Source organism: Corynebacterium sp. CCUG 61414 (assembly GCF_024453945.1).
In the GTDB taxonomy this organism is placed as follows: domain Bacteria; phylum Actinomycetota; class Actinomycetes; order Mycobacteriales; family Mycobacteriaceae; genus Corynebacterium; species Corynebacterium pseudogenitalium.
The window spans coordinates 1-57,671 of record NZ_JAGPYU010000004.1; the positions used below are offsets into that span (position 1 = coordinate 1).

General features: G+C 61.3%; 39 protein-coding genes (1 of these 39 running past the window's edge). 11 read left to right on the top strand and 28 right to left on the bottom strand.

Annotated elements, in window-relative coordinates; translation table 11 throughout:
* The 7 genes from KBX14_RS04760 to KBX14_RS04790 all read right to left on the bottom strand — a co-directional run.
* On the bottom strand, positions 1 to 2,272 hold a 2,272-nt coding region (locus tag KBX14_RS04760), incomplete at its 3' end, for a Rib/alpha-like domain-containing protein (RefSeq protein WP_256041939.1).
* 476 nt (positions 2,273 to 2,748) lie between these two features.
* Positions 2,749 to 7,731, bottom strand: a complete 4,983-nt coding sequence (locus KBX14_RS04765; protein WP_256041940.1) for a Rib/alpha-like domain-containing protein — start codon at positions 7,729 to 7,731, stop codon at positions 2,749 to 2,751.
* Positions 7,732 to 8,285: 554 nt separating this feature from the next.
* Positions 8,286 to 9,095, bottom strand: a complete 810-nt coding sequence (locus KBX14_RS04770; RefSeq protein ID WP_256041941.1) for a hypothetical protein — start codon at positions 9,093 to 9,095, stop codon at positions 8,286 to 8,288.
* Between the two features lie 13 nt (positions 9,096 to 9,108).
* Complete coding sequence (locus KBX14_RS04775) at positions 9,109 to 10,416, bottom strand: AAA family ATPase (protein WP_256041942.1); 1,308 nt, start codon at positions 10,414 to 10,416, stop codon at positions 9,109 to 9,111.
* Between the two features lie 26 nt (positions 10,417 to 10,442).
* Positions 10,443 to 14,561 carry a YPDG domain-containing protein gene (locus KBX14_RS04780; RefSeq protein ID WP_256041943.1) on the bottom strand — a complete coding sequence of 1,373 codons (4,119 nt, stop codon included), beginning with the start codon at positions 14,559 to 14,561 and terminating at the stop codon, positions 10,443 to 10,445.
* 85 nt (positions 14,562 to 14,646) lie between these two features.
* Positions 14,647 to 15,810 carry an ATP-grasp domain-containing protein gene (locus KBX14_RS04785; RefSeq protein ID WP_256041944.1) on the bottom strand — a complete coding sequence of 388 codons (1,164 nt, stop codon included), beginning with the start codon at positions 15,808 to 15,810 and terminating at the stop codon, positions 14,647 to 14,649.
* A 257-nt stretch (positions 15,811 to 16,067) separates the two neighbouring features.
* The gene (locus tag KBX14_RS04790) at positions 16,068 to 17,357 is read right to left on the bottom strand and encodes an adenylosuccinate synthase (protein ID WP_070361829.1); all 1,290 of its coding nucleotides are present in this window, start codon (positions 17,355 to 17,357) and stop codon (positions 16,068 to 16,070) included.
* 50 nt (positions 17,358 to 17,407) lie between these two features.
* Between KBX14_RS04790 and KBX14_RS04795 the strand changes: the two genes are divergently transcribed.
* On the top strand, positions 17,408 to 18,292 hold the full coding sequence (locus tag KBX14_RS04795) for a hypothetical protein (RefSeq protein WP_256041945.1): 885 nt from the start codon (positions 17,408 to 17,410) through the stop codon (positions 18,290 to 18,292).
* Here KBX14_RS04795 and KBX14_RS04800 read toward each other — a convergent pair.
* The 14 genes from KBX14_RS04800 to KBX14_RS04865 form a co-directional block, all read right to left on the bottom strand.
* Positions 18,289 to 20,637, bottom strand: a complete 2,349-nt coding sequence (locus tag KBX14_RS04800; RefSeq protein ID WP_256041946.1) for a hypothetical protein — start codon at positions 20,635 to 20,637, stop codon at positions 18,289 to 18,291. The genes KBX14_RS04795 and KBX14_RS04800 overlap by 4 nt on opposite strands.
* Positions 20,638 to 20,669: 32 nt before the next feature.
* Complete coding sequence (locus KBX14_RS04805) at positions 20,670 to 25,538, bottom strand: YPDG domain-containing protein (RefSeq protein WP_256041947.1); 4,869 nt, start codon at positions 25,536 to 25,538, stop codon at positions 20,670 to 20,672.
* A 114-nt stretch (positions 25,539 to 25,652) separates the two neighbouring features.
* Positions 25,653 to 26,825 carry an aromatic acid exporter family protein gene (locus tag KBX14_RS04810; RefSeq protein ID WP_256041948.1) on the bottom strand — a complete coding sequence of 391 codons (1,173 nt, stop codon included), beginning with the start codon at positions 26,823 to 26,825 and terminating at the stop codon, positions 25,653 to 25,655.
* Positions 26,826 to 27,014: 189 nt separating this feature from the next.
* Entirely contained in the window at positions 27,015 to 27,278 is a 264-nt protein-coding gene (locus KBX14_RS04815; RefSeq protein WP_070975596.1) for a type II toxin-antitoxin system RelE/ParE family toxin, read from the bottom strand.
* Positions 27,262 to 27,498, bottom strand: a complete 237-nt coding sequence (locus KBX14_RS04820; protein WP_070361826.1) for a ribbon-helix-helix protein, CopG family — start codon at positions 27,496 to 27,498, stop codon at positions 27,262 to 27,264. Before KBX14_RS04820 ends, KBX14_RS04815 begins: the two co-directional genes overlap by 17 nt.
* Before the next feature lie 506 nt (positions 27,499 to 28,004).
* Positions 28,005 to 29,045 (bottom strand): class II fructose-bisphosphate aldolase, encoded by a 1,041-nt coding sequence (gene fbaA / locus KBX14_RS04825; RefSeq protein ID WP_256006653.1) that lies wholly within the window; start codon positions 29,043 to 29,045, stop codon positions 28,005 to 28,007.
* 45 nt (positions 29,046 to 29,090) lie between these two features.
* Positions 29,091 to 30,302 (bottom strand): glycoside hydrolase family 76 protein, encoded by a 1,212-nt coding sequence (locus KBX14_RS04830; RefSeq protein ID WP_070975597.1) that lies wholly within the window; start codon positions 30,300 to 30,302, stop codon positions 29,091 to 29,093.
* A gap of 12 nt (positions 30,303 to 30,314) precedes the next feature.
* The gene (locus tag KBX14_RS04835) at positions 30,315 to 30,971 is read right to left on the bottom strand and encodes an RNA methyltransferase (protein WP_256041949.1); all 657 of its coding nucleotides are present in this window, start codon (positions 30,969 to 30,971) and stop codon (positions 30,315 to 30,317) included.
* On the bottom strand, positions 30,958 to 31,491 hold the full coding sequence (gene pyrE, locus KBX14_RS04840; RefSeq protein ID WP_256041950.1) for an orotate phosphoribosyltransferase: 534 nt from the start codon (positions 31,489 to 31,491) through the stop codon (positions 30,958 to 30,960). Before pyrE ends, KBX14_RS04835 begins: the two co-directional genes overlap by 14 nt.
* Positions 31,481 to 32,626, bottom strand: a complete 1,146-nt coding sequence (locus KBX14_RS04845; RefSeq protein WP_256041951.1) for a hypothetical protein — start codon at positions 32,624 to 32,626, stop codon at positions 31,481 to 31,483. The genes pyrE and KBX14_RS04845 overlap by 11 nt, the downstream gene beginning before the upstream one ends.
* A gap of 12 nt (positions 32,627 to 32,638) precedes the next feature.
* The gene (locus tag KBX14_RS04850; RefSeq protein WP_256041952.1) at positions 32,639 to 33,481 is read right to left on the bottom strand and encodes a sulfurtransferase; all 843 of its coding nucleotides are present in this window, start codon (positions 33,479 to 33,481) and stop codon (positions 32,639 to 32,641) included.
* 23 nt (positions 33,482 to 33,504) lie between these two features.
* Positions 33,505 to 33,918, bottom strand: a complete 414-nt coding sequence (locus tag KBX14_RS04855) for a DUF4265 domain-containing protein (RefSeq protein WP_070479576.1) — start codon at positions 33,916 to 33,918, stop codon at positions 33,505 to 33,507.
* Between the two features lie 22 nt (positions 33,919 to 33,940).
* Complete coding sequence (clpB, locus tag KBX14_RS04860; RefSeq protein WP_256041953.1) at positions 33,941 to 36,499, bottom strand: ATP-dependent chaperone ClpB; 2,559 nt, start codon at positions 36,497 to 36,499, stop codon at positions 33,941 to 33,943.
* Positions 36,500 to 36,762: 263 nt separating this feature from the next.
* The gene (locus KBX14_RS04865) at positions 36,763 to 38,115 is read right to left on the bottom strand and encodes a sodium:glutamate symporter (RefSeq protein ID WP_256041954.1); all 1,353 of its coding nucleotides are present in this window, start codon (positions 38,113 to 38,115) and stop codon (positions 36,763 to 36,765) included.
* Between the two features lie 79 nt (positions 38,116 to 38,194).
* Here KBX14_RS04865 and KBX14_RS04870 point away from each other — a divergent pair, with 79 nt between their 5' ends.
* Entirely contained in the window at positions 38,195 to 39,295 is a 1,101-nt protein-coding gene (locus KBX14_RS04870) for a hypothetical protein (protein WP_256041955.1), read from the top strand.
* Here KBX14_RS04870 and KBX14_RS04875 read toward each other — a convergent pair.
* Positions 39,252 to 40,094 (bottom strand): carbon-nitrogen hydrolase family protein, encoded by an 843-nt coding sequence (locus KBX14_RS04875; protein WP_256041956.1) that lies wholly within the window; start codon positions 40,092 to 40,094, stop codon positions 39,252 to 39,254. The two genes, KBX14_RS04870 and KBX14_RS04875, sit on opposite strands and share 44 nt — an antisense overlap.
* An 89-nt stretch (positions 40,095 to 40,183) precedes the next feature.
* On the opposite strand from KBX14_RS04875, the gene KBX14_RS04880 reads away from it, so the two are divergent.
* From KBX14_RS04880 to KBX14_RS04890, 3 genes are read left to right on the top strand one after another with little or no spacing between them, the layout of a single operon-like run.
* Entirely contained in the window at positions 40,184 to 40,429 is a 246-nt protein-coding gene (locus tag KBX14_RS04880; RefSeq protein ID WP_256005608.1) for a hypothetical protein, read from the top strand.
* Positions 40,422 to 41,606 carry an alpha/beta hydrolase gene (locus KBX14_RS04885; protein WP_256041957.1) on the top strand — a complete coding sequence of 395 codons (1,185 nt, stop codon included), beginning with the start codon at positions 40,422 to 40,424 and terminating at the stop codon, positions 41,604 to 41,606. The genes KBX14_RS04880 and KBX14_RS04885 overlap by 8 nt, the downstream gene beginning before the upstream one ends.
* A gap of 47 nt (positions 41,607 to 41,653) precedes the next feature.
* The gene (locus tag KBX14_RS04890) at positions 41,654 to 43,417 is read left to right on the top strand and encodes a pyruvate dehydrogenase (protein WP_070479588.1); all 1,764 of its coding nucleotides are present in this window, start codon (positions 41,654 to 41,656) and stop codon (positions 43,415 to 43,417) included.
* Positions 43,418 to 44,114: 697 nt separating this feature from the next.
* Here the strand turns inward: KBX14_RS04890 and KBX14_RS04895 are convergent.
* From KBX14_RS04895 to dnaK, 6 genes are all read right to left on the bottom strand, one after another.
* The gene (locus KBX14_RS04895; protein ID WP_084028531.1) at positions 44,115 to 45,035 is read right to left on the bottom strand and encodes a nucleotidyl transferase AbiEii/AbiGii toxin family protein; all 921 of its coding nucleotides are present in this window, start codon (positions 45,033 to 45,035) and stop codon (positions 44,115 to 44,117) included.
* Positions 45,032 to 45,979: a type IV toxin-antitoxin system AbiEi family antitoxin domain-containing protein gene (locus tag KBX14_RS04900; RefSeq protein ID WP_256041958.1), complete on the bottom strand. Its 948-nt coding sequence runs from the start codon at positions 45,977 to 45,979 to the stop codon at positions 45,032 to 45,034. The genes KBX14_RS04895 and KBX14_RS04900 overlap by 4 nt, the downstream gene beginning before the upstream one ends.
* Positions 45,980 to 46,654: 675 nt before the next feature.
* Positions 46,655 to 47,053 (bottom strand): heat shock protein transcriptional repressor HspR, encoded by a 399-nt coding sequence (locus tag KBX14_RS04905; RefSeq protein ID WP_070361811.1) that lies wholly within the window; start codon positions 47,051 to 47,053, stop codon positions 46,655 to 46,657.
* Positions 47,054 to 47,055: 2 nt separating this feature from the next.
* On the bottom strand, positions 47,056 to 48,261 hold the full coding sequence (gene dnaJ / locus KBX14_RS04910) for a molecular chaperone DnaJ (protein WP_256041959.1): 1,206 nt from the start codon (positions 48,259 to 48,261) through the stop codon (positions 47,056 to 47,058).
* 103 nt (positions 48,262 to 48,364) lie between these two features.
* Positions 48,365 to 48,946, bottom strand: coding sequence for a nucleotide exchange factor GrpE (gene grpE, locus KBX14_RS04915; RefSeq protein ID WP_256041960.1), 582 nt, complete (start codon positions 48,944 to 48,946; stop codon positions 48,365 to 48,367).
* Positions 48,947 to 48,976: 30 nt separating this feature from the next.
* Positions 48,977 to 50,806, bottom strand: a complete 1,830-nt coding sequence (gene dnaK / locus KBX14_RS04920) for a molecular chaperone DnaK (protein WP_256041961.1) — start codon at positions 50,804 to 50,806, stop codon at positions 48,977 to 48,979.
* A 241-nt stretch (positions 50,807 to 51,047) separates the two neighbouring features.
* On the opposite strand from dnaK, the gene KBX14_RS04925 reads away from it, so the two are divergent.
* The 6 genes from KBX14_RS04925 to KBX14_RS04950 form a co-directional block, all read left to right on the top strand.
* Positions 51,048 to 52,310 (top strand): AI-2E family transporter, encoded by a 1,263-nt coding sequence (locus KBX14_RS04925; RefSeq protein ID WP_252931582.1) that lies wholly within the window; start codon positions 51,048 to 51,050, stop codon positions 52,308 to 52,310.
* 58 nt (positions 52,311 to 52,368) lie between these two features.
* Positions 52,369 to 53,724: an FAD-dependent oxidoreductase gene (locus tag KBX14_RS04930; protein ID WP_070361807.1), complete on the top strand. Its 1,356-nt coding sequence runs from the start codon at positions 52,369 to 52,371 to the stop codon at positions 53,722 to 53,724.
* A 10-nt stretch (positions 53,725 to 53,734) separates the two neighbouring features.
* Complete coding sequence (locus KBX14_RS04935) at positions 53,735 to 54,445, top strand: S1 family peptidase (protein WP_256041962.1); 711 nt, start codon at positions 53,735 to 53,737, stop codon at positions 54,443 to 54,445.
* A 130-nt stretch (positions 54,446 to 54,575) separates the two neighbouring features.
* A complete protein-coding gene (locus tag KBX14_RS04940) occupies positions 54,576 to 55,799 on the top strand; it encodes a Na/Pi symporter (RefSeq protein ID WP_256041963.1) in 1,224 nt (407 codons plus the stop codon).
* Between the two features lie 138 nt (positions 55,800 to 55,937).
* Positions 55,938 to 56,588, top strand: coding sequence for a DUF1707 domain-containing protein (locus KBX14_RS04945; RefSeq protein WP_256041964.1), 651 nt, complete (start codon positions 55,938 to 55,940; stop codon positions 56,586 to 56,588).
* A 22-nt stretch (positions 56,589 to 56,610) separates the two neighbouring features.
* Positions 56,611 to 57,671, top strand: partial view of a pyridoxal phosphate-dependent aminotransferase gene (locus KBX14_RS04950; protein ID WP_256041965.1) — the 5' portion only. Its footprint extends 226 nt past the window's final position; 1,061 of the gene's 1,287 nt are visible here — the first part of the coding sequence; its start codon is at positions 56,611 to 56,613; the stop codon falls past the right edge of the window.

The following is a 57,671-nucleotide window of genomic DNA, read 5'->3' on the forward strand; positions in this document are numbered from 1 at the left end:
ACTTCGTACCCTCCGGAAGATCACCAACATTCTCGATGTTCTTCTTCGGATCCGGCGTCTCCCCAACCTTGACAGGCTGATCCTGACCCTTCGGATCGTACTTCTCAGCATCCTTAGCCTCCGGCTTCGGAGTCTCGGACACCTTGAACAGGGCCTGAGCACGAGCAACAATACGCGTCTGAGTCTTCTGCTTACCATCTTCACCGTTTACCGGATCGCCGTTCTCGTCAAAGACCGGCACCTGCAGAGCCTCATCACGCATCACAACAGGGAACGCGAGACTCTTCCCCTCCTGCGCAGCAGTCGGCGTAAACGTAACCACACCAGTGGTCTCGTCAACCTTGACCTGATCAGCAGTCACACCTTCAGGCAACGCACCAAGCTCAAACTTCGCCTTCTCAGGCTTGGTTCCTTTAACATCCTTGGTAGCCGGATTATCAAACTCCGGTTGAGAGGAAGCCGACTCATCCTTCTTTGCGTCCTTCGGTTCATACGCAAGGTAAGCACGCGTTACCGCAAAGGAATCCATCGCCAACACAAGATCGCCATCAGCCGGCTCACCAGTAGTAGCCTTCAAACGAGCAGTAAACGTATCACCCGTCTGCGCATCAGCAGGAACCGGCAACGCACAGCTCGGAATCCTCGTAGCAGCATCAGCCGGGACAGGATCACACTTCTTGACCGACTTGCCATCCTTATCGAACCACTCAACGTAGTACTTCACGTTTTTAGCAAGCGGCAGACCAGACGTATCCGTCTGCACCGTATCACCAATCGTGGCCCAATTATCAGACGTGTTCTTATCCACCACATCAAACTTCAACGCCTGCGGAGCCAGCGCAATATTCCAACCGGTGTAGCTATCCGTGGTGTCACCAATCAGGCTACCTTGACCACCAAAAAGCTGCGCCCAAGCGCCAGCGCCCAAGTTGGCACCGAAGCCCGGACCAGCCCACTGGCCAAGCGACCACGGATACAGCGCACCGATATTGTCCGGCAGCGGCTTGCCATCCTTGCCCAAGATGCTGACGTAACTCCAGAACATATTCACATGCTTGGAGCCAAGGTTACCGTTCTCCCAGGAGCCTTCATCGTGTGAACCAGCCAGCTTGTGCAGTTTTTCTGCAGGCGGGTTAATACCGCCGCCGCGGCCGGTGTGGTTATTGCCGTAAAGACCCTTCCAGCGCAGCTGGAAACGCCCATCAGCACCAGTCGTGGTGGTCATGGTCTCAGCGATCCACTCTTGTGGGTTCTTAGCAATCTGCTCGTTAATCCACTTCTGCAGACCAGCCTCATCAACAGCGGTCCAACCACTACCGCGCAGCGTCTTGCCTGCAAAGTTATTCTTCGCGTACTCCTCAATCTTGGTCACCGCCTCATCCGTGAGGTAGGAACCAACCACCTTCAAACCAGCAGCAGGAATATCCTTAGGGTTAAAGGCACTCACGTCATTGTGGGTCTTACCGCCTTGCAGAACGTCAAGGTTCCAAAACGCCTGGCCAGCATAGGTACCACCGTTACCACCCGTACCAGTGCTTTCTACCCACTGGTTTTCCGGCAAGTGCTGCGGCAGCTTATCCTTCTGCGCGTACTGGATAGTCATACCCGTAATCTTGTTGCCACCCCAGTCGCCATCACCCTGAGTCGTCGGCGTCGTATTCGCGCCGATACCCGGGAAGATGCCAGCTGCCGGCTGATGCACCAGACGGTACTTATCCGTCATATCGTCTGGAAGCTCAGTCCACACGCGGATCTTCTCACGGTTCTCATCCCGGCTCCAGTCGCCATCACCAGGGGTACCAACGGATGCGTCCGCACGGAATTCACGAGTCACACCATTTGCATCGACATACGGCGCCATCTTAAGGGTGAAGTTACCGTTTTCATCCGACTCGGTGTAGTACACCGGCGACGAGTGCTGAGTGTTCTCACCCTCGTACCACTGGGCGTACACCTTAACACCCTTAAGGGCTTTACCAGTGGCCTGGTTTTTCGCAAAACCATTACCAACAAGCCCACCGGCCTCGACAATCTCCTTCACCGAGCCGGAGATCGTACCTTTCTGGCTCGCATTACCCGGAGAGTAAATCGCCTTCTCGTCACCGCCAACGGCAGGTGCGTCAACCTTTGGTGCATCCGCATTCTGATTCTGTACAGCGGCAGGCTTTTCCTGAGCGAACGCAACTGGCTGCACCAGTGGCGCTACCAACGCAAGCGACAATGCGGCTGCAGCAATCGAGGTGCCACGGCGCGCTTTATATGAGCTTCGCATGAAGATTCCTTCCATTGATCCAAGCGGTATGACTTTCAATTCACCAACCAAATCGCTGAATAAACTTCCAGACAAAAATGATTTTGCATGCCAATTAAAAGCCATTCACCAGGAATTGTATCAATCCATACAGGCCACAGATTACGTACAGTTGTTTTCTAATCTTGCAGGTCATAGACTTACAAACGTCGATTTTCGGCCTTCATATAGCCCATTTTTGAACCAATTAGTACGTTTTTGTACATCTAAATACATACCCCCCCCCCCGAAACGTCATCACACCTGGTTTCTAGCCCAAAATTACATATGTGGCGTACCTCTTCCCCAAATAGTCCAATTCATAAAATAAATAAGCTGTGGCCCGTTACACATTCCGTAACGGGCCACAGCTATAGCTTTTCTTAACAGACCTTCAGGTTTGCTTCACGCAACCTGGCCCCCTACTCGGGGGTGTAAGCGGGTCGCGCGACAACTTGCTACTTTGTCAGCTTGCCATCCTTCGTGGTGGACTCCGACGACAGCTTCGTCGTCTTACCGGACGACCCCTTCAGCTCCAGGTCCTTCACAGAGGAGCTTGGGCCGCCAGGCTTGCAGGCGTCGTAAATGAACGTGCCTGCCAGGACACCAGCAGCGATCAGCGCGATGCCTGCGACAACCATGCCGAGGTCCGCACCGACGGTGCGCAGCTGCGCGTTAATACGCTCAGCCTGGCGTGCCATCTCCGGGTTGAAGATGCCAGCCTGCTGCTGGATGCGAGTGTTCGCAGCCTGCAGCTGCGCCTCTACCTGACCAGCGAGGTCACTCAGGACCGGGATCTGGATCTGGGAAGCCAGACCCAGCGGCAGCAACGCGATCAGCGGCAGACCGAAGCCCACAGCAGTCGCTGCGCAGGCGCCAGCGTTGACCTTGCCAGCAACCGTGACGGTCTTCGCCTTATTGCCATGGCCGTCCCTCACGTTGACCTTGTCGCCCTGCTTGAGCTCAACACCCTTTGGCAGGTTCACGGACCAGTTGCCGTTCGCGTCGGTCGTGGCCTCAAGTTCCTTGCCATTCGGCAACGTGACAATGATCGTCTCGTTCGGGCGGTCGCCCTTGCCGGAGATCTTCGTGTCACCAGCCGTAATCGGGTTCACCGTCGGCGCGGTGGTGTCCGGCTTCTCGCCGTCGTTTGCCGGGTCGGAGCCAGCCTTGACCTCAGCTTCATTCGTGACGCCGTCACCGTCGAAGTCGCCATTCGGATCCAGCAGCGACTTGCCGTCCTTGCCGATCAGGTCGAAGTTGGCGGTCGCGCTGTTCGTCGAGTCGTCTTCGTAAGTGAAGTCAACCTCGACAGCCGGGCGGGCGAACGGTGTGAACGTCTCGAAGAACTTATCCCAACGCTTCTCGACGTCAGTGCTCTTGAGTTCCGGCAGCTTCGCCTTGAACTCGTCAGAGACATCCTTCATCGACGGCGCCTTCGCCTTGAGCACACCGTTTTCCTGCGGGGTGAACGCCCACTTCTCAGCGCCCTCAGGCTTCTTCGCCTCAGCACTCTTCACCGGAGCCTTGGTACCGAACGGGTCGTTGGTGTTCTTCTCACCATCAACCGGAACACCCGTGACCTTGTCGTACTCCGGCACGAAACGCTCAGCGTCGGTGCCGACAGTGACGGTCGTCTGCACCTCGTCGGTGGAGCCGTCCGGGTAGGTCACAACAACAGTGACGTCGTAGACGCCCGGCTTCGAGGTATCCGGGGTCTCCTTGTACTTGAACGACGTGCCCTTTGGCAGACTGTCGGCGTCCTTGATGTTGCCCTTCGCGTCCGGGGTGCCGCCCTTCTCGACCTTCTGGTCCTGGCCCTGCGGGTCGTTCTTGTCGGCGTCGGTCGCGTTCTTCTGCACCTTGACGTTGGCGTTGACCTTGTCGGTGGTGCCATCCGGGTAAGTGACGACGATGGTCACCGGCTTGTCGCCCTCAGTGGAGGTGTCCGGAACCTGCTCGTACTCGAACGTCGTGCCCTCCGGCAGCTCGTCGACGTTGGTGACGTGATCCTTTGCCTCAGGGACCTCATTCGGCGCGACGGTCTTGTCCTGGACCTGCGGCTCGTACGTGTCAGCGTCAGACTTCTTCGGCTGCTCCGGCTGTGGCTTCGGATCCTCCGTCTTCGGATCCTCCACCTTCACGGTGGCCTGTACCTCGTCGGTAGAACCGTCCGGGTAGGTCACGATGACGGTGACCGGCTTGTCACCAGCGGTAGAGGTATCCGGTTCCTTCTTGTATGCGAACGTCGTGCCCTTTGGCAGCTTGTCCGCATCCTTGACGTTGTCCTTCGGCTCCGGCTTCTTGCCGGTCTCAACCGTCTGGTCCTTACCTTGCGGATTATGCTGGTCAGCCTGCGTGACCTTATCCTGAACAACGACCTTGGCTTCAACCTCGTCGGTGGAACCATCCGGGTAGGTCACGATGACGGTGACCGGCTTATCACCAGCGGTAGAGGTATCCGGATCTTCCTTGTACTTGAACGTCGTGCCCTTCGGCAGCTTGTCCGCATCCTCGACGTTGTTCTTCGGTTCCGGCTTCTTGCCGGTCTCGACCGTCTGGTCCTTGCCCTGCGGGTCGAACTGCTCAGCCTGATCCTTAGCGACCTTCACCGTCACCGGCACCTCATCGGTGGTGCCATCCGGGTAGGTCACAACAACGACAGCTGGCTTGTCACCGGAAGTGTCGGTCTTCGGAGCATCCTTCCAGGTGTACTTGGTGCCCTCCGGAAGTTTGTCCTTGTTCGCGATCGAATCCTCAGCCTTCGGCTCAGAGTTCTTCGCAACCTCCTGGTCCTTGCCCTCCGGGTCGAACTGCTCAGCCTGATCCTTAGCAACCTTCACCGTCACCGGCACCTCATCGGTGGTGCCATCCGGGTAGGTCACAACAACGACAGCCTTCTTGTCACCAGAGGTATCAGTCTTCGGAGCATCCTTCCAAGCGTACTTGGTGCCCTCCGGAAGCTCGTCCTTGTTCGCGATCGAATCCTCAGCCTTCGGCTCGGAGTTCTTCGCAACCTCCTGGTCCTTACCCTCCGGGTCGTACTTGCCAGCCTGGTCGGTTACCTTCAGCGGCACAACGTCGGTGTGCTCGGTCTCGTTGCCGTCCTGGTCCACCAACGTGTAGGTGACGGTGACGTTCGGCTTTTCCTCAGAAGCGTCAACTGTCTTCTTCGGCGTACCGATGATCTTGCCGTTCTTGGGCTCCAGCCCCTCCGGAAGGCCCTCAACCTTGATGGAGTCCTTCTTCAGCTCGAAGCCCTGTGGCAGTTTGTCAAAGCCTTCCGGCTTCACTTCCTGCTCGTACGGCTCACCGACAACACCGTCGGACAGCTTGGTGTCCGTCACCGTGATCTTGGTGACTACCTGCTCCTTACGCTTCTGCGCGACGGGCTTCTTCTCGGTCTTCTCAACGCGCTTTTCCGGATCTTCTTCGTCCGGGTTCTTGTAGACCGGGTTGCCGTCGTCGTCAAGCACCGGCACTTCTTGCTCGACCATGACCTCGACCTCGCGGGTCACGATGACCTCGGTGGTGCCCGGGGTGGTCGGCTTGCCGGTGATCTTGCCGGTCTTCGGGTCGATCTCCAGGCCTGCAGGCAAGTCGTTAGCCGAGTAGGACGGTTCAGCGCCCTCCTTCATATTGTCCGGCAGATCCTTGAACAGCGGCGTGACGTCGTTATCCGGGAAATCGGTTCCCACCGAACCCAACGGCAGCGGCTCAGGAACAACAGCGGTGAAGGAGTCTGCGATCTCCCATCGATCAGACGGCTCACCGGAAGCCGGGTCAACAGAAACCAGCGCAGCGGTGTAGACGGTTGTCTCCTTCAGGTCTTCAGGAGCCTGGAAATCACAAGACTCGAGCGCACCCTTGTCATCGCTCTTGATCTTGCACATCGCGTCCTTGATCTCGGTCTGGGTGCCGTCCGGGGCGGTGGCGTACCAACGGATTGCGTACTCCGTGTTCGGCAGCAGGCCGGACGTCTTCGTGGTCACCTTGGAGCCGGGACGACCCTTGTTGTCGTAGGAGTTGTACTCCGGAATATCGAAGATCGGCTGTGCAGTCATCAACGGGAACTGCAGACCGTTCATGTTCGCGCCAGCAATAACGGTGCCCTGGTCGCCGTAGTTCATGAACATGTTGGCGACGAACGCAGAGTTCTTCACGTCGCGACCGTCGATGTTCGGGTAGATGTACATGTAGTCAGTGTTGATGTGGCGCACGTCGTACAACGAAGCACCGGTAAACACGTTGACCCACTGGTTCTGATAGTCGTCGGCGACCTTGCCCCAGTCTTCGTCGCTGACCACATTGTTCACACCGAAGTTGGCCTTGTCGCGCGAGTAGCCCAGCGTGCCCTTGAACGGCAAGTAAATCGTGCCGTCGTCCTTAGACGGGGCAACCACGGTCTCCGCAATGTGGGAGCCTTCGCCGTGCTCATCCTGGTACGCCTTGATGATGCGTTCCTGGTTCGCACGCTCCTGCTCAACGGTGTAGTTCGGGTTCTCGTTCTTCCAGGCGTCAATCTGACGCGCGACTTCGTCGTTGAGGTACGACGCGACAATCTCGATTCCGCCAGCGACGCGATCGCCGCGGCTCGGCTGGTACTTGTAGTAACCCGGCAAGGTACCGGCAGACTCACCAGTCTCCCACCACACCATGGACTCGTTCGGGTGGGCAATGCTCTTGATCGCGCCAAAGTCTCCGTAGTACGGGAACTGACCATCAACCGTCGGCTCACCAGTCTCGCCATCGAGGGCTCGGGTCCAATCCTTCTCCGGCTTAGCCAACCAACCAACGTGGTTCGGCTTCTCTTCCAGCACAAAACGGCCGTTGGTAATACGGGAACCAGCAGGGCCTGCAGTAAAGTTCCAAGATTCCTGCACACGGTCCGTAATCGAGGTGTAACGACCCGAGTTGAAGTCACCCGCGGCAACCACCGAGTACTTGCTTGGATCCGGGTTCTCGCCCCACACGCGGACGCGAACGCCACCGGCGGCCAGCCAGAACGGCGGCGCGTCGACCTCGTTGGTCACGTTTTCAGACAGGTCGAAGGAGAAGCGACCCTCGGAATCGGTCGTGGTATAGAACGTCGGCGAGACCTCACCGTTCTTGGTCACGTACTGCAGGTAGATGACATTGCCCTTGAGCGGCTCATTGTTCGAAGACAAGTCATCGTGGCGGCCATCCTTATTGATGTACGCCCAGCCGTGGTAGCCATAGAAATCACGCCAGCCACCCTTAGTAAAGATGGCGTTTGGCACCTGCTTGTTCTTACCCTCGCCTTGCTGGGCGCCCTTGTCAGCGCTTGAGGCAGGAGCAGCAGAAGCCGGCGGGTTGTCTTGTGCAAACGCAACAGGTTGAGCCAGCGGGGCCACCAGTGCAAAGGACAACGCCGCGGCGGCAATCGAAGTGCCGCGACGTGCCGTGATGCTCTTTCGCATATGTTTCTTCCTTCTTCCCGAAGATCTGAATGTCCAGAAAGTTGTGTCCGTGCCCGTCAATAAGGTGCACAGACCTTTCCCGAAACTAAACAATATCGACAGGAGTGCACCGTTCCGGGAATCCTTTTTCGCAAGAAACTTGCGCAATTCCACCCGTATTCAGCGCCTATTCGGCCGGAATCCACGGCAGCCTGCATCGACTCAAACTGAAGCCCCATCTCCGGCCAGTTACTTTTCTTTTGGTTAAAGCGTTTTAAGAATGGATTGATAACGGCCCTATTTCTTTTGACTTTCAACAGCAGTCAAGCGGATTACCGCCAAACATTCTTTAAGCCCCAACGGGAATAGAGCCCAAACACATCCGCCGAAACACAAACGTAGCGCTCACGACATTTGTGCCAGACCTTAAGTTCAGCGCCTTACCCGGTAATTGCCGAAATGAGTTCCTTCCTGAGTTTTTCCGGACAAAGATCTGTCAAAGGGGTGGCGAGAAATCTCCAAGAAGCGCGAAACGCCCCCTAATAGGGGCGTTCTAATAGTTGATATAAGTCGGTCTACTGCGCGTTTTCCACGCAGAAGCTGAGGTAGACCGACGGAAACTCCGGCGCTTTCGCCTCAAGCGTTTTGAGTCGCGCCCTCACAATCTTCTGGCGTAGCTGGCGTCGGCTCACGTTGTGGTGCTTGCGCGACTGCTCTTTGATCGCACTAACAAGGCGTTGTGTCAAGAGTGCGTACAGCTTTGCCCTAGCCCCCTTCAGCCAAACGGCGTTGAGGTTGAGTACATCGTTGAGAACGTCTTGCGCGGCCTTCATTTCCTCTTCGCCGGGAAAATATGCCGGGTTAGGGCGCACCGTTCCGTCCCTTTCCATGACAACCAGGCTGCCCAACTCAGGAGCCGATGGATCGCGCTGTTCGGCGGTGTTTGGGTTTTTCAACTGGGCGCAAATGTCAGTGTTTGCCTTACTGGTATCACAATGGCGGCTCACCGCACCTGCGAAGTCAGTCTGCCCTGCACGCACCGTCAGCAAGTTGGTGAGTTCCAGAGAAGATTCGTGTAATTCGTTACATCCCGCAGCAGCCCTGCACTCATCACTAGCAGCCTCACTGCTCTGAGGGTGAAAGTGCTCAATCTTATTCGTTGGAGCGCGGCGCGTGTGTGCTTGAGATTTCTTTGAAGTGCGTCGCTTGTCGTTGATCCTTCGTTCACAATAAGCACACCGATGGCCCTGGCGATTCAGCAGAAATGCGCGGAGCTTATCCTTGCCTGAGTAATCATGGAACTCCAAGCCCTGGCGAAGCGCACGTTGAAGCTCTGCGCGCAGCTGCTGTTCTTCTTGGTTGTCCTGACGGCGCTGAATAAACACTGTCGGTTCCCCCCTAACCGTCACCTTCAAGAAACAGATACGCATCTGCTTCCAATAGTTCTGGTACAAGGTCGAGGCCGCCGAGGGATTCCTCAATCCGTCGGCGCAATCCAAGGGCTTCCTCACTATTGCCTTGCCCGGCGTGAACCATCTCCATATAGGTGGTGAGCATCCTGCGGTTCGCTGTATCCGGTGTAGGATCCACCCCCTGGACTCGTTCGATTACCGTCTCAATATCAAGGCCCTGTGCATACTCGGGTGTGTGCGCCTCATTGTCAACGAGAGCCCGGACTGATGCCGTCTCCGCGTTGGCAATGACCAACGGGCTGTGCGTCGTCACGATGAACTGTACGGCGGGAAAGGTTTCCAACAGCGTCGGCAAAATCTTCCTTTGCCACGATGGGTGTAAGTGCATGTCCACTTCATCAATGAGCACGATGCCGGGAGTCTGGCGCCGCAGCTCCTCACCAGAAAGGTGTGGGTTGAGTCGGCCCATACGAGTAGCGATATCAAGCGCTAGACCAGCACAAATCTTCGTGCCAGTTGCCATCAAAGAAAGTGGCAGGGTCCCATGTTGCTTGTGCGTAAGCACCACGGACTTCGCCTTCCGGTCCCACCGGGCATTCCCCCACCCTGTTGGCTCAAGGATGCTATTGCACGAGTCAAAGATGGACTGCAGCTGCTGTGCATCGGCATTCGTCTTAAGAGACTCGTCAGCGCTGAGCGCGTCGAGGCGCTGCGCGTCCAGATATTCAATGTATGACGAAAGCTGGTTCAAATCCGAACGAGGATCCAGCACATTGTCGTAGGCCGATAGACGGGAAGTGGGCACAGACGCCTTGCGCGGAATCTCCTTCACTAAGCGCTCGACACCATACGCTGCAAGGAGCGGAGCGGTCTTCATACTCGCGTCCGCGATAAGCTCCTCTTTCAAGGACTCACAGTACTTCCGGAATTCAGAATTCGCCCCAACTGTTTTCCGCTTCGGCCCGTTGAGTGAGCGCGTCATCTCAAAACGTTCATTGCCACATACCAAGTCAGCATTGACGGACACCGGGTAGTACGGTTCCACCTGAGACACGCGGTTGTTGTTTCCCAACTGTGGCGCTAAGTGCGCGTCGTCCTGCTTGATTCCAACTGCTTGGTAGCCGAAAACCCCAACTGGCACCGAAAGGATGATTTTCAATGCATCCAGCACTGCAGTCTTTCCGGCACCGTTCACACCGGTATGAACAGTCAAGCGCTCGTGAAAGTGGAGCGAGAACCGTTCGTAGTTACGAAAGTTCTCAAGCTCTAGGGTTTCAAACCTCCACTCAGACATGCGCTTGACTATACCGGAACCGACCTCTACTTCTTACTGCTCAGCCCGTCCTTGTTCACCTCTGGCCCACACTGCGTGTAGATCAACGCGCTGAGCGCCACGCCGAACGCCAGCAGGCCCGCGCCAGCCAGCGCGATCTCCGGGTTCTTCACGCCGGACTGGCCGCCAGGGCCGAACGCGTCGGCCATCGCCTTGCGCATCGGAGCAAGCGCCTGCTGCACACCAGGGATCTCCTGCGCCGCAATACCCAACGGCAGCAACAACAGCAGCGGCACGCCGGCTGCGACGGAAACGGCGATGCACTTCTCCACTTCCCAGCGCTCCGAACCTGCATCCGGTGCCTGCGCCGTCGTAGGCACAGACGTAGTGGTCTCGGTTGGCTGCTCCGGCTCCGTGGTCGGGGTCGGGGCTGGCGCGGCAAACGGGTTCGTGCGTTGCTCCAGCTCATCGAGATTGGACACGCCATCACCATCGGCGTCTGCTGTGCGGTCGAGCAGTGGGTGCTTGTGGGCGTCGAGAAGCTCGAAGGCAGCTGTGGCCAGCTCAACACGGCCGTCCTCGTGCTCGACGATGACGTTGACCGCCGGGCGAAGCACGTGCTGGAAATCCACCGCGAACTGGGCCCACACAGGCGGGCGCAGCTGCACCACACCGTCGCGGGCGCTGCCGTAGGCCTCCTCGAAGAGCGCGGCCAGGAACTCCTGCGACGGCGCGACCGCGTGGATCTGGCCGGTGTTCTCGTCGAGGGTGAACTCCCAGCCGTGCGCGCCGGCCGGGGCGTGCATCTCGTAGCTGCGCACCAGCGCCAGCGAGTCGGCGAACGGGTCTCGCGTCATGGCGCGTCCGCCCATGTCAACCGGCACGCGGCCGAGCGCGCTGTTCGGATCCGCGTAGTTCGCGCGGGCGTCCCCCGGCGGAATCGGGGCCGACGAGGTGGTCGGCACTGGGGTGGTGCCCGGCGCGGTCGCTGGGGTGGTCGGAACCTGCGAGGTCGCCTCGCTTGTCGACGTCCCCTTCGTCGTCACCGGCGCTGGTTCAGGCGTCGCGGTGGACGTCGACACCGTCGCCGTAGGGGCAGCTGAGGTCGGTGTGGTGGAGGTCGGCGCTGTCGTCGTGACCGGGGCGGCCACGCGGACGCGCACCGGGATCACGTCGGAGGAGCCGTCCTTGTAGCGCACCGTGATATCGAAGACCACGGTGCCCGGGGTCGCGTCCTTCGGCGCGTGCAGCTTCACCGCGTCGCCTTCGACGGTAACGCCCCAGTCCAGCGGCCCACTGACGGAGACCACTGCATCCTTCGGCAGGGCATCGCCCAGGTTGTCCAGCGTGATATCCCCGTTGGCCTTCGTCGTCGCGCCCTGGTACTTCGGCGTGTAGAGGTCCGCGACGTTCTCGGTAACGCGCAGCGGAATGCGGCCGATCTCTTCGCCGGTAGAGAGCGCGGAGACGACAATCACGTAGTCGTCGCCAGGCTTGGTCTCCACCGGAACGGTCAGCAGCATCGCGCCAGAATCCAGGTCCAGGTCTACTGAGGCACCCTCAACAGACTTCCCTTCGGCACCGATGCGCTCCAATCGAGCCTGTGCGTTGCCGGCGTGCTCCACCGTCGGAACCAGACGCTCCTGGTGGGCACCCGCAGCTACTGACTGCTGCTCAACCGTGCTCAGTACCGGCAGCGGCATGCGGAGGCGAACCTTCGCCACGCCGCGGATCGGATCCTCGTACGGCACGTGCGCCACGACCGGGACCTCAACATCAGGAAGCTGGCGGTGCGAAACATCAACCGTGAGCTCGCCGGTGTCGGCGTCGATAGTGACGCCCTCCACGGGGCGCTCCAGCTCGAACTGGGTGCCCTCGAACGTGAGCTTCTCATGCTTCTTGGTCGCGCGGTCATCGAACGTCGGTGCCGGGAACTTCGCCGTCTGCCCCGGCTCCACCTGCTGCTCCTTGTACTCCAAGGCGTACTGGGCAACGTGCGGCACGAATGTCGCAATCGCGGCCGAGACCGGACGCGAGCCCGTGCCCTGCGAACCCTGCGCATCATAACGCTGGATCTTGTTACTCGGGTCCAGCATCTCCACCGGGATCTCAATGCGCTCGCCAACCTGGTCCATGCGAGGCGTGAAACGGACCACGCCATCATCGTCCACGCTCACCTGAGACGCATCAACCCCGAACGGCAACGAACCCAACTGGAACTCCGCGCGCTCCGGCTTCGCCTCCACCGGGTCCGAATCCGGGTTATCAAAGCTCGGCGTCGCCTCCGCCGGTCTACCGACGGCCGCTTCAACCGGATCCCCGTACTCCAGGAACATGTGCGTCACCGCAAAGGAATCTTGCGCCAGCATCGCCTGCACATTGCCAGCGTCCGACGCGTAGAACAGGCGGGCAATGTACGTATCGCCCTTCTTCGCATCATCCGGCACCTTGAAGTCACACGACTCAATGCGCGCCTGGTCATCCGGCGTCGTTGCCTTGCACTCGTGAACCCGTTCGCCTTCATCGTCATACCAGACGATTTTGTAACTCAATCCCTTCGAAAGCGGCACGCCCGAACCAAACGTGCGAACCGTCTCCCCCGGAGGCGCCCAGTTATTAAACGTGTTCCGCTTTTCCACGTGGAACTTCAAGGGGGCCGTCGATAAGGCGTAGCGCGGCGAGCTCACCAACGTCGATCCCGCGTACGCCGAGCCTGCCCAGGCCTTCAGCCACGGCACATCCGAGCCCGACCAGTAGTCGAAGTAGCCACCACTCGGACCTGGGCCACCCCAATAGCCCAACGCCCACGGGTGGATCGCACCAACATTGTTCGGTAGCTCCTTGCCGTCCGGCGTCAAAATCGAAATATAGGTCCATTCCCAGTTGATGTGCTTGGAATACATATTGCCCTTGGCCCACGAGCCTTCATCCCAAGAATCCGCAACCCTGTGATGCCAGCTGCCCACCAGACCGGGATAGCTGTAAGTGTCACCGTAGGTACCCCGCCAGTACAGGTTAAAGTCACCATTCTCGTCCGTCGTGGTCACGGCGGTTTCCGCGATCCAGCTCTGGTCCTTCGCAACCTGCTCATTAATCCACAGCTGCAGCTGTTTCTCATCCTCCGGAGTCCACGATCGGCTACGCACCTTCTTGCCGAACTGCTTCTTGCCATACTCGAGCGTCTTCGCCACTGCCTCATCCGACAAGTAGGAGCCGACCACCATCATCCCAGCAGCCGGCGCATCCCCCGCATTGTTCGTCATCGACTCCTGGTAGCGCCGGTTATACGGCGTATCCACCGTATTCCAGAACATCTGCCCCGTGTACACACCAAACGGAGTTCCCGAGCCGTCATTCTCAACCCACTTCGAACGGTCCTTCAGATGCTGCGCCGAGTTCCTCCGGTCCTGGTACGCCACGAAGAAGCCATTCACCTTGCCGCCACGCCACCAACCATTCGTTTCATACGAAGGCGTCACATTGCCCAACCAATTCGTCGGCGGCACAATACCCGCCGGTTGATGAATCAGGCGGTAGTCATCCCGGACGCTCTCCGGCAGCTCCACCCAGACGCGCAGCTTCTCACGCAACTGATCACGCCCGCGATCACCCGAACCAACCACGCCGACCGTCGCATCCGCCAAAAACTCACGCTCCACCCCACGCGCATCCACATACGGCTGCAGCTTCAGCGAAAAGTTCCCGTTCTCATCCACCTCCGTATAAAACGTCGGCGACGAATGCTCCGTATACACGCCCTCATACCACTGCGCGAACACACGAATCGGCTCCCGCCGCACCGGCGCCCACGTCCCCGGATGCAACGCCGGCGTCAAATTCCCCGAACCATCATCAACCATCACCGGCCGCCCCAGCGGCTCCCCCTTGCGGTTCGTCAGCACCTTCGCCGACGCACTCACCGTCCGCGCCGAACGCGCCACCTCCATCGGCAGCTTCACCGAACCACTCACCGTCGCCGGATCATCCGGATTCCCCGGCGAAAACAACGCCTCCGTCGAATGCAGCGCCTGCGCATAATCCGGCGCAACCACGTTCAGAAACGGCTTCGCGGCCTCCACATCAATCTGCGCCGACGCCTGCGGCACCACAATTGACGACGCCACCACCGCAGCAACCACCGCCATACCCAACCGGGAAGTGTTCATGCGCAGACAACTCCATCTCTACAAAAGATTGCAGTAATCTGTCAATTAAACCAGTAAACTAGTCCAAATCCAACACGGGCCCGGTTCAGAGGCGCGACGCAGCCAGCGTCGCCCGGTCCCGCGCCTCCTGCGCCGACTCACCCGTCGACGTCACCACCGCAGCACCATCCACAAAACGCACACCAGTCTCCGCCACCGACATCGCCTTCGCAAGGCCATCCACGCTCGGCGCCACGTCCTCCACCAGGACCATTGCGCCCGGGCTGACCAACGTGGCGTCAATAGGCAGACCAATCACCGCCCGCGCATGCAGCGAGCACTGGTTCAGGCGCTGCGTCGCACGCGTCAACAACCCATCCAAGGACGGCCGCGGCCGCGCATCAGAAAAGTACACCTCATCACCGGCCACGAACATCTCCACCGCGTACACACCCTGCCCGCCGAGCGCCCCCGTAATCCGCGCCGCAATCGATCTCGCGTTCCCCGCCGCAGCCTCCGACAACACCGCCGGCTGCCACGCCTCCACCAAACGGCCGCGCTCATGCCGCGTACCGATCGGCTCACAGAACCACGTCGCCAACTCACCCGTCGCCGGATCCACCGAACGAGCCGCCAAAATCGTCAACTCAAAATCAAACTCAATAAACCGCTCCACGACCACCGGACCCTCCGGGTCCACCTCCGCAGCCGCCTCCCACGCCTTGACCACCTCGACGTTCAGGTCCGGCTCGCTCCGCAGCACCGTCTGGCCCTGCCCCTCCGACGAGCGCCCCGGCTTCACGACGACCGGCAAACCCAACCGCAACGCCGCCTCCTCCAGCTCCTCCGGAGAACGAACGAACTCACAACGCAACGTCGGCAAACCCAAGGAATCCGTCGCCGTCGCCCGCACACCCTCACGCGAACTGCACAGCTCCTGCGCCTCCACCGACGGCGCCACAATCGACCCGGCGCGCTCCTCCAGCTCCTTCAGCACCTCAGAGTCCACGCCGGCGCCCGCCACCGTCAACGACGGATACCGCTGCTGCATGTCTTCCGCTGCAATTTCGGAGGTGTGCAGGTGCGTCACGTCAAAACCGAGCTGTTTGAAGGACCACGCGAGTTCCTCCTCAACCACGCTGTCACCCAGCACGAGCACCTGACGAGGATCGCACCTCAAATCCCGCGCGGGGTCGAGCTGAGTAATGGGCTCGTTGTCGAGCTGCTGTTGCTGCTCTGACTGCTGCTCTTCGGGCATTGCTGCGTTCATAGTGGTCAGCATATTCAGCCGCGTATGTGGCGAGCAAACTTGAAGGGGCCTGCATGAGCCCTGAAGGGGGAAGGTGTGCTCTCGAGCGGAGTCGGGAAATTGTGAACAAATTTGCTTGTGTGCGCGGTCACAAAAAGCGCAATTTTGTTCACGATTTTCCGAACAAAGTTGAGAGGCATATATCCACCCCTCGCCCCGAGCAAAAAAGAGGACCTGGGAGCGTCTCCCAGGTCCCGAACTTCGGAGGAAGCAGAAAGCTAGCGGTCCATCACGTCGAAGCGGACGATGGTCTGATCGCGGCCAGGGCCGACGCCGATGTAGCTGATCGGCGCGCCCGAGAGCTCCTCGAGACGGAGGACGTAGTCCTGGGCCTTCTGCGGGAGCTCCTCGAAGGTGGTGCAGCCGGTGATGTCCTCGTCCCAGGCCGGCATCGTTTCGTAGATGGGGGTGGCGTGGTGGAAGTCGGACTGGGTCAGCGGCATTTCGTCGTGGCGGACGCCGTCGACGTCGTAGGCGACGCAGATCGGGATTTCGCCGATGCCGGTGAGGACGTCGAGCTTGGTCAGGAAGTAGTCGGTGAAGCCGTTGACGCGAGCGGCGTAGCGGGCGACGACGGAGTCGTACCAGCCGCAGCGGCGCTTGCGGCCGGTGTTCACGCCGACTTCGCCGCCGGTTTCCTGCAGGTACTCGCCCCACTTATCAAACAGCTCGGTTGGGAACGGGCCCGCGCCGACGCGCGTGGTGTACGCCTTGACGATGCCCAGGGTCGCCGTGATCTTGGTCGGCCCGATGCCGGAGCCGACGCAGGCGCCGCCGGCGGTCGGGTTGGAGGAGGTCACGAACGGGTAGGTGCCGTGGTCGACGTCGAGCATGGTGGCCTGGCCGCCCTCCATGAGGACGTGCTTGCCTTCGGCGAGTCCGGTGTTGAGGACGTTTTCGGCGTCGATAATCATGGGCTTGAGGCGTTCGGCGTAGGACATGAAGTAGTCCATCATTGCGTCGGCTTCGATGGCGCGGCGGTTGTACATCTTGACCAGCATTTGGTTCTTGACGTCCAGCGCCGATTCGATCTTCTGGCGGAGGATTGATTCGTCGAGGATGTCTTGGACGCGCAGGCCGACGCGGGCGACTTTGTCGGCGTAGGTGGGGCCGATGCCGCGGCCGGTGGTGCCGATGGCGCGCTTGCCCAGGAAGCGTTCCTGGACGCGGTCGAGTGTTTGGTGGTAGGGCGCGACGAGGTGCGCGTTGCCGGAGATGCGGAGGCGCGAGGCGTTGGCGCCGCGGGCTTCGAGGCCGTCGATTTCGTCGAAGAGCGCTTCGAGGTTGATAACGACGCCGTTGCCCAGGATCGGGGTGGCGTTCTCGCTGAGCACGCCTGCCGGCAGCAGTTTCAGTTCGTACTTTTCGCCGCCCACAACAACCGTGTGGCCTGCGTTGTTACCGCCGTTGGGTTTGACTACGTAGTCGACTTTCCCGCCGAGGATATCGGTGGCTTTGCCTTTCCCCTCGTCGCCCCATTGGGCGCCGACAATGATGATGGCGGACATTCTCTCTCCTTTAATAGGCACTAATCCGGGCTTATTGTAGCGTGAATGGCATGCGTCTTCTTCATTGTGCGTGTGCTAGCTCCCTCACAGTTCCGGGTGCGGAGGAGGTCACACTGTCGGAGGTGCCGTCGAGAAGTGAGCTTTCTTTTCTTCTCGACGCCGCCAGCTCCGCCCTCCCGCACGACCCGACGCCGAGCTTGGCGGAGATCCAGAAGTCGCCGTCGGTGGCGCACCTGGGTGCCCCGCAGCTGGCGCCGCAGCGGCCGGAGGAGCGGCTGCGCGTGATCGTGTCTGGCAGTGATGCCGCGCTGAGTGCGGTGCTGACGCGGCTGATGCGCGCGGACGTGATGTGGGTGGAGGTGGCCTACCTGCCCACCGATCCGACATCGCCGGCGGCGGTGGCGTGGGGCGCGGGGTCTGTGGACCTGGCCGTGGAGGGCCCGGTGGTGCCGTCGCCGTGTATTAGGACGGACACGGGCGTGGTGGTGGCCGGTTCAGCGACGCTCTCCCACGGGGATGGGCGCAGCGAGTACGTGGGCGAGATCGTGGTGGATTCGCAGCAGCTGGTGATGCGCACCGGCGAGGAGCCGTTGGCGCGGTTCTTCGGGCAGTTCGGGGCACGCCTGGTGCCCACACCGGATGCGCCGGGGCTGGCGGCGTCACGGCTGGTCACGCCGCTCGTGGTGCCGGAGGGGCGTCGCGTGGACCCGCAGCGCCTGGAGGGGTTGGCGGGCATGCCACTGGGTGGGATGTTTGTGAAAGGCAAAACGGTCGCCCCGGCTCTCACGGACCCGGCGACCGTTCTGACTGGCCGGGCTCTACAGTCCGGAGGGGAGGACATCACGCTGGTGGTGGACGGCGTCGCCCACCCGCGGCCGCTGCAGCGGGTGACGTTCTACCGCCACCTTCGCGACATCCAGTCGGTGCGCGGTTAGCGCAGGAACGGCGGGACGCCGCCGTTTGCGTTGAGCCAGCCGACTACCGCTGCCGCCGCTCCGCCGAGCGCGAGCAGCACGCCGACGATGATCGGCCACGGGCTGCGCTGCTCCGGCTGCTGGTCAGGAGCAGGAGCCGGGGACGGCTTCGTGGTCGGGGCTGGCTTGGCCTCCGGCTGCTTCGGCAGATCCTGCGCGATGCGCTGCTGCTCCACCTTCAGGTTCGGGGCCTTCTCCAGCTCCTTGCGGACCTTGGCTGCCTCGTTGGCGGTGTAGTCCAGCACCGGCAGGGTGAAGGTCTCCTCGAAAACGACCTCGCCCTCGTCGTTCTTCACGCGCAGGTCCAGCGGCATCGTCTTGCCGGACACGCCGCGAAGAGACTTCAGCGGGATGGTCACGTTGCGGGTGTAGTTCGCCTTATCGGTCACCGAGCCCAGCGAGATCGGCTCCGAGGTGTACGTGTTGCCCGCACCCCAGGCGGCCTCGACGATGAAGTCGGAGGCGTCGATGCCCTGGTTGTCCAGGATGGCGTGGACCTCGTTGTTCCGCTTCTGCAGGGAGATGCCGTTGCCGCCCTTGGTGGCGTCGTCAAGCTTGAGGCCGGCCTTCTTGTTATTGTCCGCTGCGGCGTAAACGGCGAGGGTGTAGGAGTCCTTGTCCTCGTGGTCGTCGACGTGCGGCACGAACTTCTCACGCACCACGCCATCAGCCTTACCGATGTCCTTGCCGTGGAATTTCAGATTGTCCCAGTCTGCCGGGATCGAGTAGGTGCCCGGGTAGCACTGGCGTGCCTGCTCGCACTGCTCGTACTGCTTGCGAGCCTGCTCCTCGGTACCGTAATTCCTTTCGTTGGCCACCGGCGAGTGGGAATAATCCGGGTGAGCGAACTGGTACAGGTAGTTCATCACGGACTTGTACTCCGGCAGGAAGTTGCGGTCCCCGCCCGGGTGCTGCTTCGACCACTCGCGGGACTCCGGCGTCGCAGCGCCGTCGTGACCCAAGCCGAGGACGTGGCCGAACTCGTGCAGAATCGTGCCCTCGAGCTGCTTATCCGTGGTCAGGTTCGCGCCCTTCGCCACGAAGAACGCGCTACCCTCGCGGCCAAGGCCGGAACTCATGGTCTTCGCCGACTGACGGTCCCCAATCACACCAACGTGGAACACCGCCGAACGGTCGCCGAGCAGCTCCTTCTGCCAACGACCCAGCTGGTCATCATCGTCGAGGCCCTTGTTCTGCACGAAGGAGAACTCCTTGTAGCCCAGCTTCTCGTGCTGGCCACCGGCCGTATCCTTCAGCACAATATCTGGCGAGTACAGCGGGCCCGCATCAATGTGCAGGCGCACGCCCGCATCCGCGAACGTCTTCTCCAAGTTCTTCAGCACCTGGCGCGACGGGCGGTACACGTTCTTATTGAACTGCGCGCACTCCGCGTACGTTAAGTAGCCCTCAGTAGTGGGGTCGAAACGGTCGCCGGTAGCACAGCCGTGGTGCTCCCACTCGGACGGCATCCAGTTCAGCTGCAGGAAGATGTCCTTCTTGTGCGGGTCCGCGCCCCACGCCGGAAGGTTCAAGAAGCGGCCGTCACTGAGCATGACGCCTTCCTCTTCCCAGATGTCCGGCAGGCCGTCACCGTCGGAGTCGGCCGCGTCCGCCTGTGTGATCATCTCCATCGTCATGCTTGCGGAGATGTTTCCACCGTACGCGTTAAACCAACGGCCGCGCTGGTTGGATGCGCCTTCCGGGTCAACGCCGTTATGGGCGCGGTCGTTGAGGGCGCCCGCCAATCCGTCCCATGTGGCAGCCACGCCCGTCGCGTACGCGCCGTCCCCGTACTTCACCGTCGCCTCATAGCCAGGCGCGGCCGGCGTGAGGTGGTAGGCGCCGTCGCGGAACTCGGCAGTGTACTCGCGGTCCCGGAACACCGATGTCAGATCAACCTGCGTCTGGACGCCGGCCGGGGCATCGACTTCCACGTTGACGGTGACGGAGTTGCCGTCGAAAAGGAAGGTGCGGGTGATAGTTGCACCCTTCTCCTTGGTCACGAGCGTGACGGTGTTGCCCTGCTTCGACACCTTCGTGTTCGAAGCGTCCATGTTCACCCAGCTGCCGTCAAGCGCGACGCTGTTCTGCACAGAGACGGCCATGCGGCCGCCCGCCGAGAACGGGTGCGCGTACCGCATGAACGTCGTCTTGGACTCATCAATATTGAAACCAGTGAACGCGCCCGCCGACGCATCCTGCTCCACGGAGACCTCCTCCGCCCGAGCCACAGGCATTGCCGGAACAGTGACGACACCGCCGAGCAACGCAGCCGACGCAGCGATAGCAATTGCTTGTTGTTTCATGTCTACGTTTTCCTTCTTCGCTCGATCAGTGCCTAGATGTGGATACCCATGTCACGCAGGACCTTGCGGATCTGCGGCTCGTTCATCTTCAACGCCCAACCGACGCCACCAATCAGCGCCAGCAAGCCGACCACGATCCCGATCACCGAACCCGCCGAGGAGCCATTCACACTGCTCTGCGAGCTACCCGCCGGCGCTGGCTTCGGTGTCGGCGTTGGCTTCTCGACGCCCGGCTTCACAGCCTTGACCTGCACGTCTACGACCTTGCGGGAACCATCCGGCAGCGTGACCTGCACCGGGACGGTGCGCGTCGCGTTCGGCTTCACGGTCTCGTCCGTCTTCACCGTGAGGGTGCCGGTCGTCTCGTCGATGGCGACGGTCCAGCCGTCGCCGGTGACCTGCTCTGCCAGCGCGAACTTCGTGCCCTTCGGGGCCTTGGAGAACACGTTGCTTGCCTCTGTTTCACCAACGCCGACCTCCATAGTGGTCTTTGTCGGCTGCAGCTTCGCCGCCATGCTATTCGTTGAGCCGGGGTCAACAGTGGCCTTGATTGTCTGCTCGGATCCGTCGAAGTAGGACACCTTCACAGAGAGTGTTGCCCGCTTCGCGGCGTTGTCCTGCGGTGCGGTCGCCTCGATGACGCCGGTCTCCGGATTCACGCGCACGACCCAACCGTTCAGCTCACTCTGCTTACGGTCCAGCTCAAACTCAGTGCCTTCCGGCAGGGACTCCTCACCGGTCTGATGCACCAGCACGGTCTCGCCCGGGGAAGCGTTGACGCCCAGCTCGTACGCCGGGGCGTAGTTCTCAGCGGCATCGTTCTCACGCACGACGAACTTCGCGTTCGTCGTCGCCGTAGTGCCATCGGCGAAGGTCACGGTCACAGGGACCACGACCTCGTCGACACCCTTCGGCGCCATAATCGTCAGCGCGCCATGCTCATCGAAGCTCGCGCCCCTGTAGTCAGTGCTGAACTTCGCGCCCTTCGGCATCGGCTGGCGGGTGAAGTCGAACCCATCATCCTTCACCGTCACATTCGGACGTATCGACGTCCCCTTCTCCCCCGCCCGCACATACGACACCGGGTAGACCAGCACGTACTTCGACGTAGCTTGCTCGGACTGGTCCGCGGCTGGGTTCGCGGGGCGTGGCTTCGGCTGGACCGCAGCCGTCGACTTGTTTCCTGCCTCGTCAGTCACCGTGATCTTGTCACCCGGCTTCAGCTCCGTACCAGACGGAACATCCACCTTCCACTTGCCGTCCTGATCAGTTGTGGTTGCAATGACCTTGCCGTTCGGTAGCGTGACTGTGATCATCGAATTCGGACGATCATCCTTACCAGAGATCGTCTTATCGTCCGGCTTGATCGGGTTCACAGTCGGCGCAGTGGTGTCCCGCACCATCGGCACACTGTAAGGATCAGCAGGGTTAGAGCCCTTCTTGATCTCGTCACGGTTAGCAATGCCGTCACCATCGAAGTCACCATTCGGATCCAGCAAGGACTTACCGTCCTTACCTACGAGTTCGAAGTCGGCGGTTGCGTGGTTCTGCGAACCGTCGTTATAGGTGAAGCTCACACTCACCGTTGGGCGAACATAAGGAGTAACGATCCTCTTGAACTTCTCCCAGCTGCTGTCAATCTGCGGCAACTCGGAATTGATCTTGGCAGCGACTTTATCGTAGCCAGGAGCGGTTGCATTGACGACACCGCTCTTGCCAGTCTCAAACGTCCAGTCCTCCGCACCAGCCGACGGAGTACCGTTTGCTTCCTTCACACGAACATCGGTCTTACCAAACGGATTCGTCGACTGCTCAGTCTTACCAGCCTCAACGTTCTTCCGATCACCGTAATTCGGAACGAACTTCGAAGCATCGGAGTTCGGGTCAACGATCTTCACATCGATCTCACCAACAGTCTTGCCGCCCTTATCGGTGACAACGACCTTTCCATCCTGCGGATCAGTACCCTTCGGCACCGTCACCTTAACGTTGCCGTCCTCGTCGATCTCTACCTTGGAGCCTGGGATCTCATTGCCGTCCTTGTCGACAAGCTTGCCGGACTCATCACCCTTCGGGTTCTCAACCGTGCCAACCTCATGCGGCGTGTTATCAGCCGGAACCGTCGTGTTATCACCAGGGACGACCGAAGGATCCTTCGGCTGAACCTCAACCGTGACGTCAAGTTTGTCGGTGGAGCCATCCGGGTAGGTCACAACAACCGGAACAGTGATCTTATCCCCAGGCTTGGCATCCTCCGGAGCCTTCACGCTGATGGAACCATCCTCGTTCACGGTCACGTTCTCCGGAGCACCCTCGCCCTTCTCGAACTTCGTGCCCTGCGGCGGAGTGGTCTCGTTGCCGTTCTTATCCTTAAACGACGGAGCAGGAACCGCCACGTCCGTACCAGGCTTACCCTTACCATCCGGGTACTCAGGCTCAAAGGACTCATTATCCTTCGACGCAATATTCAATGGCACAAGATCCATGTGCTCCGATTCGCGACCATCCTGATCAACCAGAATGTACTTCACCGTCACGTTCGGCTGCTCCTCAGAAGCCTCAACCGGAGTGGTTGGGATGCCGGTGATCTTGCCGTTTTCAAACTTCAAGCCCTCCGGAAGACCCTCAACCGTAATCGACCCCTCCTTCACCTCAAAGCCCTGCGGCAGAGGACCGAAGCCCTCCGGATTCACTGCCTGATCGTAGGACTCACCGACCGCACCATCCTTCAGTGCGGTATCTGTCACCGTGACCTCTACAGCTAAGCGCTCGAGTCTCTTCTCAGGCACAGTGGACTTCTCAGTCTTCTGAATGCGTCGCGCTGGGTCTTCCTCATAAGGGTTCTCATACACCGGCTCACCGTTTTCGTCGGTGACACCAACATACTTATCAACCATGACCTCAACCTCACGGGTCACAGTCACCTCAGTGGTACCAACCTTGGTTGGAGTACCAGTGATCTTGCCGGTCGCCTCATCAATCGCCAGGCCGTCCGGCAAACCCTCAGCAGAAAACTTCGGAGCTGTGCCCTCAACTTGGTTGTCCGGGACATTGTTAAATAGCTGAGCTACGTCTTCAGCCACGTACTCGTCATACCGCGAACCCAGAGCTAGCTTCACAGGAACAACGACGGTGAACGAATCCGCAACCTCCCAACGACCAAAAGGCTCACCCGATGCAGGATCCACACTGACCACAGCAGCCGTGTAAACAGTGGTTTCCTTCAGATCTTCAGGAGCCTGGAAATCACAAGATTCCAACGCGCCCTTGTCGTCGCTCTTGAACTTGCACATCTTATCCTTGAGCTCAACCTGATTGCCCGAAGGATCAGTTGCGTACCAACGGATCGCGTAATCCGCATTCGGCATCAACCCTGCAGTCTTCGTGGTGACCTTCGAACCCGCGCGACCCTTATTGTCATAGGAGTTGTACTCCGGGATATCAAAGATCGGCTGCGCAGACATCAACGGGAATTGCAGGGCGTTCATGCCCGCGCCAAAGAGAACGCTGCCAGAATCAGCGTAGTTCTGGAACATGTTCATCGGGAACGCCGAATTCTCCACATCACGACCCTCAATACGAGGATAGATGTACATATAATCCGTATTAATGTGACGGCGCTTCGCCGAGTTAATCGTATTACCAGTAAACGCACCAAAACGAGTACCGCCATCATTTTCAGGCATAAACGACTCAGCAACCTTGCCGAAATCCCCCTCAGCAAGCTTGTTGAAAATCTGCGCAGTCTGATTCTCCTGGGTACGCGACACACCGTAGGTGCCCTTAAACGGCAGGTAAATCGTGCCGTCATCCTTCGACGGCACAACGACCGTCTCAGCAATGTGGGAGCCTACACCATGCTCAGCCTGGTACGCCTTGATAATGCGCTCCTGGTTTGCACGCTCCTGCTCAACCGTGTAACCTTTGTTCGCTTCCTTCCACGCATCAATCTGACGCGCAACCTCATCATTGAGGTAAGAAGCAACAATCTCTACACCACCAGCGGCACGATCGCCCAGGCCTGGCTCGTACTTGTAGTACCCCGGCAAAGAACCGGCGGTTTCACCGTTTTCCCACCACACCATCGACTGGTTCGGCGCAGGAAGGCTCTTGATGGTGCCAAACGCACCGTAATCCGGGAACTGACCATCCACCGTCGGCTGGCCAGTCTGGCCATCAAGTGCGCGGGTCCACTGATCTTCCGGCTTCGCCAGCCAATCAACCTGCGCTGGCTTCTCCTCAAGCACGAAACGGCCGTTGGTAATACGCGACCCAGCAGGACCAGCCGTGAAGTTCCACGACTCCATAAGACGGAAAGTGCGGGAGACGTAGCGGCCGGACTGCCTGTCACCAGCCATCACCACCGAGTACTTCTCTGCGTCGGGGTTTTCACCCCACACGCGGACCTTGAAGTTGGAATCGCCTGCCAGGCTGAACGGCGGAGCACCAACCTTATCCGTCACTCCACGAGTCAAATCAAAGGAGAAGTGCCCCTCAGAGTCTGTGGTGGTATAAAACGTCGGAGAAACCTCACCGTTGCCCGTCACGTACTGCAGGTAGATGACGTTGCCTTTCAACGGCTCGTTACTATCTTCCAGATCGTCCGCAGCGCCTGACTTATTGATGTAGGCGTAGCCGTGATAGCCGTTGTAGTCGCGCCAGCCGCCCTTTGTGTAAATTGCGTCAGGGACAAGCTTGTTCTTGCCCTGTGCCTCAGCAGGTACATCGGAGTTCGACGCAGCAGGCTTAACCGTAATATGCTCCGTGGAAGTATTATCCTGAGCGAACGCCACCGGCTGCGCCAGTGGAGCAACCAACGCAAACGATAACGCCGCAGCGGCTAGTGAGGTGCCACGGCGGCGTCGATAAGTAGAAGAATTCGGACGAGACGGCGAAGGCAAAGCAGAGTCCTTTCAAGGAAACCCATCGTTCCCACGCACTGTGCGGAAGCTGGGCAATCAGTAACAGTTACCACCAAGAATACGGACTACACCGACAAATGCCAACCAATACCCCTAGTCCAAGTCGAAGGTTTCCGGCGGGTACGCCGGCGTGTCAGAGGTCGGGGCCAGCGCCGCCAACGCCGACTCCCGCGACATACCGCACACCTGCAGCAAGTCCACCGTCAGCGAACGCGTCTGCGCCAGAATCGCGTACTCCGACAACACCGCGTCCTTCTCCAGGAGGTCCACCGACGAGCCCTGCGCCACCGCCCGCAACTCGTTCACAATCTGCGGGATCACGGTGGCCTGCGCACGCCGCGACTTCACCTCGTACACCTCAGAAATGTCCAAGCACGCCTTCGCCAACACGTCAATCAACTCAATCTGCTGCGGCGAGACGTGGTCACCGTCCTCGCACAGCACCAATGCGCGACGCGCCAGCACCCGGCACGAGCGCACCGCGTTATCCACCGGCGGGATCACCAAGCTCAGGGAATTGATGTAACGGCGCGCGCCCCACAGAAACGGCGAAATCTTCGTCGTCTCCTTTCCCGCGTTCACCGCCGACGCCATATCGTCAATATCCGTCTGCGACCCGCGGATCGCCTCCAACGCATCATCGATTACTTGAGGATCGCGGTCGGTGAGGCCGGAGGCGACGTCGTCAAGCACTGAACTCATCAACCCCATCAAGTTCGAAATCTCCGCGCGCACCGGCTCCATCGGCCCCTGCGGAATCAGAGCAATCGTGGCCAACGCCACCATGCAACCCACCGCCGCGTCAATCGTACGGTCAAAACCCGTCACCTCCGCACCGGGCGGCATAATCGTCGCGATCAGAATCGAACCAATCGCCACCTGGTTATTCACCAACTGCGACTTCGAAAAGAACGACGCAATCAGCAAACTGCCCGACACAATCGCCGCAATCTGCCAACCCCCATCCCCCAACCTGTAAAACAGCGAATCCCCCACCAGCACGCCCAACGCACAACCAATCGACAAATCGATCGCCTTCGTAATGCGCTCCCCACCCGACATGCCAATAATGATCACCACCGAAATCGGGGCAAAAAATGGCTTCGCGTTGCCAATAATGTCCCCCGCGATCCAATACGCAATACCCGCCGCGATACCCATCTGCAGAATCGGCAACAGGCGCTTGCGCACACGCATCAACCGCGCCTGAATCGACTGATCCACCGACGCCAACCTGGCACGCGTACCCATTCTCTCTTTCGCCATGCCATAACCATAGCGCCCCGGGTGGTCGTGCCGTTTTCGTTCGCTTTTCGTTCCGGTCGACCTCTTAGCGTTGACCAATGCAGGTCAGCGCGAAATCGGGATTTTGGCGTCGAAAAGCCTCAAAACGCCGTGACCTGCGCTGGTCGACCGGAGGAGGTCGACGGGAGCGGCGCGGGTGAGGGCGGTCCACTACCTATAAATTTCTCCACGGTGCCCAACATCAACCACCAACACCGTCACGATGTCATCTTGAATCTCAGCAATTACCCGATAGTCCCCGATACGCCACCGCCACAACCCTGACATTCCACCTACAAGGGCTTTACCGCGGACGCGTGGATCATTCAACCGCGACAAATCACCCAAGACTTGAAAAAGCCGACGCTGTACCTGCTTGTCTAACCGCCGCACCGCCTTTCGTGCCCTAGGCGAAAACTCAATCTGCCAGGCCACACTCGGCCTTTAGCTCATCGAGGGTAACAGTTTCCAGCTCGCCCCTACGAACAGCTTCCGCCTCAGCCTGAAGCTCGTAGATGTATTCAGCGTCATCAAGATAGGCCTCAATTGCCTCACGGATGTAGAACGCCTTTGGCCTACCTGTCTTTGTAGCAAGCTCGTCAAGCCGACGCTTCTGGACTTCGTCCATTCGCAAACTAATCACTGATCCACTCATGTATACATGTATACACAAGCCTGCCAAGCCTGTCACCCCAGGCCAGCAGTCCCTCGACAGCAAATACAAAATAGTCACATTTCAAGACACCTAACCGCATGAAGTGTGAACTGCTGGAACCTTCCAGACGCTTTCAGTGCCAATAGACGCACCGCATTTTTCGCGACCTGGGCTTTTGGCAGATTCGGCGGAAGGGATTGCGTCCTTTGGCACTTGCGCGAAAGGAAGCGACACCAGATTCCAGGTTTTTGGAGAAGCGGCTTCGTAAAACCCCAGGTCGCGGGGACCAAGAGAGGGAATTTGGTGCGCGGGCAAAAGGCCAAGACACCAAATTCCCGGATTCCAGAAAACCGCCACGACAAAACCCCAGGTCGCCCGGCCACGAATAGGAATCTGGTGCACAGCAGGCCCCCAAAGGGCCCCAAAGGGGCCAAACCACCCCACACACGAAGAAACCCCCAGGACCGCGAGGGCCCGAGGGGTTTCAGAAAAAGCAAGCAGTACGACTACTTGGACACGGAGGTGCCAACGGAGCGCAGGTCCTGGCAGGCCTCGATGACGCGGTCGGCCATGCCCTGCTCAGCCTTCTTCATGTAGGAGCGTGGGTCGTAGACCTTCTTGTTGCCCACTTCGCCGTCGATCTTCAGGACGCCGTTGTAGTTCTCGAACATGTGGGAGACCACTGGGCGGGTGAAGGCGTACTGGGTGTCGGTGTCAACGTTCATCTTGATGACGCCGTAACGCAGGGCCTCCTCGATCTTCTCCTTCTCGGAGCCGGAGCCACCGTGGAAGACGAAGTCGAATGGGTTGGTGCCGGCTGCGAGGCCGAGTTTCTTCTCGGCGACCTTCTGGCCCATGTCGAGGACCTCTGGGCGCAGCTTCACGTTGCCTGGCTTGTATACGCCGTGGACGTTGCCGAAGGTTGCGGCCAGCAGGTAGCGGCCGTTCTCGCCGGTGCCGAGGGCATCGATGGTCTTCTCAAAGTCCTCTTCGCTGGTGTACAGGTTCGCGCCGGCCTTAGCCTGGACGCCGTCTTCTTCGCCACCGACGACGCCGATCTCGACCTCGAGGATGATGTTGGCCTTGTGTGCCTTCTCCAGGAGCTCCTGGGCGACCTCAAGGTTGTGGTCGATTGGGATGGCGGAGCCGTCCCACATGTGGGACTGGAACAGTGGGTTCTCGCCGCGGTCGACGCGCTCCTGGGAGATCGCGATGAGTGGGCGGACGTACTCGTCGAGAACCTCGAGCTGGCAGTGGTCGGTGTGCAGCGCAATGTTGACGTCGTAGTGCTTAGCGATCTCATGTGCGAACGCAGCAAGCGCCTGGGCACCCGCAACCTTGTTCTTCACGGACAGGCCAGAGCCGAACTCTGCGCCGCCGGTCGAGAACTGGATGATGCCGTCAGACTCGGCTTCTGCGAAACCACGAATTGCGGCGTTGATGGTCTCAGACGACGTGCAGTTGATGGCCGGGTATGCGAACCCGCCCTTCTTTGCAGTGTCGAGCATCTGGTTGTAGACCTCAGGGGTTGCAATTGGCATGAAGATAACCTCCACTAGAGCTTCTTAGGTACGCCAACCAGTATGCCTGCTTTACTGACTATTTGCAGCCGCCACCCGCGCAGCAGCCTCCAGCAGCATCCACCCAGAAAGCTGTACCGAAAGGTCCCTCTCATCAATTCGGACCAACCCGACGGCTTCGCTCAGGGAGGATGGGCCGAGCCCGTAATTGTGGGGAAGGCGGGCGTCTTCGGTCCATCGCGCGGAGAAGATCGGCAGTCCGTCGACCTCCAAACGATGGGACCAAAGGGACTCCGCCGAGGCCATAATCAGCCTTGATGCTATCTTTTTGGTCGCGATGTTCTGGCGGGAGTCTTCCGGCAGGCGCACCGCAACATCTGCGAGGTAGCGCGCGAGAATTCCCTTGAACAGGCCGCCGTCACCGTCGCCGGATTCGTAGGGCTTGTTCAGAATTACCCCCTGGGGGGTAGCCATATGCAGGACAATCGCTTCTACGATTGCCCGGATATGTGTGATGTAAAACACGGAATCGTCGGCGCGTTTTGAGTACGCGAAAGAGTCGATTGGCTCGTCGTCGCGAAGTCCGACGTCGGCGCGCAACGCCAGCGCGATCTCTAGGCTCGCGCCGAGCACCGTGCCCTGGTTGTACGTATACAGCTTGTCGACGACCTCCGGGCCATGCATCCGCATCCGGATCCCGTCCTGCACCAGGCCTGATTCGGTGACCAGGTTGTCGAACGTCCAGTCAAGCAGCTCGCGGGCCTTGTCCAGGCGGCCGGTGCGCGCGAACAAGAGGGCGGCCGGGCCGTTCGAGGGCACGTTGTAGAAGGTTTCCTCCGTGCGCCACGGCAGCACACCCATCACCGGGTCGATGCCTGCGAGCAGGTCGAACTCCAGGGCGTCAAGGGCCTTCGTGCGGCGTGCCAAGCCCTCGTCGACGGCGCGGTTCCACGCCAGGGCCAGCCAGGCCTTGTCGTCGTAGTACTTGTTCTTCGTCAGCTTGCCCAGGTTGCGGCGCTGGATGCCACGCAGGGTGTCTTTGAGGCGGCGCTTGTGGGTTTTGGTGGGGCGTCGAAGAGCGGCGTCGATCTGGCAGTCCAAATAGTGGGCCTGCCACCAGTAGTGCCAGTGCCAGTAGAGGCGATCCTTCGAGCCCGGTGGCCACGTGACCACCGCGAGGTTCGTCTTCGGCAGCCCCCACAGGCGCGAGGCGTGCCGCTCCTGCACAGCCGATTGAGCCAGGTCAGCGCGGTGCGACCATGTTTCCGCGGCGGATTCTTCCACAACCTTCACCTTTCACCAAGCAGTACTCAAGTCGGCGTGCTGGCGTATCCACGCGTGCATCGCGATGCCCGCGGCAACGCCCGCGTTAATCGAGCGCGTCGAGCCGAACTGCGCAATCGAGCACGTCATCGACGCCTCGCGCTGCGTCTCGTCCGTAATGCCGGGGCCTTCCTGCCCGAACACTAACACGCAGCGCTGCGGAAGTTCCGCCGTTTCGAGCGGCACGCAGCCGGGCGTGTTATCGATCGCCACAATCGGCAGGTCGTGCTCCTTGGCCCACTGGGCGAAGTCCTCGATCATCGCGTGGTGGCGGATGTGCTGGTAGCGGTCCGTCACCATCGCGCCGCGCCGGTTCCAGCGCCGTCGCCCAATAATGTGGACCTCCTCGGCGAGAAACGCGTTCGCGGTGCGCACCACGGTGCCGATGTTGGCGTCGTTCTCAAAGTTCTCGATCGCAACGTGGAACGGGTGGCGCCTTTTGTCCAGCTCCTCGCGGATCGCCTCCAGCGACCAGTAGCGGTAAGCGTCCACTACGTTGCGACGATCCCCCTCCTCCAAAAACTGCGGATCCAGGCGGGGGTCATCCGGCCACGGGCCCTCCCACGGGCCTACGCCGTGGCGGCCCTCATTCCACTCCGTTGGCCCTTTTGCCTGCTCAGTTGAGTCCAAGGTCCTCGAGCCCCAGCAGGAATCGGTACTCTAGGCCGGCCTCGTGCAGGGCGTCGGCGGCGCCAGTCGCTCGGTCCACTACGGTGGCCACCGCGACGACCTCCGCGCCCTCGGCGCGCACGGCCTCCACCGCGGTCAGCGGGGAGTTGCCCGTCGTGGTGGTGTCCTCCACCACCAGCACCTTCTTCCCAACAATCGACGGCCCCTCAATCCGGCGCTGCATCCCGTGCTTCTTCGCCTCTTTGCGCACCACGAACGCATCGATCGGGCGGCCGGCGGCGTGCATCACGGCCGTGGCCACCGGGTCCGCGCCCAGCGTCAGGCCACCAACCGCGTCGAACTCCAGGTCCGCCGTCATCTCACGCAACAGCTTGCCGATCAGCGGCGCCGCCTCATGGTGCAACGTCGCACGACGCAGATCCACGTAGTAGTCCGCCTCCTTCCCGGAGGAAAGCGTGACCTTGCCGTGCACCACGGCCAGTTCCTTGACCAGCTCTGCGAGGCGTGCTTTATCGTTCATGATCGGTTGGCTCCTTCTCGGTGTCCGGGGTGTCTGACGAGTCGTTGAAAATTGTGGAGGGCTGCTGCTCGCGGCGCACTCTGGTCAAATCATAGAGCTGCGCGCCGTCATCGGCAGGTGAACCGTCCGCGATCGGCGCCACAGAATCCGCACCGACCTCGTGGTCCTCCAACTCGCCGAATCCGCCGCCGGTCACGCGGGTCGGCAGCTCAAGTGGTTCCTCCGGGCGCTGCACCTGCGGGGTCTCCGGCTCAGGTGCCTCCTCGGCACCGAGCGCCGGCGCAAGCGCCGCCGCCTCGCGCGGTGGCAGCGTGCGTGCCGCGTCCGCCAGCAACGCCAGTGGCGCGAACGTGTCCTCCCAGTCCTGTGGCGTCGAACCGCGCTCCAGCTGGGCCAACACCCAGTCTTGCTCGCACCACACCGCGCACACACTTTCGGGCATCTCGCGCAGGGCGGTGCGCACGCGCACATCGATGAAGCGCAGGACGGGACCGGGCTCGTTCGTGAATAGCTCGAAGCCCTCGACGGTTTCCACCGGCACCAAATCCGCCGAGGAATCCGCCTGGAACTGCGGGCGGCGCATATCCACCACGATGTCGCTGACCTCACCCGTTGCGACGGCCACCACCGTCACACCGCCAAGGTCCACCACGCGGACATCATGGCCGTAGACCTGGCCCGCTACGACGTCGCGCGGCTCCGCACCGGACGCCGCCGCACCCCGGTGCCACTCATCGACCAGGTACTCATCCACCTTGGAGAAGCGGAAGCCGTGTTGTTCCGCCCACAGGCGGCGCTCCCGGCGCGACGCGCCCGGCAGCTGCAAGCCCGACATGCGGTGTGGACGCTTCGGGGCAGGCTCGGGCTCCGGCTCTGGCTCCGGTTCCGGGGCCTGTTCCAGCTCTAGCTGTGGCTCTGGCTCCGGCGCAGGTTCCGGTTCGGGTTCCGGTTCCTCTTCCACCTCGAGCGCAGGCTCCTGCTCGGCCTCAGGCTCCACGTCCTGCTCGGCCTCAGGCGAGGGCTCGGCTGGTGGCGGAGGGGGCGTCGATAAGGAAGAAGACGCAGGTGCAAACCACAACCAGACAGCCGCGACCACGAGCAGCGCGGCCAGCCCAAACAACACGTAAGCAATCATCGAGGACTGATATTACAGTGCCGTGGCGACCTTATTCCCCAACCGTGCACTCCACTGCGACCAGCCACCCACATAATGCGTGGCCACCGGCAGGCCAGCGTGCTCCATCGCCGCGATGAGCAGCGCGGAGTGGTTGCCCGAACCCGAGTACGTAATCATCTTCGCCGGGTCCGTATTCTGCGTCACGCCCAGGCTTGCGAAGCGGTCGCGGATGTAGTCCGTCTCCTTGATCTTCCTGGTCTCTTTGCAGAACAGGTCCGCCGCCGGCAGGTTCAGCGCCGACGGAATGTGGCCCGCCTTCAAGTCCAGTACTTCTCGACGCCCCGCAAAGCGCTTCTCATCACGCGCATCAATCAGGATGCCCTCGAAGCGCTGTACGTCCTCCAGCGTCGCCACCGGAAGCTTGCTGCCTTCCAGCTCCAGGTCACGCGGGACGACCACGTTGCCCGGGCCGGCGATGGTCTTGAGGCCCTCGGCCTCCCACTCGCGGAAGCCGCCGTCGATAATGTGGACGTGCTCCAGGCCAGCCCAGCGCATGATCCACCACGCGCGGGCGGCGAAGACGCCGGAGCCCTGGTCGTAGATGAAGATCGGGCGGTTCGCCTCGACGCCCCACTCCTCGAGCGCCTCATCGATCACGGCGAGCGACGGCAGCGGGTTGCGGCCCTCGCGGCGGCCCGGCATGCCCACGAGGTGGCCCTCCAGGTCACCGTAGACGGCAGTCGGGATGTGCTCGGACTGGAACTTCTGCCAGGCCGTGCCTGCCTCCGGCTCCCAAGAAACATCGAGCACCGTCTGCTTCTTGCCGGACTTAATACGTTCGTACAGCTCCTGCGGAGAAATAAAAACAGTCATACATAACACCATACGCGTATGCCTCACGCTGTATAGCCAGGTGCGAGCTGGATCACTCCAGACGCGGCCAAACCCTCCAGCCATTCATCAATCCCGGCCTTCGGACAATCCGCACCTATCGACGCCGCCAACATCCCACCCGGGCCCATCTCCACCCGGCAGCCAAACGCCAACAACGTCTCCGCCAGCGAAAACGGCGACTCCCCCTGCGGCAAAATCCGCACCGTGGACGCGCCCCCGCGCACCACGACCTTATTCACGTGGAACATGCCGCCAACACGCACGCACTCCACGATGTCCCCCACCGCCAACGACACATCCACAAACGGCACCGATGCCACGACGAAGTGGCCGCCGCCAAGCTGGTGAGCCTCAAGTTGCTCGTTCTCCACGCCTGGCACGGCCACCCGTGTGTAAATCGTCGTCGTTGGTTGCATGGACAGCAGTGTAGCCCGAACGCTACTTCGCTGCCGACACCGCCAACTCCTCGCCGCCTTCCGCGACATCAACCTGCACCACGTCACCGTCGCGGATCGCGCCGGCCAGCAGCTCCTTCGCCAACCGGTCACCGATCGCCTGCTGGATCACGCGACGCAACGGGCGCGCACCATATGCAGGGTCGTAGCCGCGGTCCGCGAGCCAGGCCTTCGCGGCGTCGGAGACGCGGAGCTGGAGGCGTCGAGAAGCAAGGCGATCGGCGAGCGTGCCCAGCTGAATATCGACGATGCCCACCAGCTGCTCCTTCGTCAGCGGCTCGAACACCACCACATCATCCAGGCGGTTGATGAACTCCGGCTTGAAGTGCGCCTTCACCGCGTTCATGATCTGCTCGCGGTCGCCGCCCGCACCCAAGTTCGACGTCAGGATGATCACCGTGTTGCGGAAGTCCACCGTGCGGCCCTGGCCGTCGGTCAGGCGACCCTCGTCGAGGACCTGCAGCAACACGTCGAACACATCCTGGTGCGCCTTCTCTACCTCGTCGAACAGCACCAGCGAGTACGGGCGACGTCGCACAGCCTCGGTGAGCTGGCCGCCAGCGTCGTAGCCGACGTACCCCGGAGGGGCACCGACCAAACGCGCGACCGAGTGCTTCTCGCCGTACTCCGACATATCGATGCGCACCATCGCAGCCTCATCATCGAAGAGGAATTCCGACAGGGCCTTCGCAAGCTCCGTCTTACCCACGCCAGTCGGGCCCAGGAACAGGAAGGAACCAATGGGGCGGTTCGGATCCGCAACGCCCGCACGCGAACGCCGCACCGCATCCGACACAGCCACGACAGCTTCCTTCTGGCCCACAACGCGACCAGCCAGGATTGCCTCCATGTCCAGCAGCTTCTCGGTCTCACCCTGCATCATCTTGCCCGCAGGAATGCCCGTCCACGCCGACACAACCTCAGCAATCACCTCAGGAGAAACCTCCTCCGTGAGCATCGTCCTTGACGACGCCCCCGTCGCCTCCTCAGCGTCCTTGACCTGCTGCTCCAGCTCCGGAATGCGGCCGTAGCGCAGCTCCGAGACCTTCGCGTAATCGCCCTCGCGCTCCGCGATCTCGGACTCGTTGCGCAGGTGCTCCAGCTCCTCCTTCGCAGCCTGCACCTTATCGATCTCCGCCTTCTCATTCGACCAACGTGCCTTCAGCTCACCGAGCTTCTCGCGCTGATCCGCCAACTCCTGGCGCAAATCCGTCAGACGTTCCTTCGAAGCCTCGTCGGACTCCTTCTGCAGCGCGATCTCCTCGATCTCAAGCCTGCGAACGATACGCTCCAGCTCATCAATCTCCTGCGGCGAAGAATCAATCTCCATCCGCAGCCGCGAACCCGCCTCATCGACCAGGTCAATCGCCTTATCCGGCAAGAACCGGTTCGTGATGTAGCGGTTGGACAGCTCCGCAGCCGCCACCAACGCCGAATCCTGGATCCGCACGCCGTGGTGCACCTCGTAGCGCTCCTTCAGGCCACGCAGAATACCGATCGTGTCCTCCACGGTCGGCTCACCCACGTACACCTGCTGGAAACGCCGCTCCAGCGCCGCATCCTTCTCGATGAACTGGCGGTACTCATCCAACGTCGTCGCACCAACCAGCCGAAGCTCGCCGCGCGCCAACATCGGCTTAATCATGTTGCCTGCATCCATCGCGCCCTCGCCCGTGGCGCCAGCGCCGACGATGGTGTGCAGCTCGTCAATAAACGTGATGATCTGCCCGTCGGACTCCTTAATCTCGTCCAACACCGCCTTCAGGCGCTCCTCGAACTCGCCGCGGTACTTCGCGCCCGCAACCATCGACCCGAGGTCCAGGGAGATCAGCGTCTTGCCCTTCAGGGACTCCGGGACGTCGCCCGCCACGATGCGCCTTGCAAGGCCCTCGACGATCGCCGTCTTACCGACGCCCGGCTCACCAATCAACACCGGATTATTCTTCGTACGACGGGAAAGCACCTGCACTACACGTCGAATCTCCGAATCGCGGCCGATGACCGGGTCAATCTTGCCCTCACGCGCACGCGCCGTCAGGTCCGTCGAATACTTCTCCAGCGCCTGGAACTGATCCTCCGGCGACTCAGTCGTGACCTTCTTATTGCCGCGCACCGACTGGAACGCCGCCTTAATCGCCTCAAACGTAGCGCCGCGCTTCTTCAGCAGCTCCGCCGCGTCATCATTCCCGCGCGCGATACCCGCCAGCAGCACCTCAGTAGAGACGAACTCGTCGCCGAGTTCGCCCGCCAACTCCTGCGCCGCGTTCAACGCATTCAGGCCGTCACGGTTAAAGTTCGGATTCGCCATATTCTGGCCCTCCGCCTTCGGGTAGGAGTTGACCAGCTCAGCCGCCTCCTTCGCGACCGTCTGCGGGTCCACACCCGTCGCCTGCAGCACCGGCGCCGCGATGCCGTCCTCCTGCTTCAGGATCGCCTCAAGTAAATGCGCCGGGCGAATATCCGGGTTGCCCTTCGCCGACGCCTGCTGCAGCGCCTGCTGCAACGCCTCCTGCGTTTTCGTAGTTGGGTTAAACGAAGACATGTCCGTTTTCCTTTCTCTTTGCGTTTTGTTTTGTTGTTCACTCTCCCTAACGCACGAGAAGTTGAGTCTGTTCCACTCAAGGTTGGGTGTGGGGCGTTTTCGGGGGTGGCGCTGACTTTGAAGCTCCGCAAATCGCTTGGAAACGCACTGGAAGCGCACGTCAAAACGCAAATGGTAGTAACAGGATTGTAGTAATCCCCGAAATCGGCCCAAAAAAGCGGATTACTACATTCCTGTTACTACCATCTAGGAAAATGCCGGCCCTATTCCTGGGCAGCCACGGCTCCCGAGCCGTATTTCTTGGCGGGCACCCACTTCAGCGCGAACGCCACGACCACCACCGCAACGGCGATCAGGAACGACACCCAGCCGAACGCGGTGGTGAACCCGGCGATGATGGCGATTGGGGCGAGGATAGTCATACCGATCTCGAATGGGGCGAAGCCGACGTAGGCCACACCGTATTCGTTGAGAGTGCCGGACTTCAGTTTGGGGTCGACCATCTTGAGCAAGGCGATACCGGTGGCGACGGCGGCGGTTGCCCAGCCCCAGCCGAAGATGCCGCGCTCGAGCCAGTTTTCACCGAAGAAGAGCGGGCCGGCCCAGGCCATCCATACGACGCAGAAGACGGTGCCGAGCACGAACATGATGAGCAGGGCCTGCCAGTATCCGGCGAGTGCTGCGGGGACGATGGAGGCGATGCCGAAGGCGATCATGAAGTCGGTGGCGGCGCCGGAGACGGTGGAGATAGTTTCTCGGTCGAGGTAGTTGGGCCGTTTGAAGGCGACGAGCAGGCCGCGGCCGATGAGGCCGATGACGAAGGCCATGGCGAACAGTGGGATGGAGACGTTGCTCCACATGCTCTTGATCCAGGTGTTGACGGTGTAGGCGATCAGCACGGTGATGAGGATGAATCCGGCGTGGAGTGCCAGCGGTTCGATGGAGGATGGGTTGGTGGTTGCGCGTCCGATGGAGGGGCGCTCGGACTCAGCGGCGATGTAGCCGGTGCGCAGGTCTTCGGGGAGGGTGCCACGGAGTTCGGTTGCCTTGCCTTTGCGGATGCCCCAGTTTGCGACGATGACGCCACCAACGATGGCCACCAGGGTTCCCACGGTGGCGGAGGTGAATCCGATGGAAGACGCTTCGGCGATGCCGATGTCCTCAAGTGCAGAGCCGACGGCGGCGGCGGTGCCGAAGCCGCCGACGAAGCCGACCGGGAGCATCATGCCGAACCATGGTTCGGTGCCGAAGAATGGCGCGAAGAAGTACAGCCCCAGGAGGATGAAGATGCCCCACTGGCCCATGAACATGGCCGTCGAGTAGCCCCACATGCTGCGGGCGCCTGAGGCGACGGAGCCGCCGAGGTTCATGGAGTAGGCCATGGAGGCGAACACGACGGCGATGAGCAGCGTTGTATAGGTACCGACTTGGTCGGACCAGTGAATGACGCCGAGGACCTCTTGCCCGAGGATGAGCCCGAGCAGCCCGGCGGTGATCGGTGCCGGCAGGAGCAGCGCCTGTAACACTTTCAGTCGGTTTCGGAGCACGTTTCCGATGATGAGCAGGATGGAGATCCATCCGATATCCGTCAGAAGTGTGTACGGCGTGTAGTCCACTGCGGCACCTTTCTCTCTAATTGTTTCCCTGCTCACACTAGTCCACCTCACCGAGGCTGAGAAACAGTACCCTGGCCCTATGAGAAAGTTTGCCCCCGTCACGGATGGCCCGAATGCGGCCGCATTGCAAGTGCTCGCGGAGCAGGATTCCGAGGTGCGCGCCACGCTGTTTGCGCGGATTGTGGAGCAGTATCCGCAGGCAGCGATGGTCTTTCCGGAAGGTGCTACGGAGGTGCCCCAAGTACTTGTCGACGCCACTTCGTTCACCCTCGCGTCCACCCAGGAGTCCGAGTCGGCGGGGGCAGCAATCCCTGAAGCAACCCTTATCCCGCTGCGCGAGTGGGCGTTGGATCTGCGGCGCACTGGGTTTCCGGCGTCGGAGTTTCCGGCGGTGGCGGAGATCGTTGGTGGGGTTGTGGGCGTCGATACGCAGGTGTTGGTGCGGGCGGCCCGCGAGATGGAGCGGGTGTCGCGGGAGGCTGACGAGGCCGGGATGGCCGCGGCGTCGGTGGCGCAGGTGACGCAGGTTGCGCAGGACGGGTCGGCGTGGGTCGTGCGGGCGGAGGCTTCCGCGGCGGTGGGCTATGCGGCGGGGCAGGCGCTGCCGGTGATGCGAGCGGGCAACCAGGGCGTGTGGTGGGCGTTGGCCCCGGCGGTGCCGCCGAACCGGTTCGGGCAACTGGAGTTCCACCTCGACGGGCCGGATGTGGAGGTCGGCGACTACCTGACGTTGGGGGCCGCGCGAGGACCGGCGGTGCGGGCGAACCGGCCAAAGATGCTGCTCGTGGCCGTGGGCACGGGCTGGGCGGCTGCGAAGTCGGTGGTGTTCGGGCTCATCGAGGAGCGCATCCGCTCCGAGGTGCACCTGGTGCTGTGCGGGGACGACGTGGACGATCTTTACGACACCCGCACCATCAACTCGCTCGCAGATTCGCAGCCGTGGCTGCAGGTCACGCGCGTCGCGCCGACCCCGGGCGAGTTTGGCGAGAGTTCCGCGAAGGCCATTTGGGTGCCGGGGTCGGCGTTCGTGTCGGCGCCGGGCACGTGGTGGGACCACCAGATCGTGCTGTGTGGCAAGGGCGCCGAGGTTGCGGAGTACCGCGAGGCCCTCGAGGCCGCGGGGGCTCGTGGGATCCTTACATGCGCGACTGACGCAGCGGTCCAGTTTCCGACAGCCTAATAAGAGGTACGTCCTCCTGCACGACCGCGACCTGCGCAATGTCGATGTCGGCGTCGAGGAGCTCGGGGCCGTAGCCGGCCTCCACGATCCGGTGCCCGTCCGGCGCCACAACAGTGGAGAACCCGATGCCGGTCGGGCCGGACTTCTCGCCGGCCTCGGTCTCGTGGTTCGGACGGGACTGCCCGGCCGCCGCGATGAACGCGCCGGAGTCGAGGGCGCGGGCGCGCGTCAATAAGCGCCACTCCTCGAGCTTGCCTGGGCCGTCCGCCCAGCTCGTGGGCACCACGATGACGTGCGCACCCATCGCCGCCAGCTCCTTGAACTGCTCCGGGAAGCGGATGTCGAAACAGGTGGCCACGCCGATGGTGGCGTCACCGTGCCGGAACGTGAGCAGGGTGTCGCCGGCCTTGACGGTGCGGGACTCGTGGTAGCTGTGGGCGTCGTAAAGGTGCACCTTGTCATAGGTGAGGATGCGTGGGGTGTCGCTGTGGCCGTCGAGGATCAGTGTGGTGTTGTAGACGCGGTTGATGCTGCCGACGGTGTCCGCCGGGCGGAACGAGCCCGCCACGATGGTCACGCCCAGCTCCTTGGCCAGCGAAAACAGCCCCTGCGTGAACGGCCCATCGGTGTCCTCGGCCTGGTAGTCGAGGCGACCGGCCCCGAACGCGTGCGAGGCCGCCTCCGGCAACACGATGAGCGTCGCGCCCCGGCGCGCGGCCTCCCTGACCTGGGGTTCTATGCGCGAAAGGTTGCGCATTTTATCAGGTCCACTGGTGAATTGTGCCAATGCGATACGCATGTGGATAACTTTAGCGAATCTGAAATTTTATCCACAGGGTTTCAGGGTTTTTCCTTGCCCTGCTTCGGCGGGTTTTCGAGGATGGGTGCATGCATCTCTCAACGACTATCCCGTCCCTCGCCCGATCCCACCGCGTCTCCCGCACGTCGCTCCCCCGCGCTGAGCTGCGCGACAGCGCCAGCGCCGCCGCGTTACGCTCGCTGGAAAATCGCGCCCAATCGCTTTTCGACGCCTCCACCACCGCCCTCAACACGCACTTAGAATCCATCGCCTCATTTGCGGACGACTGCATCCACTGCGACACCCGCCTCGCGGAGGCGTTGCGCCATGTCTGATGCGTACCGCCCTGCCCTAGACGCCGGGCAGCTGATGGTCGCCGCGGGCGTGTTGGAGGGCGCCGTCGCCGAGTTCCGCGCGCGATCGCAGGCGTGCCACGTAGCTCGGTCCGACCTGGTAGGGGCGGGTTTTCGCGGGTCCGCACCTACCGCGGCCCTGCAGCGCCTCCAACGTGTCGACGCCACCTTCGCCCACCCTGTCGACGACCTCACCCAGGCCGCCAAGGTGCTGCGCCGCTACGCCACCTGGCAGGCGCGTCTCGACGCGATGGCCCGATCCCTGCGCGGCAGCCCCGTCTACGCGCTGGCCGTACAGGTGCTCAACGGGGTTTCGCGGACCTTCGACACGCTGTGCGCCGCCGAGCTCGAGGCCCTGTGCAAGGCGCACGAGCGGGACCTGGAGGCGGCGCGCGGACACGTGCCACTCATCGCACGTCACGGCATAGACCTTGGCCAGGTACACCGGACAAACCTGGCCACGCTCGACCCGGCGCGCCGCGAGCTCGTTGAGTCCGCGGGCGCGACCGTGCTCGAGGCCGGACCCGTGTCGGCGACGCTGGCGGTCGGTGACGTCGTGGACCCGGCGCGTGTGATCACCATGGTCGCCGGCGTGTCCACCGGCCGCCCCGAAGGCTTGAGCGGTGAGCTTGCCCGTGCGCAGTTCCTCGCCGAGCGCACCGGCGCCACAGTGATCCTCTGGCAGGGCTACGACCCGCCACCCAACGTGGTCAATGGCCTGGACCCCGGCCCGGCGCGCCGCGGCGCCGACGACCTCTCCGCCTTCCAACTCGCGCTCACCGACCGCTTCCCCAACGCCCACCGGGTGGTCCTCGCCCACAGTTATGGCACACGCGTAGCCACCGAGGCCGCCGTCCACCACGGCCTGCTTACCGACCAGCTCTGGCTCGTCGGCAGCGCCGGCGTCGCCGGTAGCCACGTGAGCGACCTACGACTGGCAGGGCCGGACTCGCGGGTGGTCGCCGTGGATTCTCCGGACGATCCGATCCTGTGGACCAGGTCCGGTCCGCAGGCGGTGCTGGGGGCGTCGCCAACTGATCCCGCCTACGGCGCACGCATCCTACCTGGGGTGACGGGCAGTCATAGCGCCTACTTCACAGACGAGGCCTTTGTGTCAGATCTCACACAATCTTTCGAGTTCCAGGAGGAACAAAGGTAACATGATAAGCGGTTAATTTATTCTTCAAATAAAAGGAGATTTTAGGAATGGCTCAGAACTTCGCCTCGGCATTCGTTGCCAAGCTGAAGGAGCTCGGCGTCAAGCGCATCTACGGCCTCGTCGGTGACTCCCTCAACCCGCTTTCCGACGCCGTCCGCACCCAAGGCATCGAATGGGTCCACGTCCGCAACGAAGAAGCCGCCGCATTCGCCGCCGGCTCCGACGCACTCGCAACCGACGAACTCGCAGTGTGCGGCGCATCCTGCGGCCCAGGCAACACCCACTTCGTCCAAGGACTCTTCGAAGCGCACCGCAACGGCGCAAAGGTCCTCGCGATTGCCTCACACATCCCGTCCTTCCACATCGGGTCATCCTTCTTCCAGGAAACCCACCCAGAAATGCTCTTCCAGGAGTGCTCCTCCTACTGCGAGATGGCAAACTCCGCCGACCAGGGCATGCGCGTCGTCCACAACGCCATCCAGAACACCATGTCCGGCAACGGCGTATCGGTCGTCGTCGTCCCAGGTGACGTCTTCGCACAAGAAGTCACCGCCGACGCCCCAACCCTGTCCGGCAACTACGCCACCGGCGGCAACAAGCGCGTCTACCCAGACCCAGCCGAAGCCGCCCGCCTGGTCGAAGCCATCAACGAGGCAGACACCGTCACACTCTTCTGCGGCTACGGCGCCAAGGACGCCCGTGACGAAGTCTTCGCACTTGCCGAAAAGATCAAGGCACCAGTCGGCCACTCCTTCCGCGGCAAGATGTACATCGAGTACGACAACCCATACGACGTCGGCATGTCCGGCCTCCTCGGCTATGGCGCCTGCCACGAAGCCTCCGACAAGGCAGACCTCTTCATCATGGTCGGCACCGACTTCCCATACACCGACTGGCTGCCCAGCAAGAACGTCGCCCAGATCGACATCGACGGCGCCCACATCGGCCGCCGCACCAAGGTGCACTACCCCGTCATCGGCGACGTCAAGAGCGTCATCGAAAACATTCTCCCGCACATCGAGGAGAAGAAGGACCGCTCCTTCCTGGACGCAATGCTGAAGCGTCACGCTGAGCTGCTGGAGTCGGTCGTCGGCAAGTACACGACGGAAGCCCGCGAAGCCCGCACCCCAATCCACCCAGAGCTCGCCGCCTCCGTCCTCGACGAACTCGCCGACGAAGACGCCTACTTCACCGTCGACACCGGCATGTGCAACGTGTGGTCCTCCCGCTACCTCACCCCCAACGGCAAGCGCGACGAATCCGCATCCTTCCTGCACGGCACCATGGCCAACGCCCTCCCGCAGGCCATCGGCGTCCAAGCCGCATTCCCCGACCGCCAGGTCATCTCCTGGTCCGGCGACGGCGGCCTCGGCATGCTGCTCGGCGAACTGCTCACCGTCAAGCTGCACAACCTGCCAGTGAAGACCATCGTGTTCAATAACTCCTCACTCGGCATGGTCAAACTCGAAATGCTCGTCCAAGGCTTCCCCGAGCACGAAACCGACCACGACGGCGTCAACTACGCCAACATCGCCGAGGGCGTCGGCATCAAGTCCTTCCGCATCGAAGACCCCGCCGACCTGCGCCCGAAGCTCAAGGAGGCCCTCGCGTACGACGGCCCCGTCCTCGTCGACATCGTCACCGACCCGGACGCCCTGTCCATGCCGCCAAACATCACCTGGGACATGATGAAAGGCTTCACCGCCGCTGCAACCAAGACCGTCCTCGACGGTGGCGTCGGCCGCATGGTCGACCTCGCACGCTCCAACCTCCGCCACATCGGCGGCGCAGCGTCGATCACGTTCAAGTAATGATGCGCTAGGTTTTGCGGCTTTGTGGCCTCGGGTTTTTGCCCGAGGTCACTTTGCGTTTTGGGGGTTTGTGGCCTCGCCCGCGTCGACCAGCACTTGCGTTTCCCCAGGTCGCGCCGTCTGTCTACGGAGAACGTTCCCCCAAGCCTTGTATCTCCGCACCAGATTCCGGGTTTTCAGCGAGCGGATTTACAAAAACCCAGGTCGGACAAACCCGATGTAGGAATTTGGTGCGCACCCTCCCCTGCCTGGCGCCCTCAAACCATTCAAAGCGTGGGCTTCAAAGCGTGCGATGCAGGTCGCGCTCTCTCACCCAACCGGGCCGATTTTCGGCGACCAGCATCGCACTCCTTAAACACCTCGACACGAGCACTGCAAGCAAAATCCCGCAGCCCGACCGAACTCCAACGCCACTCGGCCACGAGGTGCACAAGCACTTACACCGCATAGTCGTAGATCTCGCCGAATGCAGAAGCCCGATGAGATTTATCAAAGCGGGACCAACCCAATCGTGGGATTCGGCTCCAAATACAAAACCATGCTCGGCCTTCTCGGTAACGTGGTAAAACTCGAGCGGGCAATCATCTGCGAACACCAGGCCAATGGGATCGCGAAAGCCAGCTCCCCGACGGCGAACAGGTGACTCAGGCGCGCGAGTGGGGTAAGTGAGAGGTCTGCACCAGCGACCTATATGTTGTCAGGATTCCCATGTCTGCTTCTGCGGATTCCATACCCCGGCCACGATTGACGCACTAAGAAGCGGGTTTAAGCACCCTCCGACGACGCCAAGTGCGGTTGCAAGATCGTGATACTCCGCAGGGAAATCAGCTGCTTGCCGCGCCTGCTTCGGATAGGCCTGGGACCACTGCGGACCAGGACTAATCATCTCCTTTGGAAGATCAAGACCGCGGTGGGTGGCTTCCTTTGTCATGAGTGTTTGCAAGAGCTTCGCATCGATGGATTGGCTGGTCACAATCCGGACCAAGTCGATGAGATCGTGGTACCGCGTTGATGGTTCTGCCCCGTGCAATTCGTAGCAGGCGCATAGTTTGTCGGCAGCAACGTTTTCAACCGGAACCATTCGGATAACTGCACCGGATGGAAGCCCCTCGTACTCAATGACCGGATTGATCGTCACAGAGTCAATCGGGGCGTCGAGATGCTGCTGCGTAGATATATCCACGCTGAAGGATACGACCTGCTGCGCCCCGATCCTGAGAATGACTTTGAATGATCCTCTGGTCCGGTCCATCGGGTCCTGATTATCCCTTGCCGGCTCTTGTAACTCGAAAGTGAAATCGGGATCTGTCGGGCCAGGCTCATCAACTAGCACCTGCAGCTCTCGGAGCGCTTCTGCAGGAGGGACTTGCTCCCGGCGCGCTAAGTCGATGTCGCGACTGCGTCGACCAGACCCGATCCGTAAGAGAAGGCTCGTCCCTCCTTTGAGGACCCACACACAGTCATCATGAGCAAATAATCGGGTCAGGAACATATCGAAAGCGAACTGGTGTTGGATATTCTCCACTGTCACTGACTGTCGGCGGGCTTCGTTACGAAGCTTCGCCAAGAGTTGCGTCCGCTTGCGAACAATACGGCTGACTGGTGATACCGCACTCATGATTCACCACCATCAGCAGAGTCTGACGCAGGGTGATGTTTCTTAAACAAAGCATTCACTGGAGCCTGGATCGCTTCCAACGTGGCGTGATCTAGTTTCCAGTCTTTCGAACGGAGGGTTTGCTGCGACGCGCCCTGCATCAACGTCGCTTCCTGCCCAGGGGTCGTATGCTTTCTCGATAACAACTCATCCGACAGTTGGCGCATCAGTGCTGACGCTACTGCTTCTCCAACGTCCTCCATCATGTTGGCCCAACCATCAGGGGTCGATTTCCTACTGTAGGCCCTAGCTTCTGTTGCGCTGTCGTGCTCAGGGAAGCGTCGCAAAGCTTCCGCCACCATCTCATCGCCCGAACTGCTGCCGTAGGAACCAGCATAGGGATCAACTACCCGCGCAACCTCCGAGGGACTAAGGCGCCGTTCGTGAATTCCGTCCGCAATTACGTGGTAAAGCTGGTCCCCATCAAGGCGATCTTTCGCCAGGTCGCGGATCGTACGCGCCACGGTCGTCACTGGAAGGCCACGAACTATCATCCAGTCCTCATCCTGAAGATCAGCAGTGCGATGAGACATGTCAGTCGCGGATGATTGCTTCCGTTTCGAGGACGTAAAAGTATGCGTTGCCGGGGTGATATCACCCAATTCAAGCACGCTGGCAGCCGAGACATGGGAGACAACGATCGGGTTTTCTGCATGGAGACGTTCCTCAGCGAGAATCCCCGGCCTGGTCGACAACCATGCCGCCCGGATCTCCGTCAGTGAATCTTCCGCCACACTAGAAAGGATGTACACACCTCGACGGATACGACGTATGTAATCCCCCTGCGCCAATCGTGTCATCGTCGTGGTATCAATCCCCTCCCTTGCCGCTTGGGCAGAGGTAACCAATCCATGTTGCAGATAGGAATACGCTGCCAAGATAGTCTGAGCTTCAGAAAGCTTCATGTAGCAAACATATCAAATACAACACTAGGAAGCTATGTTTACTACAGTAAAGATGTAGCAAACATAACATTTACGGACATTCAGCGATATGAAGACCAGACCCTCTCCATCCCAGGCTTGCGCTACACATTCATCAGATCAAGCACTTCAACAACCCCTCAGTGTCCTCACTTCTTGAGCACGACGCCCCCACGAGGCGACCCGCCTATCCACGACTCAACTGGGACTGCCAATCAATCAGCATCCTTGAAATAGTTCCCGCGCCCGGGAACCATTTGGCGTTTCAGGCCTGTTCCCGTCGACCAGCACTTGCGTTTCCCCAGGTTGCGTCATCTGTCTACGAAGAAAGTTCCCACGACCACTGCTTCTTCGCACCAGATTCCGGGTTTTCAGCGAGCGGATTTACAAAAACCCGGGTCGGACAAACCCGATGTAGGAATTTGGTGCGCATCCACCCCTGCCTGTCACCCTCAAACCACTCGAAGCGTGCGCTTCAAAGCGTGCGATGCAGGTCGCGTCTTCTCACCCCACCGGGCCGATTTTCGACGACCAGCATCGCACTCCTTAAACACCTCGACACGAGCACTGCGAGCAGCATCCACCCCCCATGAGCACCTCAAGACAAAAGAAAACAGCCCCCGCCAAGCATCAAAGCGAAGCAGAGGCTTTCCACTATTACCGCGCCCGGCGCCGCGACCTGGCGGAGGACGGCTCCCACGTCACCAGCGCGGTTGAGCGGGGAACGTGGACGAGTTCCCCGCCGCGGGGGCGTGATTCCAGGCGTTGTCGCAGTTGCGCGTTTTCTTCGCGTTTGGCCGCCAGTTCCTCTTGGAGCTCGTCGATGTGTTCGGTGAGCTCGATGATGGTTTTGATGCCGGCGAGGTTGACGCCGTCTTCCTGGGAGAGTTGTTGGATCCGGCGCAGCATGGAGATGTCGCGTCGGGAGTAGCGGCGTCCGCCGCCGCTGGTCCGCATCGGTGTGACCAGGCCGATGCGGTCGTAGGTGCGCAGGGTTTGGGCGTGCATGCCGGTGAGTTCGGCGGCGACGGAGATGACGTAGTACTCCTCAGCCATGGTTATGCGCCTCCTGCCCACCCGGCGCGCGGGTCGAAGCCGGAGTCGCGTTCGGCTTGTTGGTAGGCGCGCAGTGCGCTGGTAGCGGCTGCGTCCAGGTCCTTGGGCACTGCGACTTCGACAGTGACCAGCAGGTCGCCGGCATTGCCGGATTTGCGTGGCACACCGCGTCCCTTGACGCGCAGGGTGCGCCCGTTGGGGGTGCCGGCGGGGACCTTCACGCGGACGTGTTTGTCCAGGGTGGGCACGGTGATGGTGCCGCCGAGGGCGAGTTCGCTGAAGGAGACGGGGACGGTGACTTCGAGGTCGTCGCCGGTGCGGGTGAACACTTTGTCGGGGCGGACGTGGACGGTGACGAAGAGGTCGCCGGCTGGTTTGCCGTTGGGGCCTGCTTCGCCTTGTCCTGCGAGGCGCACTTTTTGGCCGTCGACAACGCCGGCGGGGATGCGCACCGTGATGGTGCGGGAGCGCCGGACGGTGCCGGTGCCGTGGCACGTGGTGCACGGGTCCGTGATTACGTCGCCGGTGCCACCGCAGTTGGTGCAGGGGCGGGCCATGCCGAATGCGCCGGAGTTCTCGCGGACGTAGCCGGAGCCGTGGCACTGTTCGCACTGGGTGACGTGGCCGGATTTGGATCCGGAGCCGTGGCATGTGGTGCATGGGGCGTCGCCGGTGAGTTCGACGGGGAAGGTGGTGCCTTTGGCGGCTTCGCGGAAGTCGAGGGTTATTTCCGTCTCGACGTCCGCCCCCCGCGACGGCCGAGCGTTCCTGCCAGCAGCGCCGCCGCGGTTAAAGAGGCCACCGAAGAGATCACCAAGGCCGCCTTCTCCAGCTTGTCCAGCACCCCCGGCTCCTCCGAAGATGTCGGAGAGGTCGGAGAAGTTGAAGTCGCTCTGCCCCGTTTGGCGAAACCCTCCCGGAAAGCCGGGACCTCCTGCCCCTCCGAATCGGCCGCCGAAGCCGCCGGAGCTCATCATCGCCTTGAACTGGTCGTATTCTTTGCGTTTTTCTTCGTCGCCGACGACGTCGTACGCTTCTGCCACCTTCTTAAACTTCTCCTCGGCAGCTTTGTTGCCGGGGTTGGAGTCGGGGTGGTTTTCGCGTGCGAGCCTGCGGTATGCCTTCTTAATGTCAGCTGTGGACGCGTCTTTGGTCACGCCGAGGTCGCCGTAGTAGTCCTTGTTGGCCCACTCTTGTTGCATAGCCATCTCGCACCCTCCTTTCTCGGATGAATTTTGTTATTTCAAGTACAAAACCGGGGCGTGAAGGCCGCTTTTCGCGCACCTCACGCCCCGGCCCTGGGTTTTGTTGTTACTCGTTGTCTTCAGCAGGCTCTTCCGCAGGATCGGCGATGATGACCATTGCGTTTCGCACGAGTCGGTCGCCTACACGGTAGCCCTTGCGCAGCACGGTGCCGATGACCTTGCTGTCGCCGGAGGACAGGTCTTGGACTGCCTCGTGGGTTTCGGGGTCAAAGGCGTCACCTTCTGCGCCGAAGGCTTCGACGCGTTGCGCGGTAGCCACGCCACGGAGTTTGTCGGCGAAGGCTTTCAGTGGGCCTTCGTTTAAGTCTCCGTGTTGTTCGGCGAGGTCGAGGTCGTCGAGAAGCGGGAGCAGTTCGGTGGCGAAGGCTGCTTTCGCATGCTCGGCGATGGCTGCGCGTTCCCGCTCGGTGCGGCGCCGGTAGTTTGCGTACTCGGCGCTCACACGCTGCAGGTCTTCGGTCCGCTCAGCAAGCTGCTTTTCGACGTCATCCTGCTCGCCCTCGTCCGTTTCCGGTGCAGCGTCGGCGTCGACCTCAGCTTCGGGCTCGGCAGCTTCTGCTGCTACTGCCTCGGCTTCTTCGATCAGGTCTTCAACCTGCTCCGGTTCCGGAGTATTCGGGTTCGTCATGGTGACCTCCTTCTGCAGTGTTGCTGTTGTTTACTTGGTTTCGTCGGTGTCTTCGTCGACTACCTCGGCGTCGACAACGTTGTCGTCGGCTGCCTCGGCCTGGGTTGCACCCTCGTTGGCCTGTGCCTCGTAGAGCACCTTGCCCAGCTCCTGCGACTCCGTGTTCAGCTTTTCGACGGCCGACTTCACCGCTTCAAGGTCATCTCCCTTGAGTGCTTCGTCGACGGCGTCGGCTGCCTCGGTGACGCGGGTCTTGAGGTCCTCCGGCAGCTTGTCGGCGTTGTCCTCCATGAACTTGCGCGTCTGGTACGCCGCGGACTCTGCACCGTTGCGGGTTTCCTGCTCCTCGCGGCGCTTCTTGTCCTCGTCGGCGTGTGCCTCGGCGTCCTTGATCATGCGGTCGATCTCCTCCTGGGACAGGCCGGAGCCGTCCTGGATCTTGATCGTGTTCTCCTTGCCGGTCGCCTTGTCCTTCGCGGAGACGGACACGATGCCGTTGGCGTCGATGTCGAAGGTGACCTCAATCTGCGGAACACCGCGCGGTGCCGGAGCGATACCTGCCAGCTCGAAGGAGCCGAGCAGCTTGTTCGCGGAAGCCATCTCGCGCTCGCCCTGGAAGACCTGGATCTGCACGCTTGGCTGGTTGTCTTCAGCCGTGGTGAAGGTCTCGGAACGCTTCGTCGGGATGGTGGTGTTGCGCTCGATGAGCTTGGTCATCACGCCGCCCTTGGTCTCGATGCCGAGGGAGAGCGGGGTGACGTCAAGAAGCAGGACGTCCTTGACGTCGCCGCGCAGGACACCTGCCTGCAGCGCAGCGCCCAGAGCCACGACCTCGTCCGGGTTCACGGACTTGTTTGGCTCCTTGCCGCCGGTGAGCTCCTTGACCATGTCGGTCACGGCCGACATACGGGTGGAACCACCGACCAGCACAACGTGGTCAATCTCGCCGACGGAGAGGCCAGCATCCTTGATGACCTGGTTGAACGGCGCCTTGGTGCGGTCCAGCAGGTCAGAGGTGATCTTCTGGAACTCAGTGCGCGTCAGCGTCTCGTCGAGGAACAGCGGGTTCTTCTCAGAGTCGACGGTGATGTACGGCAGGTTGATGGATGCCTGCTGGGAGGAAGACAGCTCAATCTTTGCCTTCTCAGCGGCCTCACGCAGACGCTGCATCGCCATCTTGTCCTTGGACAGGTCGACGCCCTGTGCAGACTTGAACTTATCGACGAGCCACTCAACCACGCGGTTGTCCCAGTCGTCGCCACCGAGCTCGTTGTCACCCGCGGTTGCCAGGACCTCTACGACGCCGTCGCCGATCTCCAGCAGGGAGACGTCGAAGGTACCGCCACCAAGGTCGAAGACCAGGATGGTCTGCTCCTTGTCAGCCTTCTCCAGGCCGTATGCCAGTGCAGCTGCCGTCGGCTCGTTGACGATACGCAGGACGTTCAGACCTGCGATCTGGCCGGCTTCCTTCGTAGCCTGACGCTGTGCGTCCTCGAAGTAGGCAGGGACGGTAATGACGGCGTCGGTAACCTCCTCGCCGAGGTATGCCTCTGCGTCCCTCTTCAGCTTCTGCAGCGTACGTGCGGAAATCTCCTGCGGGGTGTACTTCTTGTCATCAATCTCGACCGTCCAGTCTTCGCCCATGTGACGCTTAACGGAGCGGATCGTGCGGTCAACGTTGGTGACCGCCTGGTTCTTCGCGGACTGGCCAACCAGCACCTCGCCGTTCTTCGCAAACGCGACGACAGACGGGGTGGTGCGCGAACCCTCAGCGTTCGCGATAACTACCGGCTCTCCGCCTTCAAGGACAGAGACAACCGAGTTTGTCGTACCAAGGTCAATACCTACTGCGCGTCCCATTTCTACATTTCCTCCTGTGTTTGTCGAAGTCATTTCTGAAGTTAATCCGAAGTTGAATCGCCTCGACTCAACTTGACGGGAACCACTGTAGCAGAAGTTCCGCCAACCTTGAGCCTATCACGCTCAATCCTTACAACATGCAATCCAGAAAGTTATTCCCACTCGACTCAACTTTTCCTAATCTTGCAGTCCAGGGGGTGTAAATAAGTTATGTCTGGCAGGTCTGGCACAATGTCTTGGTATGAGCAACAAAGTTGAACCACAGACGGAAGCGCAGCCCACCGCGGCCGACGCGGCGCAAGAGCTTTCCCAAGAAACTGTTGACCGCAGCACGGTCATCGCCTCCGACGGGCGCACCGCGGCAGCCTGGGCGGCGAGGTTCATCATTATCGTCGCCGCCACCGCCATCCTGCTGTACCTGCTGAAGTACGTCTGGATGGGACTGCTGCCGATCTTCCTGGCGCTCATCGTGTGCACGGTGCTGTGGCCGCCGGTGGACTGGCTGCGCAAGAAGAAGGCGCCGCCAGCACTCGCCGCGGCCGGCGTGCTCGTGGGGGCCTTCGCCATCATCGGCGGCATCTTCGCCGCCATGGCCCCGACCGTTCGCACGCAGGGCACCCAGCTCGTCGACCAGGCGCAGCAGGGCATCGACCAGATCACGCAGTGGCTGCGCGACAACGTCGATAACGAGCTCATCGACCCAGCCAAGATCCAGGAGACCATCGACCAAGTCACCAATGTCCTGCGCGGACAGGCCTCCAACATCGCCTCGGGCGTGTTCACGGGCATCGGGGCGATCGCATCCGTCGGCACCACCCTGGCGCTGACCCTGATCCTCACCTTCTTCTTCCTGAAGGACGGGCCGAAATTCTTGCCGTGGCTCAAGGGCTACGTGGGCGTGCGCGCCGGCTGGCACCTCACCGAGGTCTGCATGCGTTCCTGGAATACGCTGTCCGGTTTCATCCGCACGCAGGCGATCGTTTCGGCTGTCGACGCCATCTTCATCGGCCTCGGCCTCCTCTTGCTGGGCGTGCCGCTGTGGCCAGTGCTGGCAGTGATCACGTTCTTCGCCGGCTTCGTCCCTATTATCGGTGCGTTCACTGCGGGCGCGTTGGCGGTGATCATCGCGCTGGTCTCCAACGGCCTGACCAACGCCATCCTGGTGCTCGTGCTCATCATCGTGGTGCAGCAGCTGGAGAGCAACATCCTCCAGCCGATCCTGCAGTCCCAGGCAATGGGCCTGCACGCAGCGATCGTGCTGCTCTCCGTAGCGCTCGGCGGCACGCTGTTCGGCATCGTCGGCGCGTTCCTCGCGGTGCCGGTCGCCGCGGTCCTCGCTGTCTGGTTCCGCTACTGGGCAGAGATGGTCTCGCTCCGAACTGGCGAAGTCACCCCCGACGAGGTCCAAATGGCCACCCAACAGAGCCAGACGTTGGACTCCAAGGAGGCCTTCAACGCCGTGCGCGAACACATGGCGCAAATGGGCAGGCGCTCCAAGAACTAAGCATGTAGCGCTATATTGTTAAGATAACTAGCTTCAAAAACCGAAAGGACATATTTCTATGAGTCTGCGCGTCGCTGTCGTAGGTGCCGGACCAGCCGGTATTTACGCATCCGATCTGCTCATCCGCAATCAGGAGCACGAGATCCACGTCGACCTGTTTGAGCAGATGCCTGCGCCGTTCGGCCTCATCCGCTACGGTGTCGCCCCGGACCACCCGCGCATCAAGGGCATCGTCAAGTCGCTGCACAACGTGATGGACAAGCCGAACCTGCGCTTCCTGGGCAACATCACCGTCGGCCGCGACATCACCATTGATGAGCTGCGCGAGTACTACGACGCCATCATCATCTCCGCCGGCGCTGTCCGCGACCGTGAGTTCCTCGTCCCAGGTGGCGACAAGTCGATCGGCGCCGGCGAGTTTGTCGGCTTCTACGATGGCAACCCGCGCTTCGAGCGCTCCTGGAACCTGGAGGCGCGCGAGGTCGCGGTGGTGGGCGTCGGCAATGTGGCGCTGGATATCTCCCGAATCCTGGCGAAGACCGGCGACGAACTGCTGGTCACTGAGATCCCGGACAACGTCTACGAGTCCCTGAAGAACAACAAGGCCGAGGTCATCCACATGTTCGGCCGCCGCGGGCCGGCGCAGGCGAAGTTCACGCCGAAGGAGCTACGCGAGCTCGACGAGTCCGACACCATCCAGGTGCTCGTCGACCCTGAAGACATTGATTACGACGGTCCCTCCGAGGAACTGCGCCGCGCCGACAAGTCCATCGACCTGAACTGCCAGGTCCTGGAGCAGTACGCGATGCGCGAGCCGGACGACGCCCCGCACAAGATCCACATTCACTTCTTCGAGTCCCCTGTTGAGGTGCTCACCGAGGGCGACGCCATCGTTGGTATCCGCACCGAGCGCACCGAGTTCGACGGCGAAGGCGGGCTGCGCGGCACCGGCAAGTTCACCGACTGGCCAGTCCAGCAAGTCTACCACGCCATCGGCTACCGCTCCGAACCCGTCGAGGGCGTCCCGTTCGACCTTGAGCGCCACGTCATCCCGAACGACGGTGGCCACGTCCTCGGCGAGGACGGCTTCGAGGACTCCCTCTACGTCACCGGCTGGATCAAGCGTGGCCCGGTCGGCCTAATCGGCAACACGAAGTCGGACGCGAAGGAAACGACCGACATGCTCATCGCCGACGCTGACGCCGGCAAGCTCACTGCCCCGGTCCACGAGGACCCGGACGCCATCCTCGGACTTCTCGACGAGCGCAGCATCGACTACACCACCTGGGACGGCTGGTACCGCCTGGATGAAGCAGAGCGCAAGCTCGGCGAGGAGTGCGCCACCCACAGCCGCGAGCGCAAGAAGATCGTCGAGTGGGACGAAATGGTCTCCTACGCCCACCACAAGCAGTAAGCTGCTGGCTATGCGCCAGTTTTTGAAGAAGATCGCCGTTGCATGCGTGGGCGTCGCCACCGCCGCTTCCCTGCTCGCCCCCGCTGCCGACGCGCGGCCGGTGGTGAACCAGGGCGACCGCGTCCGCCTCGACATGGGGCTCGCCTACGGTATCTGCACCGTCGGCTACGTGGACCATGCGCGCAACCAGATCGCCATCGCGCGGCACTGCGTGAAATTCCCGTTCCAGCAGGTCCTTGACGGTAGCGGCCGGCGCATCGGTACGGTGATCTCCTTCCCAGGCTGGTTGGTGAGCGCCGACGGCCCCAACGACTTCGCCTACGTCACCCTCTCCGGCGCTACCGCCGGCACCAACCGGTTCTCCGGCAACGCGAAAGTCCACCCCAACGCGGTGCGCCCGGGCGAACGCGTCTGCTCCTACGGCGCCACCACGCGCCGCGAGTTCTGCGGGCACGTCACTGGGGTGCGCGGCAGCATGATCGCCACCTCCATCGCCGGGCCTCGCCACGGTGACTCCGGAGGCCCCATCTGGATCCCGGGCCGCGGCTTCGTCGCCGTCACCTCCGGCGGGGTATGGAAAGACAAGAAGTACTGGATGACCGGCTCCTACCCGGAGCTGTACTTCGGACCCGAACTGCTGTCTCCTGTTTCTATGGACCTTGACCAGCCCACGACGTCGTCAAACTCGATCCCGGGCTGGTACGCGCGGCAGCTGCGATAAGTTCGCCTAAAGTTCACTTTGGTGTTACCGGCCGTGCACGTGCGCACATTATGGTGATACGTTGGCCCACACCTTGGGCCCTTTTTGGCGAGAGTTTTTTCAACGACAGGAAGCGCTTCATCATATGAGCATGGACACCGCGACAACGACGTTCACGCACCACCCCGACGGAGCAGACGCAGGTAAGAAAGACCCACTGGGTTTCCTGCCGTTCGGTGGCCCCTTCAAGACCTTCGTGGACTGGATGTCCGTCGTCGTCGCGGTGTGGCTGCTGCTCAACGCGGTGAGCATGATCGGCGCCGGCTTCCAGATGGCCGCGGGCGACCGCGCCGAGGAACTCTTCTCGTTTGCACAGAACCCGTTCGTGGGCCTGGGCATCGGTATCCTCGCCACGGCAATCATGCAGTCCTCCTCCACCACCACGTCGATTACTGTCGGCATGGTTGCGGGTGGCCTGCCCATCGAAATCGCCATCCCGATGCTCTTCGGCGCCAACCTGGGCACCACCGTGACCGCCACCCTCGTCGCGCTCGGGCTTTCGGGCAACAAGGAGCAGTTCCGCCGCGCCTTCGCGATGGCCACTGTGCACGACTTCTTCAACCTGATCGCCCTGGCCATCTTCATGCCGCTCGAGCTCGCCACCGGCTTCCTGCAGAAAACCTCGGGCGCGATCGCGCACTACACCAGCGGTGGCTCCGGCGGCATCCTCAACACAATCTTCAGCGGCATCGGCGACTTTGTCGACGCCATCACCGAACCACTCGTCTCCCTCGCCGAAACCGCCGTCAGCCCGCTGAGCCACGTGTGGGGAGGCATCATCCTCTCGATTGGCGGCATCGCCCTGATCATGGTGGTCATCGGGTTCATCGGCAACATGCTCGGCACGCTGCTGGTCGGCCGGGCGCAGGAGTTCCTGCACGCGGCACTCGGCAAGGGCACCCTCTCCGGTGTGCTTTCCGGCGCCGTCATCACCACGGCGGTACAGTCCTCCTCCACCACCACGTCGCTGACGGTGCCGCTGGCGGCGTCGGGCAAGTTCCACATGCGGGACCTGTTCCCGTTCGTGGTCGGCGCCAACATCGGTACCACGGTGACCGGGTTGATCGCGGCGTTTTCCGCGCCGCCCGAGGTTGCCGAGGTCGCCATGCAGACCGCCCTGGTACACACCCTCTTCAACACCTTCGCAGCCATCATCATTATGTCGGTGCCGTTCCTGCGCGCACTTCCCCCGAAGGGTGCCGATTGGCTCGCCGGACTCGCCGATAAGAACAAGGTGTACATCTTTATCTGGGTCGGCAGCGTGTTTTTCGCGCTGCCGCTGCTGGCGATCTTCATCACCAACTTGGTGTCCTAGGGGCTGACAAAACCCAAACTGTAGTAACAGGAATGTAGTAATCCGGATTTTGGCGCCCATTTCGGGGATTACTACATTCCTGTTACTACACTTTGCAGTTCTAGGACAGTCCGCACCAGCCAAGTATGCTTAGGAGCTATGACCATGCCTCAACCGAATCCGAATTTTCAGTTCAATTACCGCATCGGCGACACCGACCGCAATGACGCGGTGACGGCGTTGTCGGTGGCGTTCGGTGAGGGGCGCCTGACCATGGACGAGTTCGATAGGCGGTGTGCGGCTGTCGCGAAGGCGGAGTACTCGCCGGACTTGATGGCGTTGTTCCAGGATTTGCCGCAGAAGCCGGGCCAGTGTCAGGTGCCGGCGCAGCAGGTCCAGAACTCCCCGGTGTACACGGGTGAGGACATTGAGCTGGCCCGCAGGAGGGGTCGCAATGTGCGCGGCGGGCTGATGGGCTTGTCGACGATCGCCAGCCTCGCATTCATCGTCGTCTTTTCCGAGATGGGCGAAAACTTCCTGGCCGTACCGTCGCTGCTGATCATCCCGACCGTGTTCATCCTGCTGTATGTGATGAAGGTGGGGCCGGATAGCTGGTACTCGCCGTCGGTTCGGCAGATTCAGCGGGCGCAGCGCCAGGCGGTCAAGATGCAGCAGTTGGAGTTGCAGTCGCATCAGGCGGCGGAGATCGCGATGCGGAAGCAGCAGCAGCGCCAGCAGATGGACCAGCTGAAGAACGATGCGTTGAATATCGCGCAGCAGACGATGCAGCGGTTCAACAAACGTGGTTAGGTTCGGGCGCTAGTATTGGCACATGGCCAACAAGAAGCAATCAGAAGCACCAGAAAACAAAAGTCCGCAGCACACGCCTTTTAAGCGGCACCGGCACTTTGACCAGGCCGAGAAGCTGAAGAACGTGTTTTATGACATTCGCGGCCCGGTGAGCGCGACCGCGGAGGAGATGGAGCGCGACGGCCACACCATCCTGAAGCTGAACACGGGCAACCCGGCCGTGTTCGGGTTTGAGGCGCCGGATGTGATCATGCGCGACATGATTGCCAATTTGCCGACGTCCCAGGGCTACACCACGTCGAAAGGCATTATTTCGGCGCGTCGCGCGATTGTGACTCGCTACGAGATGATTCCGGATTTCCCGGCGTTCGACATCGATGATGTCTACCTGGGTAACGGCGTGTCTGAGCTGATCAGCATGGTCACGCAGGCTTCCCTCAACGAGGGTGATGAGATCCTCATTCCGACGCCGGACTACCCGCTGTGGACGGCGGCGTCGACACTTGCGGGCGGCAAGGTGGTGCACTACAAGTGCGACGAGGAGGACGACTGGAACCCCTCGCTGGAGGATATTCGCTCCAAGGTGACCAGCAAGACGAAGGCCATCGTGGTGATTAACCCGAACAACCCGACGGGTGCGGTGTACTCGCGGGAGACGCTCGAGGGCATCGCCAACATTGCGCGCGAGCACGAGCTGATGATCTTCGCCGACGAGATCTACGACCGCATTCTTTACGACGGTGCCCAGCACATCTCCATGGCGGAAGTTGCCCCGGACGTGATCACCCTGACCTTCAACGGACTGTCGAAGGCGTACCGGGTGTGCGGATACCGCGCCGGCTGGATGGTGCTCACGGGGCCACGCCGCCGCGCGAAAGGCTTCATCGAGGGCCTGGACCTGCTTTCCGGCACGCGCCTGTGTGCGAACGTGCCTGGCCAGCACGCGATCCAGGTGGCCTTGGGTGGGCGTCAGTCGATCTACGAGCTCACCGCGGACGGCGGCCGCCTGCACAAGCAGCGCAACGTCGCCGTGCGCAAGCTGCGCGAAATCCCGGGCATTTCCGTCGTGGAGCCGAAGGGCGC

What these genes read in the sequence shown, in the direction of transcription:
- KBX14_RS04855 (WP_070479576.1), bottom strand. Translation starts at nt 33,918, where the DNA reads ATGCAACCAACGACGACGATTTACACACGGGTGGCCGTGCCAGGCGTG.
- KBX14_RS04800 (WP_256041946.1), bottom strand. Translation starts at nt 20,637, where the DNA reads ATGAAACAACAAGCAATTGCTATCGCTGCGTCGGCTGCGTTGCTCGGC.
- KBX14_RS04885 (WP_256041957.1), top strand. Translation starts at nt 40,422, where the DNA reads ATGTCTGATGCGTACCGCCCTGCCCTAGACGCCGGGCAGCTGATGGTC.
- KBX14_RS04895 (WP_084028531.1), bottom strand. Translation starts at nt 45,035, where the DNA reads ATGAGTGCGGTATCACCAGTCAGCCGTATTGTTCGCAAGCGGACGCAA.
- KBX14_RS04880 (WP_256005608.1), top strand. Translation starts at nt 40,184, where the DNA reads ATGCATCTCTCAACGACTATCCCGTCCCTCGCCCGATCCCACCGCGTC.
- pyrE (WP_256041950.1), bottom strand. Translation starts at nt 31,491, where the DNA reads ATGAACGATAAAGCACGCCTCGCAGAGCTGGTCAAGGAACTGGCCGTG.
- KBX14_RS04765 (WP_256041940.1), bottom strand. Translation starts at nt 7,731, where the DNA reads ATGCGAAAGAGCATCACGGCACGTCGCGGCACTTCGATTGCCGCCGCG.
- KBX14_RS04900 (WP_256041958.1), bottom strand. Translation starts at nt 45,979, where the DNA reads ATGAAGCTTTCTGAAGCTCAGACTATCTTGGCAGCGTATTCCTATCTG.
- KBX14_RS04940 (WP_256041963.1), top strand. Translation starts at nt 54,576, where the DNA reads ATGGACACCGCGACAACGACGTTCACGCACCACCCCGACGGAGCAGAC.
- KBX14_RS04925 (WP_252931582.1), top strand. Translation starts at nt 51,048, where the DNA reads ATGAGCAACAAAGTTGAACCACAGACGGAAGCGCAGCCCACCGCGGCC.
- KBX14_RS04890 (WP_070479588.1), top strand. Translation starts at nt 41,654, where the DNA reads ATGGCTCAGAACTTCGCCTCGGCATTCGTTGCCAAGCTGAAGGAGCTC.
- KBX14_RS04810 (WP_256041948.1), bottom strand. Translation starts at nt 26,825, where the DNA reads ATGGCGAAAGAGAGAATGGGTACGCGTGCCAGGTTGGCGTCGGTGGAT.
- KBX14_RS04775 (WP_256041942.1), bottom strand. Translation starts at nt 10,416, where the DNA reads ATGTCTGAGTGGAGGTTTGAAACCCTAGAGCTTGAGAACTTTCGTAAC.
- grpE (WP_256041960.1), bottom strand. Translation starts at nt 48,946, where the DNA reads ATGACGAACCCGAATACTCCGGAACCGGAGCAGGTTGAAGACCTGATC.
- KBX14_RS04945 (WP_256041964.1), top strand. Translation starts at nt 55,938, where the DNA reads ATGACCATGCCTCAACCGAATCCGAATTTTCAGTTCAATTACCGCATC.
- KBX14_RS04780 (WP_256041943.1), bottom strand. Translation starts at nt 14,561, where the DNA reads ATGAACACTTCCCGGTTGGGTATGGCGGTGGTTGCTGCGGTGGTGGCG.
- KBX14_RS04935 (WP_256041962.1), top strand. Translation starts at nt 53,735, where the DNA reads ATGCGCCAGTTTTTGAAGAAGATCGCCGTTGCATGCGTGGGCGTCGCC.
- KBX14_RS04875 (WP_256041956.1), bottom strand. Translation starts at nt 40,094, where the DNA reads ATGCGTATCGCATTGGCACAATTCACCAGTGGACCTGATAAAATGCGC.
- KBX14_RS04845 (WP_256041951.1), bottom strand. Translation starts at nt 32,626, where the DNA reads ATGATTGCTTACGTGTTGTTTGGGCTGGCCGCGCTGCTCGTGGTCGCG.
- clpB (WP_256041953.1), bottom strand. Translation starts at nt 36,499, where the DNA reads ATGTCTTCGTTTAACCCAACTACGAAAACGCAGGAGGCGTTGCAGCAG.
- KBX14_RS04850 (WP_256041952.1), bottom strand. Translation starts at nt 33,481, where the DNA reads ATGACTGTTTTTATTTCTCCGCAGGAGCTGTACGAACGTATTAAGTCC.
- KBX14_RS04795 (WP_256041945.1), top strand. Translation starts at nt 17,408, where the DNA reads ATGCGTCTTCTTCATTGTGCGTGTGCTAGCTCCCTCACAGTTCCGGGT.
- KBX14_RS04905 (WP_070361811.1), bottom strand. Translation starts at nt 47,053, where the DNA reads ATGGCTGAGGAGTACTACGTCATCTCCGTCGCCGCCGAACTCACCGGC.
- dnaJ (WP_256041959.1), bottom strand. Translation starts at nt 48,261, where the DNA reads ATGGCTATGCAACAAGAGTGGGCCAACAAGGACTACTACGGCGACCTC.
- KBX14_RS04870 (WP_256041955.1), top strand. Translation starts at nt 38,195, where the DNA reads ATGAGAAAGTTTGCCCCCGTCACGGATGGCCCGAATGCGGCCGCATTG.
- KBX14_RS04790 (WP_070361829.1), bottom strand. Translation starts at nt 17,357, where the DNA reads ATGTCCGCCATCATCATTGTCGGCGCCCAATGGGGCGACGAGGGGAAA.
- dnaK (WP_256041961.1), bottom strand. Translation starts at nt 50,806, where the DNA reads ATGGGACGCGCAGTAGGTATTGACCTTGGTACGACAAACTCGGTTGTC.
- KBX14_RS04930 (WP_070361807.1), top strand. Translation starts at nt 52,369, where the DNA reads ATGAGTCTGCGCGTCGCTGTCGTAGGTGCCGGACCAGCCGGTATTTAC.
- KBX14_RS04785 (WP_256041944.1), bottom strand. Translation starts at nt 15,810, where the DNA reads ATGAACGCAGCAATGCCCGAAGAGCAGCAGTCAGAGCAGCAACAGCAG.
- KBX14_RS04820 (WP_070361826.1), bottom strand. Translation starts at nt 27,498, where the DNA reads ATGAGTGGATCAGTGATTAGTTTGCGAATGGACGAAGTCCAGAAGCGT.